We start from the raw sequence: 49,970 nt of genomic DNA, 5'->3' as shown, positions 1-49,970 counted from the left end.
GCCGGCATGCAGACCTCCAAGACCATCATCGCCATCAACAAGGACCCCGAAGCCCCCATCTTCGAACTCGTCGACTACGGCGTCGTCGGAGACCTCTTCACCGTCCTCCCCCAACTCACCACCGAGGTCAACACCCGCAAGGGCTGACCCCGAAACAGACAACAGCGGAGCCGGACGGCAGCAACTGCCGTCCGGCTCCGCCGTTTTCAGGCTCGTTCAGCCCCGGCCGAGGCCCGCCTCGACGTCCCTGACGACCCGCCACATCGGGGTGGAGCGCTTGGTGATGACGATGACCACCTCGTCCTCCTCCGCCGCCTCGGCGGCCGGGGACTGCTCGGGCGTCCAGGCCCGGGCCACGTAGTCGAGGGCATGGTCCACCCCCGCCGTCGCGTCGCCCTCGCCACCGGCGCGCAGCCAGGCCCGCAGGGCGTGGTTGTGCGCGGTGACCACGGCCGAGGCGATCACGTCCGCCCGCAGCGTGCCGTCCCGGCGGGCCGAGAACCGGGCCCGCAGGTACTCGGCGAGGGTGCGCTCGTAGCGCCAGACCACCGAGAGTTCGTACGTCCGCAGGCCGGGCACCTTCTTGGTCAACCGGTAGCGCTGGACCGAGAAGACCGGGTTCTCGGCGTACATCCGCAGTACCAGCCTGGCTGCGTCGCAGACCCGGGCCACCGGGTCGTCACCGTCCTCGCTCGCCTCCAGCAGGGCGGTCATGTCCGCCAGGCACTGCTCGTGGTCGGGGAAGACCACGTCCTCCTTCGAGGGGAAGTAGCGGAAGAACGACCGCCGCCCGACTCCGGCCAGCGCCACGATGTCGTCGATCGTGGTCTGCTCGTAGCCGCGCTCCAGGAACAGCTGGAAGGCCGCCGCGACCAGCGCGTCCCGCATGGCGGGCTTCGCGGGCGTGGCGGAGGTCTCGGAGCTGGTGTCCCGTGCGGCGGTCATGGCGCGAACTTAGCATTTTCGGCTCCGGATGGCACTTGATGCTCATGATCGACAGCACTGAGTGCCAGAGGTGGCCGTGGCTCAGGAGAGCCAGCTGGTGTTCGTGCCCAGCAGCTGCCCCCCGGTGCCGTAGACCTTGAAGGACGCGGCGGTGGTGCCCGGCCGTTCGGCCACACCGATCAGGCGGATCGGCGAGCCGCCGATGGCGACCAGCGGCGGCTCGTAGCTGCTGCCGTCGGCCCAGGTCACCACCACCTTGCCGACGTCCGCGCCGACGGTGAGCACGGCCACTCGGACCGGCGCCGCGCTCTGCCCCTTGCCCAGGGCGCCGGCCAGTACACCGGTCAGTCCGCCGTCGGGGCCGGTCGGGCCCGGGGGCGTGCCGCCCGGGGCGGCGAGGGTGAGATCGCCGTTGTACGGCAGCCGGGTGCCGCCCACCGTGTAATAGAGGTTCACCACGTCCGAGCTGGGCTGCCAGTACTGCTGCACGTAGGCCGCAGTCGGCTCGGGCAGGTCGGAGCCCGCCGCGTGCTGCTCCTGCCAGATCAGCTTGGCCTGCTCGAAGGACTGCTCCTTCGTCGCGAGCGGCCAGAGCGCGGCCCAGGTCTTCCACTCCTTGCCGTCCACGACGCCCTGGGCGACCACGACCCGGGCCGGCGAGAACGGGTCCCGGGCCACGGGCGAAGCGCTCACGGACGGGGCAGCGGTGCCGCCCGCCGCTGCGGTCACCTGCACGGTGCCGTCGGCCGGGCGAAGGCCCGGCCCGATCAGCACCCCGCCGCCGACCACCGCGACCGTCACCAGGGCCACCGCCCCGGTCAGCGCCGCCCGCCGCCGTCGCAGCCGCCTGCGCCCACCGGCCGTCAGGGCGGCGAGAGGGGCCGGTCCGATCTCCACCGTGTCCACCAGACCGGCCAGGCCGATCCCCACCTGTGCTGCCAACTCCTCATGCCCAGACTGCTGTTCGCTGGTCATGCCGCACCTCCGATGCTTGTCGTTCCGGTGAGTGACGAGGCGGTGCGCAGCCGGGCGATGCCTTTCGACGCCTGGCTCTTCACGGTTCCCACCGAACACCCCATCGCCACCGCCACCTGGCTCTCGCTCAGGTCCTCCCAGTACCGCAGGACGACGGCCTCCCGTTGCCGGGGCGGCAGGGTGGCAAGGGCCGCCAACAGCTCGGCCCGATGGTCGAGTTGGGCGTACCCGTCCTGCCCGGCCCGATCGGGGACGGCGGTGACCAAGTGCTCCGGCACCTTCCGCCGGAACCGCCGGGCGTGTTCGTTGACCAGGATGCGGCGTACGTACGCGTCCCGGTCGTCGGCCCGGCGCACCTTGCCCCAGGCCGCGTAGGTCCGTTCCAGGGTCGACTGGACCAGGTCCTCGCCCGCGTGCTGTTCCCCGGCGAGCAGGAACGCGGTGCGCAGCAGCCGTGGCCAGGCAATGACGGTGAACGCCTGGAACTCGCTGTCCCGGTCGGTCTTCGGTTCTCCCATGAGCACCTCCTCACCCTGCCAGAGCCCAGCAGGGCCCCGGACCGTTGCCTCGGTGGCGGAAGCAGTTCGCGAACGGTGCTCAGCGGTACTCGCGCAACCGGGGCCGGACCCCGAGAACGGTCAGGGCGAGCGCGGCGGCGAGGGCCAGTGCGCCCGTCACGGCCGCCCCCGTGCCGAGGTCGGCGTCCGCGTCCGTGATCGCCTGGTCCAGAGCCCGCTGGTTGATCTCCAGGACTTCGCCGAGGGCGGTGGCCAGCACCTCGAAGTCGGCGTTGGACTGGCCGGGTGCGGTGCCGGTGTTGAAGGTGACCGCGTCCTTGAGACGGCCCTGGGTCCGCAGTTCGCGGATCCTCCGGTCGTCCCTCTGGTACTGCTGGAAGGCGGTCAACACCCGTTCGGCAGAGTCCTGTTCGCCGGCGAAGGTGATGTTGCGCAGCTCGGTGCCGAGGAAGCCCTCAAAGGCTGTGGACGCGTGGTCGGCGCGGTGGGCGTCGGCGAGCGAGGCCAGCCGGGAGTTGTAGGAGGCCAGGGTGGCGCCCTCGATCCGGGCGACCGACTGGGTCTTGTCCAGGAAGCTCTGCTCGTAGGCGGCGGCGCGGTCCGGGTCGGTCAGGTAGCGGCTCTCGTCGGCGTTCAGGTCGTAGGCGACGGCGCGGGCCCGGCTGAGGGCGAGCACCGAGTCGTACGCGTTGCTCTTGGCCACCACCAGCTGCCGGTCCGCCCCGGCGACCAGCCCGAGGGCCGAGGCCAGGGCGAGCACGGCGATCAGCGTCACGGCGGCCAGCGGCGGGTTGACGACCCGTCGGAACCGGACGGTGAGGATGCGCTGCAGGACGGCGAGCGCACCGAGCGCGAGCACACCGGTGCCGAGCAGCCACCACCGCCCGGCGGCCAGGCCGTCGCGCTGGGCCGCGTAGGTCGCGTCCACCACGGTGGCATTCGCGGCGATCACCTGGTCGGTGGCGGGCAGCAGCTTCTGCCGGAGCAGGTCGGTGGCCTGCCGGTAGGACTCCAGTGCCCCGGCGGGCGGCCTGCCCGCCGGGGCGTCGGCCTGGTCCTCCAGCAGCTGCGCCTGGGCCACCAGCGCTTCGTAGCGGCCGAGTTCACCCAGCACGGTCTGTACGGCGCGCTGCCCGGCCGGGTCCGCGGCTGCGGCTTCGGCGGCCCGTTGCAGGTCGGTACCGGCCTGCTGGCGGCGCTGTTCGTAGGTGTCCTGGGTCTGCCGGCGCAGGGCGGCGTAGTCGGGGTCGGCGCCGATCAGCAGCAGGTTGGCGACCTGGGCGTCCATGTCGCTGAGCGCGAAGTAGAGGTCGGCGGCCCGGACGGCCTGCGGGGCGGCCCGGTGGCCGATGGTGTCGATGCCGTCCCGGGCATCGGCCAGCACCGAGGCTGCGACGGCGGCGAAGGCCAGCACCGTGGCCAGGCACAGTGCCGTGAGTGTGCGGACCAGCCGGGGCGTGTGCCAACTCCTCCGCAGGACCGATCTGCCCGATATGCCCGATGGCATGCTGCGCACTCCCCTCCCCCGCCCGCATCCCCCATGGCGCGGGGCCGCTTCCTCGTCTGCGACGCTAGGAGCCGCGAGGTCGGCGTTCGGGTTTCCTGACGCTTCCTTGGCGTCGCGGGGACCGGTCTTGACGCATCGTTAGCGCCCCGGCGGAGCGCTCAGGGTTCGAAGCGGTAGCCGAGCCCGGGTTCGGTGACCAGATACCGGGGCCGAGTGGGGTCGGGCTCCAACTTGCGGCGCAGGCCCGCGAAGTAGACCCGGAGGTAGTTGGAGTGCGCCTCCTGCCCGGGCCCCCAGACCTCGCGCAGGATGTCCCGTCCCGGCACCAGTCGGCCGGGGTGGGCCAGCAGCAGGGCAAGGATCCTCCACTCCGTCGGGGTGAGCCGTACGGCACCGTCCGAGCCGGTGACGATCGCGGCGGCGACATCCACCTCGTACGCGCCGACCACGACCTTGGGCGGCGGCTGCCCGGTGACCGGGCGGCGCAGCACCGCCCTTAAGCGGGCCAGCAGTTCGGCCATCACGAAGGGTTTGGTGAGGTAGTCGTCAGCTCCCGCGTCGAGGGCCCGGACCTTCTCCAGCGCGCTGCCCCGGCCGGAAATCACGATGATCGGCACCGGGCTCCAGGCCCGCAGGCCCCGGATGATGTCCATCCCGTCCAGGTCGGGCAGCCCGAGGTCGAGCAGGACCGCCTCGGGCATCTGGCGCCCGGCAAGGTCCAGGGCTTCGGCGCCGGTGGCGGCGGTGACCACCGAGTAGCGGCGCGCGTGCAGGTTGATCTTCAGGGCCCGCAGGATCTGCGGTTCGTCGTCCACCACCAGGATCCGGCTCAAAGCGTCACCTCGCCGGGCTCCCGGTCGGGCTCCGGCACGGGCCCGGCGGCCGGGAGGGTGAGCAGCATGGTGGTGCCGCCGCCGGGGGTGTCCTCGACTTCGAGGGAGCCGTCCATGGCTTCGGCCAGGCCCCGGGAGAGGGCAAGGCCCAGGCCGACGCCGGTGGTGTTGTCGGTGTCGCCGAGGCGTTGGAAGGGCAGGAACACCTGCTCCCGGTCCTCCGGCGGGATGCCCGGGCCTCGGTCGATGACCCGGATCTCCACCCGCCCGAGGTGACTGCTGGCCGTCACCAGGACGGGGGCGCCGGGGGCGTTGTGGCGCAGGGCGTTGGTGATGACGTTGGCCAGCACCCGCTCCAGCAGCGGCGGGTCGGCGAGTACGGCCGGCGCCTCGGTGAGGCCGAGCGGCTGGATCGGGGCGTCCGGGTCGGCGAGCGAGTCGACGGCCCGTGGGAGTACGTCCTCCAGGTGGGTCGGCATCAGATGGAGGGTCAGGGCTCCCGCCTGGAGGCGGCTCATGTCGAGCAGGTTGTCGACCAGGCGGTTGAGCTTGAGCAGGGATTCGTCGGCGGTGGCGAGGAGTTCGGCCTGGTCCTCCTCGGAGAACTCCACGTCGGGGCTGCGCAGTGAGCCGACCGAGGCGAGCGCGGCGGCCAGCGGGGTGCGCAGGTCGTGGCTGACGGCGGCCAGCAGGGCGGTCCGCATCCGGTCGGCGGCCTTGATCGGCTCCACCTCGGCGGCCACGGTGGCGAGGCGGTCGCGCTCCAGAGCAGCCGCGACGTGAGCGGCGAAAGCCGCCAGCACGCGCTGATCGGTCGCAGGCAGCCGGCGACCAGCGAGGACGAGCAACGCGTCGGTGCCGACCGGGATTTCGGTCACCTCGCGGTCGTGGGCGGGTTCGGTTCCTGCGTCGCTGCGGGCCAGGACCTCGCCGCTGGTGCGATCCAGCAGGGCGACCGAGTCCATCCCGAAGGCGGTCCGGGACTTCTCCAGCAGGGCGGGCAGCGCGTCGGCGCCGCGCAGCACGCTGCCCGCGAGGGTGGAGAGGGTCTCGGCCTCGGCGGTGGCGCGGGCGGCCCGGGTGGTGAGGCGTCCGGCGTGGTCGACCACGGTGGAGACGGTGAGCGCGACGACGGCGAACACCACCAGCGCGAGGATGTTGTTGGTCTCGGTGATGGTGAAGGTGTGGACCGGCGGGATGAAGTAGTAGTTCAGCAGCAGCGAGGCGACCACCGAGGCGAGCAGCGCGGAGGTCGCGCCACCGAGCAACGCCACGGCGACCACACCGAGTTGGAAGATCAGCGCGACGGTGGTGAGGTTCAGTCCGCCCCACTGCGAGAGCACGGCGGTCAGCACCGCGGGCAGCGCCAGGCCGGCCGCGTACCCGGCGACGGTGCGGCGGAGCGAGTGCCGGCGGCCCAGCGAGGGCAGCCGGCCCCGGCCGCTGAACTCGTGGGTGACCATGTGGACGTCGATGTCCTCGGAGGCGTCCACGGTGGTCTCGCCGATACCGGGACCGGTCAGGAAGCGGTTTATCCGGCCGCGCCGGCTGGTGCCGAGGACGAGTTGGGTGGCGTCGTGGGCGCGGGCGAAGGTCAGCAGCGAGTCGGGGATGTCGTCGCCGACCACCACGTGGTAGCTGCCGCCCAGGGTCTCCACCAACTGCCGCTGCTCGGCCAGGTTTCCGGGTGAGGCACCGGCCAGACCGTCGCTGCGGGTGATGTGCACGGCGAGCAGTTCGCCACCGGCCGTACGGTCCGCGATCCTGGCCGCGCGGCGGATCAGGGTCTCGCCCTCGGGACCGCCGGTCAGGGCCACCACGACGCGCTCGCGGGTCTCCCAGACCCGGTCGATGTTGTGGGTGGCCCGGTAGTCGCGCAGCCCCTCGTCGACCCGGCCTGCCACCCAGAGCAGGGCGAGTTCCCGAAGGGCCGTCAGGTTGCCGACCCGGAAGTAGTTGGAGAGCGCGGCGTCCACCTTCTCGGCCTTGTAGACGTTGCCGTGGGCCATCCGGCGGCGCAGCGCCTGCGGGGCCATGTCGACCAGTTCGAGCTGGTCGGCCCGGCGGACCACCTCGTCCGGGACGGTCTCCCGCTGCGGGATTCCGGTGATCTTCTGCACCACGTCGTTGAGCGACTCCAGGTGCTGGACGTTCACCGTGGTGATCACGTCGATCCCGGCCGTCAGCAGCTCCTCGACGTCCTGCCAGCGCTTGGCGTGCCGCCCGCCGGGGACGTTGGTGTGCGCCAGCTCGTCCACCAGCGCCACGGACGGCCGGCGGGCCAGCACCGCGTCCAGGTCCATCTCGGCGAACTCGGTGCCCCGGTAGGTGCGGACCAGCCGGGGGACGACGTCGAGGCCCTGCAGCATGTTCTCGGTGTGGCGGCGGCCGTGGCACTCGATGTAGCCGACCACCACGTCCGCGCCGCGTTCCTGGCGTCTGCGGGCCTCGTCCAGCATCCGGTAGGTCTTGCCGACCCCGGGGGCGGAACCGAGGTAGACCCTCAGCCGGCCGCGGCGGTGCACGGTGCCGGGGGTGAGGTCGTCGCGGGCCATGGGCGCTGCATCTTTCGGTGAGTGGGCGGATACGGCGGACCGACCCTGCCCCGGGTGGTGCCCCTGGGCAGGGTCGGTCCGTGTCACTCGGTTGCCGGTGTCACTTCAGCTCGCTGAGTGCCCGGTTGAGCTCGACCACGTTGACGTGCTCGTCGCCGAGGAAGCCGAGGGTGCGGCCGGTGGTGTGCTTCTCGACCAGCTTGGCGACCTGGTCGGCGGGGAGCCTGCGCTCCTTGGCGACCCGGTTGACCTGCTGCTTCGCGTAGGCGACCGAGATGTCCGGGTCGAGGCCGGAGCCGGAGGCGGTGACCGCGTCGGCGGGCACGCTCGCCGCCTCGACACCGTCGAACTCCGCGATCGCGGCCCGGCGCTCGGTGACCGTCTTGGTCAGGTCCTCGCTGTTGGGGCCGAGGTTGGAGGCACCGGAGGCGTTCGGGTCGTAACCGCCGGCCGAGAAGCGCGGCTGGAACCACTTCGGGTCCGGCAGCGCGGCCTCGTCCGCGTCGTCGGGGTTCTTCTTCGGGAGGTTGAAGTTCTGCCCGATCAGGCTCGAACCCACCTCCTTGCCATCGGACTTGACGACGGAGCCGTTCGCCTTGCCGGCGAACGCGACCTGGCTCAGGCCGGTCACCAGCAGGGGGTAGGCGAGACCGAGGATCACGGTCATCACCAGCAGCATCCGCAGCGCGGTCAGGTGGTTGCGCACGACGTTGGGCAGTGGCTTGGACATGGTCTGCGCTCCTTTCAGCTCAGGCCGGGGATGAACTGGACGATCAGGTCGATCGCCTTGATCCCGATGAAGGGGACGATGAGACCGCCCAGGCCGTACACCCCGATGTTCCGGCGCAGCAGCGAACTGGCATCGGAGGGGCGGTACTTGACGCCGCGCAGGGCGAGCGGGATGAGGCCGATGATGACCAGTGCGTTGAAGACGATCGCGGAGGTGATCGCGGACTGGGGGCTGTGCAGCTGCATGATGTTCAGCTTGTCCAGGCCCGGGTAGACGGTGGCGAACATCGCGGGGATGATCGCGAAGTACTTCGCAACGTCGTTGGCGATCGAGAAGGTGGTCAACGCCCCACGGGTGATGAGCAGTTGCTTGCCGATCTCGACGATCTCGATCAGCTTGGTGGGGTTGGAGTCCAGGTCCACCATGTTGCCGGCCTCCTTGGCCGCCATGGTGCCGGTGTTCATCGCCACGCCGACGTCGGCCTGCGCGAGCGCGGGGGCGTCGTTGGTGCCGTCACCGGTCATCGCGACCAGCTTGCCGCCCGCCTGCTCCTTCTTGATCAGCGCCATCTTGTCCTCGGGGGTGGCCTCGGCGAGGAAGTCGTCCACGCCCGCCTCCTCCGCGATCGCCCTGGCGGTCAGCGGGTTGTCGCCCGTGATCATGACGGTGCGGATGCCCATCCGGCGCAGCTCGTCGAACCGCTCCTTCATGCCCTCCTTGACCACGTCCTTGAGGTAGATGACCCCGAGCACGCGCGGGACGGCGGCACCGATCCTGGTGGCGACCAGCAGCGGGGTACCACCGGCGGCGGAGATCCCGTCGACCAGGTCGGCGACGTCGCGGCCGACCGTGCCGCCCTGGTCGGTCACCCAGGACGTGACCGATCCGGCGGCGCCCTTGCGGACCAGGTGCATACCGTCGGCCTCGTCCAGGTCGACGCCGGACATCCGGGTCTGCGCGGTGAACGGCACCCAGGTGGCGTGCTTCAACTCGCCCTGGGCGCGGGCCCGCAGGCCGTAGCCGGTCTTGGCCAGCACCACGATCGAGCGACCCTCGGGGGTCTCGTCGGCGAGCGAGGAGAGCTGGGCGGCGTCCGCCAGCTCCTCGACCGTGACTCCGGAAGCGGGCTGGAACTCGGCCGCCTGGCGGTTGCCCAGGGTGATGGTGCCGGTCTTGTCCAGCAGCAGGGTGTTGACGTCCCCGGCGGCCTCGACCGCGCGGCCGGACATCGCCAGGACGTTGCGCTGCACCAGCCGGTCCATGCCCGCGATGCCGATCGCGGACAGCAGCGCGCCGATGGTGGTCGGGATCAGCGCGACCACCAGGGCCACCAGGACGATCATCGACTGCGGGGCACCCGCATAGGTGGCCATCGGCTGCAGGGTGCAGACCGCGATCAGGAAGACGATGGTGAGCGAGGCGAGCAGGATGTTCAGCGCGATCTCGTTCGGCGTCTTCTGCCGGGCGGCGCCCTCGACCAGGGCGATCATCCGGTCGATGAAGGTCTTGCCGGGCTCCGAGGAGATCTTGACCACGATCCGGTCGGAGAGCACCTTGGTGCCGCCGGTGACCGCCGAGCGGTCGCCGCCCGACTCCCGGATGACCGGGGCGGACTCGCCGGTGATCGCGGACTCGTCCACGCTGGCGACGCCCTCGACCACATCGCCGTCACCGGGGATGGTCTGGCCGGCCTCGATGACCACGTGGTCGCCGAGCCGCAGCGCGGTGCCGGAGACCTCCTCCTCGGCCTGCGAGGTGGGCCAGTTGACGAGGCGTCGGGCCACCGCGTCGGTCTTGGTCCGGCGCAGGGTCTCGGCCTGCGCCTTGCCACGGCCCTCGGCGACGGCCTCGGCCAGGTTGGCGAAGATCGTGGTGAGCCAGAGCCAGACGGTGATCGCCCAGGCGAACACGGACGGGTCGGCGATCGCGGCGACGGTGGTGACCACCGAGCCGACCTCGACCACGAACATGACCGGGTTCTTGATCATGACGCGCGGGTCGAGCTTCTTCACCGCGTCGGGGAGCGAGGCGACGATCAGCTTCGGGTCCAGCAGGCCGCCGGAGACTCTGTGCGGCGCTGCGGCCTCGGCCTTGTCGGCCGGAGCGGGGGTAAGGGTGGACGACATCAGTGCAGACCTTCCGCGATCGGCCCAAGAGCCAGGGCCGGGAAGTAGGTGAGGCCCACCACGATCAGGACGACGCCCGACAGCAGGCCCACGAACAGCGGCTTGTGGGTGGGCAGGGTGCCCGGAGTGGCGGGAACGGGCTGCTGCTGCGCGAGCGAACCGGCCAGCGCCAGCACGAACACCATCGGCAGGAACCGGCCGAACACCATGCACAGCCCCAGCGCGGTGTCGTACCAGTCGGTGTTGACGGTGATACCGGCGAACGCGGAGCCGTTGTTGTTGGACGCGGAGGTGAACGCGTACAGCACCTCGGAGAAACCGTGCGCCCCCGAGTTCAGCATCGAAGCCCGCTCACCCGGCAACGCCATCGCGATGCCGGTACCGACCAGCACCAGGGTCGGCGTGGTGAGGATGTAGAGCGAAGCGAACTTCATCTCCCGCCCACCCAGCTTCTTGCCCAGGTACTCCGGAGTGCGACCGACCATCAGACCTGCCACGAACACCGCGACGATCGCCAGGATCAGCATCCCGTACAGACCCGACCCGGTACCGCCGGGCGCGATCTCACCGAGCATCATGTTGAAGATCGTCAGACCACCGCCGAACGGCGAGAACGAGTCGTGGAACGAGTTCACCGCACCCGTCGAGGTGAGCGTGGTGGAGGCGGCGAACAGGGAGCTGGCGGCGATGCCGAAGCGCTGCTCCTTGCCCTCCATCGCGGCGCCGGCCGCCTGCGCGGCGGTGCCGGCGTGCTGCGCCTCGAAGAAGGTGATCAGCGCAGCCGAAGCCACCCAGAACAGGCCCATCACGGCGACGATCGCATACCCCTGGCGGTTGTCACCGACCATCTTGCCGAAAGCACGCGGCAGGGCGAACGGGATCACCAGCAGCAGGAAGATCTCCAGCACGTTGGTGAAGCCGTTCGGGTTCTCGAACGGGTGCGACGAGTTGGCGTTGTAGAAACCGCCACCGTTGGTACCCAGCTCCTTGATGACCTCCTGCGAGGCCACCGGACCACCCGGAATCGACTGCGTGTCACCCGCCAGCGTGGTCAGCTCGTGGAAACCGTGGAAGTTCTGGATCGCACCGTTGGCCACCAGGACCAGCGCGAAGACGATCGACAGCGGCAGCAGCAGACGCAGCACGATCCGGGTCAGGTCCACCCAGAAGTTGCCGACCCGGTCCGTCTTGTTCCGGGTGAAGCCCCGGATCAGGGTGGCGACGACGGCGATGCCGACAGCGGCGGAGACGAAGTTCTGCACCGCCAGGCCGGCCATCTGCACCAGGTGGCCCATCGCGGCCTCGCCGCTGTAGGACTGCCAGTTGGTGTTGGTGACGAACGAGATCGCCGTGTTCCAGGCCTGGTGCGCCTCCATCTCGGGAACCCCGAGGCTGAGCAGCAGGTGGGTCTGGAGGCGGATCAGGGCGTAGAGGAAGAGGATCGAGACGGCCGAGAAGGCCAGTACCGACCGGAGGTAGACCGGCCAGCGCTGGTCCGCGTCTGCGTCCACGCCGACCACCTTGTAGAGGCCGCGTTCGACTCTCAGGTGCTTGGCGGAGGTGAGGAGCTTGGCGATGTAGTCGCCAAGAGGGCGGTAGCAGAGAGCCAGCGCGCCCACCAGGGCGACGGCCTGCAGCCAGCCCGCGAGTGTTGAGCTCATGGTCAGAACTTCTCCGGGTAGATCAACGCCACGATGAGATAGCCGACGAGCGCGACGGCGACGATGAGACCTGCGACGTTCTCGGCGCTCACAGCTTCTCCACCCCTCGCGCGATCAAGGCGATGACGGCGAACACGGCGACCGTGACACCGACGAAGAACAGATCGGACATTGGCTCCACCAGAGCGGTTCAGGACCTGGCCGTGGATCGGCCCTCACGGGCTCGCACGGCACCGGCGGCAGACCGGCTCGGTCAGCAAATCAGCCGGTCCCGGCCCTAAGGCGTTCCCTGACGCCGTCCATACGGATGAATCGGCAACCTTGACGCAGCCTTCCCCCCCCCCCCCCCCCCCCCCCCCCCCCGACGGTACGTCAGACCTGCTCCGGCTCCGGGACCTTCTTGGTCGACCTGGCCGGTTCGCCACGCCGCACCGCGCCCGGCGCGCGGCGGGCCGGACGGTCGGCGCGAGGCGCGGAGGAGAGCTGCCAGGGCACGCTGATCACCATCACGCCGGGCGTGAAGAGCAGCCGGCTCTTCAACCACAGCGCGGACTGGTTGTGCAGCAGGTTCTCCCACCAGTGGCCGACCACGTACTCCGGGATGAACACCGCGACCACGTCGCGCGGGCTGCCCCGGCGGACGCTGCGGACGTACCCGACCACCGGCTTGGTGATCTCCCGGAACGGCGAGTCCAGCACCTTGAGCGGCACCTGGACGTCGAACTCGTCCCACTGCGACCGCAGTTCGGCCGTGGAGTCCTTCTCCACCTCGACCGTCAGCGCCTCCAGGGTGTCCGGCCGGAACGCCTGGGCGTAGCCGAGCGCGCGCAGGGTCGGCTTGTGCAGCTTGGAGACCAGCACGATGCCGTGCACCTTCGACGGCCGGACGGACTCCTCGCGCGGGTCCTCCACCGACAACTCCTCGGCCACCCGGTCGTAGTGGCGCCGGATGCCGCGCATCATCACCCACAGCGCGAGGGCCGCGAGCACGGCCAGCCAGGCGCCCTGGGTGAACTTGGTCATCAGCACGATCACCAGCACCAGACCGGTCACCACCGCGCCCAACGCGTTGATCACGCGGGCCCGCTGGGCGGTGCCCCGTACGGTGCCGTCCGTCTCGGTGGCCAGGAGGCGGTTCCAGTGCCGGACCATGCCGATCTGGGACAGCGTGAAGGAGGTGAAGACACCCAGGATGTAGAGGTGGATCAGGTTGGTGACGTTGGCGTCGTAGAGCCAGAGCAGTCCGCCGGCCACCACGGCGAGAGCGATGATGCCGTTGGAGAAGGCCAGCCGGTCACCACGGGTGTGCAGCTGCCGGGGCAGGTAACGGTGCTCCGCGAGGATCGAGGCCAGCAGCGGGAAACCGTTGAACGCGGTGTTGGCCGCCAGGATCAGGACCAGCGCGGTGGCCGCCTGGATCACGTAGAACAGGATGCTGTCGCTGCCGCCGAACACCGAGGCCGCCAGCTGCGCGATCACGGTCTGCTGGGTGTAGGTGGAGCAGTCACCGCTCAGGCCGGTGAGCTGGCAGACGTCGTCGACGTAGTGAACCTTCGAGATCAGCGCGAGCGCAGTCACGCCGACGAACATCACGACCGCGGTGATGCCCATGACCGCCATCGTGGACGCGGCGTTCTTCGACTTCGGGGACCGGAAGGCGGGCACCCCGTTGGAGATCGCCTCCACGCCGGTCAGCGCCGTACAGCCGGAGGCGAACGCACGCAGGCCGAGCAGCAGCAGGCCGAGCCCGGCCAACGTGTCCTTGCCGTGCTCCGGGGTGATCCCGTACGCCGCGCTCTCCGCCACCGGGGAATCACCGAAGATCACCCGGATCAGACCGGTAGCGATCATCAGCAGCATCGCGCCGATGAAGAGGTACGTCGGCGCGGCAAAGGCGTTGCCGGACTCCCGTACACCGCGCAGGTTCATCGCAGCCAGAATCGCCACGAACCCGACCGCCAGGAGGACGCGGTAGTCGGCGAGGCCGTTGAAGGCCGAGATGATGTTGTCCACGCCCGAGGCGACCGAGACCGCGACCGTCATCACGTAGTCGACCAGCAGCGAGGCGGCCACCACCAGGCCGGCGTTGGGCCCGAGGTTCTTGGAGGCCACTTCGTAGGAGCCGCCACCGCTCGGGTAGGCGTGCACCACCTGACGGTACGACAGCACCACGACCACCATCAGCGCCACGACCGCGAGCGCGATCCAGGGCGTCAGGTAGAGGAAGGCGGTCCCGCCGACGGTGAGCACCAGCAGGATCTCCTGGGTGGCGTAGGCCACCGAGGAGAGCGGGTCGGAAGCGAAGATCGGCAGCGCCAGCCGCTTGGGGAGCAGGGTCTCGCCCAGCTCCTCGCTGCGCATGGCCTTGCCGATCACGAGGCGCTTGAGCGCCTGGGGCAGATTGAACACACGGGCGAGCGTAAGGCGCGGGGGGATCTGCCGCAGCGGGCCGAAAACCCCGCCGGACCCACTGTTTGCGCAGGTCGGGCAGGGTCTTCGGCAGTGTCAAGGGCCCGTTAGGACAAGCGTTAAGGGATCGTCAAGATATCCGGGACGAATGTCGCATAGCACTTATATCGGGTGATTACATACGCAGCCTGAGCCGGCAGACGACCGCGTCCGTGTGGCGGCGCAGCGCGCGGTCGATCACCGCCCCGCGCTGGTTCTGCAGCGCCCGCTCCCACAGACGGGCCGGCTCGACCTCGGGGATCAGGACGGTGATCCGGTCGTACGCGTGCTCGGAGCCGAGCTCGTTGACGAAGCCGACCAGCGGGCGGCCGAGCCGTCGGTGAGCGTCGGGGATCTCCACCAGCGGGACGCCGGGGTGCCAGAGTTCCCAGTCGCGGCGCAGCGCCTCGGCGCTCTGCCGGTCCTCGGGGTCGGGCGCGGTGTGGACCACCGTGACGGCCAGTACTTCGTCGCCGAGGGAGACGGCGGCGCTCAGCGCGTCACGGGTCAGCCGGGTGATGGCGTGCACCGGGACGACCACCAGGGAGCGCTGCCGGGTGACCGGTCCGGGGATCCGGCCGAGCTCCAGCCGGGCGCCGATCCTGGCGTAGCTGCGGTGGATCAGTTCGAAGAGCAGGACCAGCAGCGGCAGGGCGAGGCAGATGCCCCAGGCGCCCTCGGTGAACTTCGTGCCCGTCACCACGACGGCCGCGACACCGGTCAGCAGAGCGCCGAAGCCGTTCAGCAGGGCCTTTCCGCGCCAGCCCGGGTTCTGCTCGCGGTGCCAGTGCCTGACCATGCCGACCTGACAGATCGTGAAGCCGACGAAGACCCCGATCGCGAACAGCGGCACCAGGCTGTTCACGTCGCCGCCGGAGCAGACCAGCAGCGCGGCCGAGACCAGCGCCAGGAACAACACCCCGTGCCGGTGCACCTGGTGGTCGGCCCGCAACGCGAAGACGTGCGGCAGGTGGTTGTCCCGGGCTAGCAGGCGCATCAGCACCGGCAGCCCGCCGAAGGAGGTGTTGGCCGCCAGGCCGAGCAGGACCACGGTGGCGAACTGCACCACATAGAAGCCGAACCCGTGGCCGAGCGAGGCGTCCGCCAACTGGGCCAGCACGGTGACCCCTTCGACCGGCTGGAGGTGGAACCGGCCGATCAGCACGGCCAGCCCGATCAGCATCACGCCGAGCAGGGCGCCGAGCGCGACCTCGGTGTGCTGGGCGCGCTTGGCGCGCGGGGTGCGGAAGGAGGGGACGGCGTTGGCCACCGCCTCCACCCCGGTCAGCGCCGAACAGCCGGCCGCGAAGGCCTTGAGCAGCAGCAGGGCACCGACGGCGGTAGCGTTGCCGGCCAGCGCGGAGGCGTGTCCGGCCGCGGCCTCGGTGCTCACGGGGGCGTCCCGGAACAGGCCGACCACGACGATCGCCAGGATCGAGGCGACGAACACGGCGGTCGGGGCCATGAACCAGCGGGCCGACTCCGCGATCCCGCGCAGGTTGACGGCGGTCACCAGGACCAGCACGCCCAGGCAGAGCCACACCCGCTGCTCGTAGAGGGAGGGGAAGGCCGAAGTCAGGGCGGCCACCCCGGCGGTGACCGAGACCGCGACGTTCAGGATGTAGTCGATCACCAGCGAGGCCGCCGCCGTCAGAGCGGTACGGCGGCCGAGATGCGCCTTGGCCACCGCGTACGACCCGCCGCCGTCCGGGAACGCCGCGATCACCTGGCGGTAGGAGGCGACCAGGACGGCCAGCAGCACCGCGATGGCGACCGTCACCGGCAGCGTGAAGCCGAGACCGTACGAGCCTGCGGCCGCCAGCACCAGCACGATCGACTCGGGGCCGTACGCCACCGAGGCCATCGCGTCGAGCGATAGCGCGGCCAGACCGCCGAGTGCGGTCAGCTTGTCCCGCTGCCGCTCCGCTGAGCCGTCGGTATCCGGGGGCTCCGCCGTGGCCGGCTGCTGGGTGTGGGTGACACCGGACATGGGCTCTGGACCTCCTGCTGAGAACGGACTCCCCTGATCCTGGCCTCGCCCGGCCCCGCGTCCACCGGCCCGTACGCATCCTTGACGCCACCCGCCCGCACCCTGACGTGGTGTTGACACGCCCGTTCGGTGCGGGCACCGTGCGCGGCGAGCAGCCGGGCGGTCTCCCGGCCGATACCGGAGGAGACGCCGGGTCAGCCCGCGCTGGGCCGGGCGGCGACCAGCGAGGCCAGCAGCGCGGCGACGGCGAACAGGCCGAACCTGGCGCCTTCGACGCTCGTACCACCCCAGGCCAGGGTGGCGTGGCGGTGCACCACGAAGCCGTTGAAGAACAGCCAGCCCGCCCCGGCGACCAGGGGCGCCGCGAGCGGACGAGAGGCCGCACCGAGCGCGGCACACAGCACCGCGAAGGCCCCCAGCGCGAACCAGGTGTCGCGCAGCTCCCCCAGCACGGCCAGCACGGGCACCAGTGCGGCTGAGCCGGTCAGGGCAAGGGAGCCCGCCATGCCCACCGGCAGACGCTCCGCCACCTGGCGGGTCAAATCCGGTCCGCTGTCCATCAGTTGACCGGTGCCGGAGCGCTCGGCAGGTGCCAGAGGTTCCGGCGGTGCAGGGCCTCCAGCTCGCGTTGGAGGGTGGGCTGGGGCACCACCAGGGTCGGGCAGGCCGCGCGCTTGACGCAGTACGCCGTCACCGAGGGCCGCAGCCCGCGCCGCAGCCAACTGCCGCTGCCCGCGCCGAGCACCAGCAGGTCGTCCGGGCGGTCGGCGGCGTGCACCAGGACCGGGCCGGTGTCGCCGCGGACCACGTGGGCGGACAGCCGGACGTCGGCGGGTGCGCCGCCGAAGGCTCCGTCGAGGGCCTCGGTCAGGCGGGCCTCGGCGCAGTCCCGCCAGGCGGCCAGCAGCGGCGGGCAGGGCGCGAGGCGGTAGCCCTGCTCGCCGCCCTGCGGGAGCCAGGCCAGCACGGCCAGCACCTCGCGGTCGGTCCGGCGGCCCTCCTCCACCGCGCGGTGCAACGCGGCCAGACTGCCGAGCGATCCGCTGACGCCGACCACGATCCGGCGTGCCCGGTGCTGGTCGATGCTGTGCCCGTCCGTCATGTTCGCCCCTGTTCCGTTCGGTTGGTCGCCCCAGCCAAGCCCCTGTGCGGCCGGTTCGGCCGACCGTTGACGGCTTCCTGACGGCGGGAGCGGGGTTCCCAACGCGTCTCTGACGGGGTCGGTCACAGGCCGGGGACGAACTGGACCAGGAGGTCGATGAGTTTGATGCCGAGGAAGGGCAGCACCAGTCCGCCGAGGCCGTAGACCCGAAGGTTGCGGCCCAGCAGGTCGGAGGCCGAGGCGGGCTTGTAGCGCACTCCGCGCAGGGCCAGCGGGATCAGCACGACGATGATCAGCGCGTTGAAGATGACCGCCGAGGTGATCGCCGAGGTCGGGCTGTGCAGGCCCATGATGTTGAGGTGGTCCAGCCCCGGGTAGGCGGCCGCGAACATCGCGGGAATGATCGCGAAGTACTTGGCGACGTCGTTGGCGATCGAGAAGGTGGTCAACGCCCCACGGGTGATCAGCAGTTGCTTGCCGATTGCGACGATCTCGATCAGCTTGGTGGGGTTGGAGTCCAGGTCCACCATGTTGCCGGCCTCCTTCGCGGCCGAGGTTCCGGTGTTCATCGCCACCCCGACGTCGGCCTGCGCCAGCGCCGGTGCGTCGTTGGTGCCGTCACCGGTCATCGCGACCAGCTTCCCGCCTTCCTGCTCGGCCCGGATCAGGGCGAGCTTGTCCTCGGGGGTGGCCTCGGCGAGGAAGTCGTCCACCCCCGCCTCGTCGGCGATCGCCCTGGCGGTCAGCGGGTTGTCACCGGTGACCATGACGGTGCGAATGCCCATCCGGCGCAGCTCCTCGAAGCGTTGCCGGATGCCGTCCTTCACGATGTCCTTGAGCTGGATGACGCCCAGCACCCGGGCACCGTGCCGGTCGTGGACGGCCACCAGCAGCGGCGTCCCGCCACCCGAGGCGATCACCTGGACCACGTCGAAAGCCTGCTGCGGCACCTGGCCGCCGCGCTCGTGCACCCAGGCCGAGACCGCTGCCGCCGCCCCCTTGCGTACCAGGATGACGGTGCCGTCCGGCCAGGTCAGGTCGACACCGCTCATCCGGGTCTGCGCACTGAACGCGACGAACTCCATCCGCCCGAGCTCGCCCGGCGCCCGCTCGCGCAGCCCGTACCGCTCCTTGGCCAGCACCACCACCGAGCGACCCTCCGGAGTCTCGTCGGCGAGGCTCGACAGCTGGGCCGCCTCGGCGATCTGACCACCCGTCACCCCGGCCAGCGCCACGAAACGCACTGCCTGGCGGTTGCCGAAGGTGATGGTGCCGGTCTTGTCCAGCAGCAGGACATCCACGTCCCCGGCCGCCTCGACCGCGCGCCCCGACATCGCCAGGACGTTGCGCTGCACCAGCCGGTCCATGCCCGCGATGCCGATCGCGGACAGCAACGCGCCGATGGTGGTCGGGATCAGGGCCACCATGAGGGCCACCAGCACGGTGGTGCTCTGCTCGGCCCCGGCGAAGACGGCCATCGGCTGGAGGGTCACCACGCTGAGGATGAAGACCACGGTGAGCGAGGCCAACAGCAGGTTGAGGGCGATCTCGTTCGGGGTCTTCTTCCGCTCGGCGCCCTCGACCAGCGCGATCATCCGGTCGATGAAGGTCAGCCCCGGCTTGGAGGTGATCCGCACCACGATCCGGTCGGACAGCACCCTGGTACCGCCGGTGACGGCGCAGCGGTCCCCGCCGGCCTCCCGGATCACCGGGGCCGACTCCCCCGTGATGGCCGACTCGTCGACGGCCGCGATGCCGTCCACCACGTCACCGTCGCCGGGGATCGTCTCCCCCGCCTCCACCACCACGAAGTCGTGCAGCAGCAGTTGCTCGGCCGGCACCCGCTCCTCCCGGAAGTCCTCGAAGCCGACCCGCCACCGGTCGATCCGCCGGGCCACCGTCCCGGTCCTGGCCTTGCGCAGCGACTCGGCCTGTGCCTTGCCCCGGCCCTCCGCCACCGCCTCGGCCAGGTTGGCGAACACCACCGTCAGCCAGAGCCAGAGGCTGATCAGCCAGGCGAAGACGCTGGGTGAGAGGACCGCCGACAGCGTGGTCAGGGCCGAGCCGACCTCGACCACGAACATCACCGGGTTCCTCACCATCACCCGGGGGTGCAGCTTGCGCACTGCCTCCGGGAAGGCGGTGACAAGCTGCTTCGGGTCGAACAGGGCGCTGGTGGACCGGTGTTGACGGTCCACCGGACGGTCCACCGGACGGGCGGGCGACGGTGCGGTGACGGGGTCCTTCTCAGGAGCCAGGGGAGGCATGCGGCTGACCTTCTGCAGGTGGGCCGGCACACGGGCGACCGGCATGGGCGGGCCCAGCCAACAGGGTGTTGCGCCGGTCGTCCGCCGACCCTGACGAGTTCCTGACGGAGCGCCAGGCGGGCTTGACGCAGCCCTGACGCTGCGGTCCCGCCGGCCCCTCGGTTCACCCGCCCGGAGCATGGTGGCGTCAAGGGCCTGTCAGGAGTCGGCCCCGGCCAGTCAACGAACCGTCAGGAACGGCTGCCGCCCGCATGATCCGGCTAGCGTCGGAGACCTCTCCAACCGTCGCCCGAGTCGCACCACGACCCGCCGCGCTTCGCCGTCCGTCCCCTAGGAGTGCACGTCGTGACCAGTACCGACCCGGCTCCCCAGGAGCCCGCCGAACCTCGCACCCTGCTGCACGTCCCCGTCCGGTCCACCGGGACGGGCTATGCGCTGCGGATGTTCACGCAGCGGGACGGCAGCCGCTGCGCCGTCGCCTTCAGCTGCCCCGCCCGGGTGACCGCCCTGCTCGGCGCCGGCCAGCGCTCGGTGCCGCTGGCCGAGCCCGCACTGCGCGCGCTCGCCGAACCACTCGGCGCCACCGTCCTGGTGATCGACCCTCAGCTGGTCGCCCCACCCGTCGCGCCGGACCGGGCGGTCGACACCTCAGCCCTCCGTACGCTCCAGCAGCAGTGGTGACCGCCGCCTCGCCGGGGCCCGGCCKGCGGCTGGTCACCTCGCCCGCCCACCCGGCCGCGCCCAGGCCCCTGCGGGCGGTGGCACGGGTGAAATGCGGGCCGGCCGTACCGGACTTCGAGCAGTTGGCTACCCGGATCCCCGCCATCCAGTGGGGCCTGGCCCTGGCCGGTGACGCCGACCTTGAGCTGCACCTGGCCTGCGTGGACCCGCAGGAACTCCGCGAGGTCGTCGCCGCACTCCGGCTGGCCGGAGCCGCCCGGGTCCAGGTCGAACTGGTGCTGCGCACGCTGCTGCCCGTACCCGGCGCACCCGCCCGCACGGCTCGTCGCCGGTCCGCTCGAGAACACGGTGCTCCAACTGATCGTTCAGAATGAGTTCGGCCCGGCGCGGCGCAGCGTGCGGACCGCCGGGATCGCGAGCAGTGCCAGGCAGCCGGCCAGGCAGGCGCCCGCCGAGATCAGCAGCAGCCGTTCCGGGGCGGCCAGCGCGAGGGCGGGCCCCGCCAGCAGCTGGCCGAGTGCGATGCCGGACACCGAGCCGGCCAGCTCGTACGCGGAGACCCGGTTGAGTGTCGCGGCCGGGGTGTGGGTCTGCACGCTGGTGGCCCACATCACCGACCAGAACGCCAACCCGCCGCCGCCGACGAGGTGGCCCGCCAGCAGCACCGGCAGGTCGGCGCCCAGCGCCAGGCCGAGCGGCAGCACGGTGTAGAGCATCATCGCCGCCGCGCCGGCGGCCAGCGGCCGGGCCGGACGCAGCCGCATCGCCAGCAGGCCACCGAGCACCGTTCCCAGGCCGAGGAAGGAGACCGTCAGGCCATAGGCGTTCGAGCCGAGCCGAGCGCCGACCAGCGACGAGCCCAGCGGCACCAGCGGGCCGAAGAGCAGCACGCCGAAGCCCACCCAGATCAGGATCACCGCCCACATCCAGGTGCGGGCGCGGAACTCCAGCCAACCCTGACGCAGCTCGCGACGGAGTGAACTATGCTTCGGGTGAATGGAGTTGATGCCGGTCGGTGCGCCGACGGGGGCGACCCGGACGAGCGCCAGGCAGAGGGCACTGAGCGCGAAGGTGCCGGCGTCGATCGCGTACACGGCCCCGGCGCCGGTGAGCGCGATCAGCAACCCCGCCAGGGCCGGGCCGAGCAGCTGGGCGATCGCGTCGGCCACCTTGAGCGTGGCGTTGGCGCGCTGTGGCTCACGGGCGACCGACGGGACCATCCCGTTCGCCCCCGGCAGGAACATCGCGACGGCCGCACCCGCCAACGCGGCCGTGGTCACCAACAGCCAGAACGGCGGCGGCCCGGCGAAGAACGCGGCGGCCAGCACCCCCTGGGTGAGCACCCGGGCGAGATCCGCGCCGACCATCATCCGACGCGCACCGAACCGGTCGGCGAAGGCTCCGCCGAACAGGACCAGGAGGACGAACGTCCCGGTCCAGGTGCCGAGGACGACGCCGACCCCGGAGATCCCGTAGAGCGCTCCGACCGCGAGCGCGGCGGCGACCGGCATCATCGCGTCGCCGAGCAGCGAGACCGTGCGGGCCGTGAAGAAGAGGGTGAAGCGCCGGTCCCACAGCGGGGGACGGGCGGTGGGCGGAACGGTCCGGATCCGAGCATGCGTCGTGGTCACAGGATCAGATCCTGGTCCGGACCACTTGGCCGTCCCAGTGTCCTGAACGACATGATGGGGTACTTTCGCGCCATGACGCCTCGTTCGCTGCCGAAGTCCCCACCGCCGCACCGGGTGGTGGCCCTGTTGCAGCCGCCGCAGTCGACCTTCCCGCTGGCCTGCGCGACCGAGGTGTTCGGCGACCACGGCCTGGCGACACCCGCCCGCTACGCGTTCGAGGTCTGCACCGAACACCCGGGCCCGGTGCGTACCCAGTCCGGTTACGACCTGCTGGTGACAGCCGGGCTGGAAGCGCTGGAGCGCGCGGACACGGTGGTGGTCCCCGGCTGGCAGCAGGCTCCCGGCACCGAGGTGTCGGCGGCGGTCGTCGAGGCGGTCCGCCGGGCGCACCGGCGCGGCGCCCGGATCGTCAGCATCTGCTCGGGTGCCTTCGTACCCGCTGCCGCCGGACTGCTGGACGGGCGGCGGTCCGCCACCCACTGGGCGCAGGCCGCCGAGCTGGCCGCCCGGTTCCCGCAGGTCCTGGTCGACCCCGCGGTGCTCTACGTGGACCACGGCGACGTCGCCACCAGCGCCGGGTCGGCGGCCGGTGTGGACCTCTGCCTGCACCTGGTGCGCACCGATCACGGCGCCGCGTACGCGATGCGGACGGCCCGTCAGATGCTGATGCCGCCGCACCGCGAGGGCTGCCAGCTGCAGTACGCCGAACTGCCCACCTCAGGACCGGTCGCCGACTCACTGGCCCCGCTGCTGGAGTGGCTGGGCGCCCGGCTGGACCAGCCGGTCAGCGTCGCCGAGATGGCGGCGCACTCCCAGGTCTCGGCCCGCACGCTGACCCGGCGCTTCACCGAGCAGTTGGGCATCAGCCCCGGTCGCTGGCTGCTGGACCGGCGGCTCGCCGCCACCCGGGCGCTGCTGGAGGAGACCGACCTGCCCGTGGAGACCATCGCGCACCGCGTCGGCCTCTCCTCGGCCGTCAATCTGCGCAGGCGCTTCCACGAGGCCCTGCGCACCACACCCGCTGCCTACCGACGCACCTTCCGCACGAGTGAGGCCGGATAGGGCCGAGCCCGGCCCGGTCGTCCCCGGAGATATCGCGTTGCCCACTCCCGGGGCCGCTCCGTAGGGTGCCGGGCAGCGGCGTGTAGCTCAGTCAGCAAGAGCACCGGACTCGGGATCCGGAGGGCGCGGGGGCAGGACCCGCCATGTCGGCCATGGACATCAACGCTGATCAGCAGCACCCGACCGGCACCGTCTCCGCCGGCTACGCCCACGGGCAGTTGGCCCGGGCCTTCGTGACCGCGCTCTCCCACCCCGACGCCGCCACCCGCTCGCGGGCGGAAGACCGCCTCGACCGGTGGCGGGCGACCCTGGCCGGCATGAAGGACGGCAGCCTGCGGATCGGAAGCCGGACCCCGGTGGCCGGTCTGCCCGCCTGGGTCACCCCGGAGGTACTGCAGGGCGGATTCGCCAGCGGCCGGGCCTGCGCCGAGGGACCGCTCCAGCCGTACGAGGCCGAGGCCTGCCGGGCGGCCGCCATCCCGGCGGACCGGGCCGAACTGTTCGCGCACTCGCTCACCGAGGCCGGGCTGGCCCGACTCTGGGAGCTGCTGGACAGCGGGCGTTACCGGGTGACGGTGCCGGAGGAGGCCGCGCTGCTCACGGTGGCCTGGCTGGTCCGGGCCGGTGAGCAGGACGCCGCCGTCGAACTGGTCGCCGTACTGGCGCCGTTCGCGGCCCGGCTGCGGTTCACCCCGCCGACCGGCGACGGCCCGCCGCCCGGGACCGACGCCGTGCACCGGCAGACCGTCGGGGACACCATGGCCGCCCTGGAGCGACGCGGCCCGAACCGCTCGGTGGAGACCCAACGCGAGGCGATGACGGTCTGGCTGCCGTTCTCCGACGAGCTGCTGGCGCACTGGCTGGAGACCGCCAGGCCGACCGGCCGGGTGGGCAGCCACGACCCGGGTCCGCACTGGCACCAGCAGGGGGCCGAACTCCTGGGCCGGTACCGCCTGTTGGCCGCCGAGCACCCGCTCTGCGGCAAGCACCGCAATCCCCGGAAGAACCTCGGCGTGCTCCGCTCCGCACTGGAACTGACCGTCGCCGGGGCGGAGTTGCCCGCGCGGACGGCCGGACTGCTGCGGTGCGCGGTCGAGTCGATGGTGCAGCGGCGCGGTCTGCCCGGCTCCGAGCAGCACACGGCGCTGCGCCGGATACAGGCCGAGCAGGCCGCCCGGCCGTCCCACCACGCGCTGGCCCAGGTGCTGCTGGCCCGGCTCGCCGACCTGCCCCGGTCCGACGGACTGGCCGATCCGGCGGCCCTGCTCGCCGTGACAGGACCGACCGATGGCCGGGCCGGCGGTATCCCGGTCGGCACCGCGTTCCCGTCCGCGCTGCACAGGCCGGTACTGGCCGCCACCAGCGCCCCGGTCGAGACGTTGATCGACCGTGGTCTGGTGCAGTCGGCCGAGGTACTGGCCGGGCTGGCAACGCAGTTGGCCGCCGCAGCCGAGGCGGACGCGCACCGGGACCACGCGCTCGGCGCCCTGGCGGCGGCCCACCACCGGGCGTTCGCCGGACGGCGCTCGCTGCTGCTGCTCGACCACGCGCACCAGGTACGGGCCGGGGAACTGCCCTGGGTACGGGCGATCGAGCCGCACCGGGGTACCGGCGGTGACGCGGGCGGGCGTGAACTCGCCCTGCTGCGGCGGCTGGGCGGCTTGGCGGTCAATGCCTTTCCCGGCACCATCCTGCCCAACCCGCTGGTGAGCGAGCTCGCGGCGCTGGCCCGGCGGGCCGACCTCGGCGTGCCGTTCGTGGAGGAGCTGGCCGCCGACATCTTCATGGGCAGCTTCACCCCGAAGTACCTGGCAGCTGCCAAGGTCGCCGCCGACCTGCTCGAAGGGACGCTCTACGAGCGGTACTTCGGCATCGACTACGCGGCCGTGCGCGCGATGCCCGCGGACGAGTCGGTACGCGGCCGCCGCTCCGCCACCTCGTCCGGATTCTCCGCCCTGTGCGGACAGCGGGCGGGCCGCCCCGCGTCCTCCTGGTCGGTGGCGGGCAACGGCACAGTCATCGAGCAGGCCCAGATCCTCACCACCCACAAACCTGGCCACCCTGGTCGGGGCCGTCGGGATCACCCCCGCCGACGGGTGGGAGGTGCTGGCCCGGCGCGCCTTCGACACCACCTGCCGGCTGGTGACCCGGGCCGGGCAACTCCCGCGCCCGCTGGCCACCGTGAAGAACGCGGCCTTCGCCTGGCGGCAGACGCTGTTCCACCTGTCGCTCTGCGCACCGCAAGCCCGCGAGGCGGCCATCGACTCGTTCATCGCGGACCACCCGACCCGGCTCACCCCGGCGGTGACCGGGCTGGTCCTGGTCGCCGCCGGCGGGGAGTTCGAGGACGACGGCACCGCCGAGGGCGGCACCGCGCACCGCCTGCTCGGGTGGACGGTCGGGCCGCACCGGCTGTTGTCGTAAACGGCTCGCTGCTACGTCACTTCTTTGTGCTGAAGACTTGGAGCTGGGCCGTGGCCTGGGCCTCGACGGCCAGTTGGGCACCGATCACGACCTGCGGGGAGCCGATGTCCTTGGCCGGGCAGAAGCGGGCGTCCTTGACCGGGACGGAGACGATGATCGCGCCCTCGTTCCGGTACAGGGCCAGCTGGTTGCCAGTGGTGCAGGCGGCGTTGGGCGCGGTCGGCGGGGAGGAGAGCCAGCTGACCGCCTGGTAGAGCGACTCGCCCGGCTGGAGCACGGTCGCCTTTGCCGGGTCGGTGACGAACTGCACATCGCCCAGCACGCCGGTGACCAGCTTGGTGAAGGTGCCCGCCCCGTCGGTGCGCACGTCGGCCGGGCCGTACAGCTTGCACGGCTTCTTGGAGACGTTCGTGAGCTTGATGACGCCGGACCATCGCGGGGAGGCGCTCTTGTCCAGGTTGGTGAGCACGCCGGTGACGTCGCTCTCCTTCTCCGAGCCGCCGCAGGGTTCGGCCGCGGGTGTGCCGGTCGAGCCGGGCGTCGAGGTGGTCGGGCCGCCGCCGGGGCTCGCACTGCTGCCGGCCGCGGGCGCGGTGGCGGAGGCCTTGGAGTCACCGGCCGCCACCGGGGTCTTGGCGGAACTGCAGGCGGTCAGCGCGAGGGCCGCGCAGGCCAGGGCGGTGGCGGCGGCGAGATGACGCTTCTTCAAAGAGGGCTCCCGGGACGGTGGACGGCCCGCTGCACAGGCGGGCTCACCTCCTGCACGTTCCGGGCGGGCGTTCGGTTGCACCCGGGTAGGACTTTCTGTCGGTGTTCCGTCAGCCGCCGTCCGTGGCGAGGCGGGGGATGTCAGCGCGGTAGAGGCTGACGAGCAGCCCGAAGGGCTCGCCGTGGGCCGGGTCCTGGGCAGGGTGCGGGGCGCTGGTCTCGATCGACCGGGCGAGGTCGCGGGCCTGCTCGGGGGTGAGCCAGAGGTGGCTGAGGCGGGTGTGGGTGGTGTCGTCCTGCTCGGGCAGCATCTCGGCGAGGGCGGCCTCCACCAGGAAGCGGGCACCGCCGCCCTGGTCCTCGGGGAGTCGGAAGCCACGGCTGACCAGGGCGAAGTACTGCTCGGTGCCACCCCGCACCTGCCGAGTCTCGGCGATCCGGACCAGTCCGGCCTCCTGGAGGACGCGGACGTGGTGGCTGACGGTGCCCTTGGCAAGGCCCGTGGCCTCGGCCAACTGCCGCAGGGTGGCCGGGCGTTGGCGCAGCGCGTTGACCATCCGGTGGCGGGCGGGGTGGCCGAGCGCTTTGAAGTGCGCGGGAGAGTCCAGCACCAGCGGCTCGTCGTCCTCGGGGCGTTCCATGCGCAAAGTGTCCATGGAACCCAACGCTTTGACAACCAGGCTCGCCGGGCCGCAGACTGCTCGCATCAAAAGCGTCTGCATTTCTCGACGCTTATCTCTCCTCCGAAGGGAAGCACCGTGCCCATCTCCACCGCCCGGATCGCCACCGACCAGGCCGACCTCCTCCGCGCCACCCTCACCGTGGACGGGCTCGGGCCGGCCGGTGGCACCTGCACGTTCACGGTCACGGCCGACGCCCTGGAGCTGACCGCCACCGCCCCCGACCTCGGCTCCCTGGAGGAGATCCGACGCACCGTCACCCGGCAGCTGGACGGGCCCTCGGTCATCGAGTGGAGCAGCCCGTACGACGGGGACAGCGTGGAGACCACCCACCCCGTGGCCGCCGAGTACGTGCTCGCCCACTGCACCCCCGCCGACCAGGTGCTGCGCGATCTCGAGGCCGAGACCCGGACCCTCACCGGCGGGGCCTCCCGGATGCAGGTCTCGCACGACGAGGGCGCGTTCCTGACCATGCTGACCCGGCTGGTCGGCGCCCGCCGTGCCGTCGAGGTCGGGGTCTTCACCGGGTACTCCTCGCTCTGCATCGCCCGCGGCCTGGCCGACGGCGGCCGCCTGCTGGCCTGCGACGTCAACGAGGAGTGGGGCTCGATCGCCCGCCGCCACTGGGAGCGGGCCGGCGTCGCGGACCGGATCGACCTGGTGATCGCCCCCGCCCTGCAGACCCTGCGCGCCCTGCCGGCCGAACCCGAGCTCGACCTCGCCTTCGTGGACGCCGACAAGGCCGGCTATCCCGCCTACTACGAGGAGCTCGTCCCCCGGCTCCGCCCGGGCGGCCTGATCGTGCTGGACAACGTCTTCCTCGGCGGCCGCGTCCTCGACCCGGCCTTCGACGGCGCGGACCACAGGGCGGTCCGCGAGCTCAACGCCTTCGTTGCGGCCGACCCCCGGGTGGAGGCGGTCATGCTGCCCCTGCGCGACGGGGTGACGGTCGCCCGCAGGCGCTGACCTGGCTGCCGACTTCGGCTCACCGGGCTGCGCGGCTCCCGGTCGCCACCTCCTGAGCTGCCGCGCGCTCCGGCAAGCGGGTCACCCCGCCCAGCGCCAGCAGGCTCAGGCCGAACATCAGGACGCCCAGGGGCAGATGGAGCGCCGGCTGGTGCGCGACAAGGCGCTCGCGCCCGGCCGCGAGGGCCCCGCGGACCGCAGGGGCCCGATCGCCGCGGAAGGCGCGCGTCAGTGGCAACTCGTGCCGTGCCCCGAACGGGTGAAACGCACCGTGCCACAGGCATAGGCCGGCCAGTGCTGGCAACGGCTCCGCCGGTGAGAGCCCGCCGCACGGACCGCAACGGGTCATGTGCTGGGACTCGCCGGTGGAAAACTGGACCCGCATCGAAACGCCGGTAGTCCAGGGCGACTTGGCAACGTCACCCGCTGGCCCGGCGTTTCGTCGCGCTCGTGACCGGCCGGCCTGATCGCATGCCTTCGGCCCGCACCGGCAGGACCTTGAACCACCCCCTTCTGAGAGGACCCCTGTGGCTATCGGAATTCGGCTGCCTCGCGGCTTCGCCGCCCTGAGCACCACCTTGCTCGTCGCCGTCGGCGCCGTTCCGCTGACGGCGTCCAGCGCTGCAGCCGTGTCCCCCATCTGCCTGAGCGGCAAGCTCCAGTACGACTACCAGTCCGCTGAAGCCGGCCGGGGCAAGCCCACGTTGACCAAGCCGGTCCGCAACGCGAACATCCAGCTGTGGGGCAAGGAGAAGTCCACCGACGCCCCACGCCAGCTCACCGCCGACTACCAGTACACCGCCGTCGCCGACGGCGGCTTCAACCTCTGCTACACCCCCACCACCACGTCGATGAGCAGCCTGTGGGTGCGGTTCAGCACCGAGAGCACCAAGCTGTGGAAGGTCAGTGACGGCAACGGCGCCGTGTACACGTTCGACTCGCCCACCAGGACGGACCTTGCCGCCAGCGCCGACCTGGGCACCCTCAAAGCAACCAACGCCAGGGCCTGGCACGCCTTCGACACCGTCAACCTGCTGTGGTGGGCGCGCAACAACCCCGTCAGTGACTGCTGGTCCACCCACGAGGCGAACAGCGACGCCTGCACCGAGCTCAACATCAGGTGGACCGCCAACTCGGCCGACGGCCCGTACTACGACCTGGCCAACACCGTCCACCTCGCCGCCGGCGACCCCGACTCCGAGCACACCGTGCTCCACGAGGCCGGCCACTTCTTCCAGCACCGGCTCTACGACGGGCAGTTCCCCGCGGTCGCCGGCTGCAACCCGCACTTCATCGACAAGGCCAGCTCCGGCAGCTGTTCCTGGACCGAGGGCTTCGCCGACTCCGTGGCCGCCTACCTCCTGAAGGACTACCGCTACGTGTGGTCCGACGGCAGCAGCCAGAACTTCACCTACACCACCGGCTGGCACACCGGGGACCAGGTCCAGGGCAACGTGGACGGCGCGCTGCTGGACCTGTGGAACAACGTCGACGGCGGCTGGGACCGCACGATCAACGTGATGACCGCGCGCAAGCCCGCCACCTTCGCCGACTACTTCAAGACCGGACGGCCCACCGCCAACCCCGCCCTGTCCACCACCGGTAGCGCACTCACCACGCTGGCCGCCCACGCCATCAACTACGGCCCCACGCTCGTGGACGACGGCCGCACCCACGTCCTCACCAACGGCGGCGGCCTGGCCCTGGAACGCTCCGACCAGTGCGGCGCCTCTGGCAGCTCCCCCGCCGTCCTCGCCACCTACGACACCACCCGCACCAAGCAGCGGTGGACGCTCCGGACGATTCCGAACGGCGCCGTGAGGCTCATCGACGGCTGCCCGGACGCGCTCGTGCTGACCGCACCCAACAGCGCCGGCGGCCAGGCCGTCCTGCGGGCCGTCAACTCCTCCAACCCCGGGCAGGAGTGGAAGGTCACCCAGAACAGCAGCGGCACCTACACGATCACCAACCCGGCCACCGGATACACCCTCGACAGCACCGCCGTCACCCCCGGCGCCGCCGTCACCGCCAACCCGGCCGCCACCGCCAACACCCAGAACTGGGCCGCCCTCAACTGACAACCGGCAGCAGCGCCCGTGCTCCCGACGTGAGGCACGGGCGCGAAGTCACCGGCGGTAGGCCTCACGTCAGTGGATCCACGGGACAGCGTCCGCGCAGCCCTGACCAGGACCGACAYWRTGTCGGTCTGACCAGCCTCATTTGGTCGGTTGGCCCAGGATGTGCCGGGGCGAGCCGCCGCCCGGCTTCCACACCAGGATCGCGGCGAGCACGTACAGCATCGAGGCGCCGTACATCACCCGCGCTCCGGCGCGGTGCGGCGCCTCGCCGTAGGAGATGGACAGCAGCAGTCCGGCGCTGGCGGCCTGGCGCATGACCGTCAGGGTCTGCAGGGCGATCCCGACCCGCAGGAAGTCGGCCTGCCGAGTGCTGCCGTGGTCCGTGCGGCCATCATGTGGTCCCTCCCGTCCGCCTCACGACGGTGATCGGTAGTGTCTCGGTAGTCCGACGACGTGGGCCCGCGAACTGTGCGGCGAGCTGCCGGGGTCGGACGTCGGCGAGCAGAAATCGGGGAGCGGTCGCAGCCATGAGTACGTCCGAGGCAGTACACGACCGCCGGTCCGAAGCGGTCCTGAGCGCGGTCGTCGGCGAGCGGGGCCACCTGACCAATCTCGCCTACCGGCTGCTCGGTTCACTCGCCGAGGCCGAGGACGCCGTGCAGGAGACCTACACCCGCTGGTACGCGATGTCGCCGTCCCGGCAGGCAGCCATCGCCTCGCCCGGCGCCTGGCTGACCACGGTGGCCGGCCGGATCTGCCTGGACGTGCTCGGCTCCGCGCGGGCCCGGCGCGAACGCTACGTCGGCGCCTGGATACCCGAGCCGCTGCCCGACCGTACGGAGTGGTTCGGCGGGCCGGCGGGCGGCGGTTCTTCGGCTGATGATCCCGCCGACCGGATCACCCTGGACGAGTCGGTGAACATGGCCTTCCTCGTCGTCCTGGAGTCGATGACGCCGGCCGAACGCGTGGCGTTCATCCTGCACGACGTCTTCCGGTACCCCTTCCCCGAGATCGCCGACATCGTCGGCCGGACCCCCGCGGCCTGCCGCCAGCTGGCGACCTCGGCCCGTCGGCGGGTCCGCGACGCCCGGACCCCGGAGGCTCCGCTGACCGGACAGGCCGCTCTGGTACGGCAGTTCAAGACCGCGTGGGAGGCCAAGGACATCAGGGCCCTGGTCGACCTCCTCGACCCCGACGCCACGATGACCGCCGACGGCGGCGGCATGGTCGGCACCGTCCTGCGTCCGGTCGAGGGCAGCGCGCTCATCGCCCAGTACCTGATCCACATCGCCGACATCGCCCCCGGCCTGACGCTCCTGGAGCGGACGGTCAACGGCCGGCCCGGTCTGGTCGCCCAACTGGCCGGTGTCACCGTGACCGTGGCCGCGTTCAGCCTCACCGACGACCGCATCACCGGCATCTGGGCGGTCCGCAACCCGGAGAAGCTCCGCCCGTGGACCGAGAACGCGTACGAGAACGAGACCGACCCCAGCTGACCTGGCCCCTGGCCCGGGAGTGCCCCAATATCGGTACCCATGGAGACTCCACCTGCGGCACCCCGCACACCCCACCGACCCGACGCCCCGTCATCAGATGAACTTCCCAGCCTGCTGGGCGTGTTCGCCCACCCCGACGACGAATCACTGACGGCCGGCGGGGTTCTCGCCCGCCACGCGGCCGCCGGAGCCAGGACCGCCGTGGTGACGGCGACCTGGGGGCCGGAGACCGTACGGGCCGGGGAGTTGGCCGAGGCTCTGCGGATCCTCGGTGCCGACGGGCCCCGGCTGCTCGGCTACGCCGACGCCCGTGCTCCGTGGTCGGCTCCTGGGCAGGTGCGCTGGTGTGACGCGCCGCTCGACCAGGCGGTACGCCAACTGGTCGTCCAGATCCGGGAGTTCCGCCCGGAGGTCGTGGTCACCCACGACGCGTACGGCGGGTTGACCGGCCACCCGGACCACGTGCAGACGCACCGGGTGACCGTACTCGCCGTCCAGGCTGCCGGGCTCGGCCTGCTCTACCCGGAGGCCGGTGATCCCTGGGCGCCCGGGGCCCTCTATCTGACAACCCACCCGCACTCGGCGGCCAGGGAGTTGGGCGGCGGGCTGGTCCGGCCGGGCAGGGTCCTGTACAGCGTCCCGGACCAGCAGATCGCCGCAGCGGTGGACGTCGGCCCCTGGCTGGAGCAGAAGATCGGCGCCGTGCTGGCCCACCGTACCGAGGTGGCACGCGGCGCCCTGCCGGGCCGGCTGGCCGCCCTCACCCCCACCGAACAGCAACGACTCCTCGGCACCGAGTGGTACCTCCGGCACGACCACTCCCCCGGCGCACCCGTCCGGACGGAGCTGACAGTCTGAGCGCCGTACGCCACGGCTGTTCTCCGTTGCAGCCGCCGGCAGTTGGACCCGGCGCTAGCCTGAACGGGTGGCCACTCCTCTGCCGGAACCGTCCCAGAACCCGTTCGCGGCGCCGGTGTGGATCGACTCGGTCGAGCTGAGCCTGCCCACCCAACCGTCTTGGTGCGCACCGGAGTCGGAGCAGCCTGCCGACGCCGCCAAGCCGGACTCCGAGGCGTTGCGGGCGGCTATCCGGCGGCGGGACACCGAACGAGCCTCGCTCGAACGGGAGCTGACGCAGCTCGGCGCCGCGGACCACGCGGAGCAGGACCGCATCGTCGGGGAACTCGGCAGGCTGGAGTCGGCACCGCCATCGGTTCGCTCGTCCTCGCCGTGATCCTCAGTGGCGCGGCGATCGTCTTCGCGGCGCGGAAGTCCGAGGCGCAGTCGTTCGTCACCGTCGAGGACTTCTGGGGCGGGCTGCTGATCGGCTTCCTGATCGGTTACTCGGGGACGGCCGCGTTCGCCGAGATCACCGGCGTACGGGCTTAGGGCCCGGGCCGGGAACGCCGACGGGGCGGCGCGGGCCGACGTGGTGTCGGCGTACGCCGCCCTGGGGCGGGGCGAGTTGGGGAAGGCCCGGTCACTTCGGGTCGCGGTTGAACACCGCCTTCGACCAGCGGTAACCGAGTGCTGCCAGGCCCAGGCACCAGACGATGGTGATCCACCAGTTGTTGCCGATCTCGGTGCCGAGCAGCAGCCCGCGCAGCGTCTCGATGGCGGGGGTGAACGGCTGGTACTCGGCGATCGGCTGGAACCAGCCGGGCATCGCGTCGACCGGGACGAAGGCGCTGGAGATGAGCGGCAGGAAGATCAGCGGCAGCGCGTTGTTGCTGGCCGCCTCGGCGCTCGGGCTGACCATGCCCATCCCGACCGCGATCCAGGTGAACGCCAGGGCGAACAGCGCGAGCAGCCCGAACGCCGCCAGCCACTCCAGGGCGGTGGCGTCCGTGGAGCGGAAGCCGATCGCCACGCCGACGGCCCCGACCAGGACCACACTGATGAGTGCCTGCAGCACGCTGCCGACGACGTGTCCGATGAGCACGGAGGGACGGTGGATCGCCATCGTGCGGAACCGGGCAATGATGCCCTCGGTCATGTCGTTGGAGACGGAGACCGCGGTGCCGACCAGGGTGCCGCCGATGGTCATCAGCAGGATGCCCGGGACGAGGTACGCGATGTACTCGGCGCGGTCCGCGCCGCCACCGCCCATGCCCGCGCTCATCACGTCGCCGAAGATGTAGACGAACAGCAGCAGCAGCATGATCGGGGTGAGCAGCAGGTTGAGGGTGAGGGAGGGGTAGCGGCGCGCGTGCAGCAGGTTGCGGCGCAGCATCGTGGACGAGTCGCGGACGGCGAGGGCGAGGGAGCTCATCGGACGTTCTCCTTGGGGGTCTGGTCGGTGCCGGTGAGAGCGAAGAAGACGTCGTCGAGGTCAGGGGTGTGCACGGTGAGTTCGTCGGCCTCGATGCCGGCGGAGTCGAGTTGGTCGAGGACGGTACGGAGGGCGCGCTGGGTGCCGTCGCTCGGGATCTGCAGGGTGAGGGAGTCGTCGTCGCGGGTGACCTCGCGCAGCGCGGCGGCGGCGAGCCGGTACGCGGCGGGGTCGGCGAAGCGGAGCCGGACGTGTCCGCCGGGGATGAGCCGCTTCAGCTCCTCGGCGCTGCCTTCGGCGGCGATCGTGCCGTTGTGCAGGACGGCGATCCGGTCGGCGAGTTCGTCGGCCTCATCCAGGTACTGGGTGGTGAGGAAGACGGTGACGCCGTCGGCGACGAGTTCGCGGATGATCTGCCACATGTTGTGGCGGGAGCGCGGGTCGAGGCCGGTGGTGGGTTCGTCGAGGAAGATGATCCGGGGGTTGCCGACCAGGGTCATCGCGATGTCCAGGCGGCGCTTCATGCCGCCGGAGTAGGTGGAGGCGGGCTTCTTCGCCGCCTCCACCAGGTCGAAGCGCGCCAGCAGTTCGGCGGCGACCCGCCGCCCCTCAGCCTTGGACAGGTGGTGCAGGTCCGCCATCAGCAGCATGTTCTCCTCACCGGTGATCAGACCGTCGACGGCCGAGAACTGCCCGGTGACACCGATCGCGGCCCGCACCGCCTGCGGGTCGGCGGCCAGGTCGTGACCCGCGACCTGGGCCTGTCCGCCGTCGGCGGTGATCAGGGTGGAGAGGATCTTCACGGCGGTGGTCTTGCCGGCGCCGTTCGGCCCGAGCAGCGCGAACACGGACCCGGCCGGGATGCGCAGGTCGATGCCGTCGAGGACGACCTTGTCGCCGTACGACTTGCGCAGGCCGACGGCGGTGACGGCGACGGGTGCGGACGGGCCGCCGCTCCGCCTGGGCGTGGGCATGACAGATGAGGGCATGGAGTCCTCCCTTTCGGAGGCTGAAGTGACGGGGGGAGCGGGAGAGTTGGCGGCGCGGGTGGTCAGGCCCGGGCGCGGCGCACGTCGATGTTGCCGTAGCGGGTGCGGGCGCGGATCTTGACGCTGTCCTCGGCCTGCTCCGGGCTCTCGGACGCGGTGAGCGTGTTGCGCACCTGGCCGGCGCCCGAGTTGACGTCCAACCAGGCGGCGGTGCCCTCGCGGATGCCGACCTCGATGGCGCCGTAGGAGGTCTCCAACTGGACGGTGCCCCGGGCCACTTCACCCACCCGCAGGGTGCCGTGGGCGGTGGTGGCGGTGACCGAGCTCTCGGCCCGGGTGATGTCGATGTCGCCGTTGGCGCCACTCACCCGCAGCTCGCCGGTCGCGGCGCCGACGGTGGTGGTGCCGTGTGAGTTCTTCAGGACGGCGGAGCCGTCGACCAGGCCGACCCGGATGCTGCCGGAGCTGGTGGTGATCTCGGCCTTGCCCTCGACCCGGTCGACGGTGATCGAGCCGTGCGAGGCGGTCAGGTGCAGCGGACCGGTGGTGTCGAGGCGGGCGTCGCCGGAGGAGGTCTTCACCCGGACCTCGCCGAGCCGGCCCTCGCCCAACACCTGGGTCCAGGCACCGGTCAGGTCGATGTGCGAGCCCGTGGGCAGTTCGACCGTCACATCGACGGTGCCGGTGCGGCCGAGGCCGAGCAGGTTGGACTTGGGCGTCCTGACGGTCAGTACGCCGCTCGAGTACGTGACCTGGGTCTGGTCGGCCGTCCGCACGTCCCGGTCCTTCTTGGGGTCGCGGGGTCGCACCTGGACCACGGTCTCGGTGCGGTCGCCCGCGGTGAGCTGGATGGAACCGGCCTCCACGTGCGCGGTGACCGAGATCGGTTCGGGAGTGTCGAAAGAAGGCATGGCTGTCCCGTCCTCTTGGCTCTTCAGGATGTCCCCGCTGGTGGGACGTGGTGTGGGTGAAGTGGTGTGGGTGACGCGGTGCGAGTGCAGTGGTGCAGGCGGAGGTGCCGCTAGCGGACCCAGCCCGTGTAGCCCTGGCCGACCGTCTGGGCCTTCTCCGTCGTACGCGGCCGGGTGCCGCCGTCGACCGCCGCCGACACCGCCCGGACCAGCCACGCGTTGACCGACAGGCCCTCGCGGGCCGCCGTCTCCTCGGCGCGGGCCTTGAGGTGGGCCGGCAGGCGCAGGTTGACCCGGGCGGTGCCGCCCTCGTCACCCTCGGCCGGCGCCGTCAGCGGTTCGACCGGCGCGGTCGGCGCCACAGGGGCGCTGCCCTCGGTCGGCGGCAGGGTCACCACGAAGTCGGGGTCCAGCCCGCGCAGCCGTACGTCGACCGAGCCGGGGGCGAGTTCACGGGTGATCTCGTCCATCGCGGCGGAGAGCACGTGCAGCATGGTCAGCCGGGTCGCCGACTCCAGCGGAGCGGTGAGCCGCTCGGCCAGCTCGCGGGCTTCGTCGCCGCCGGCTTCGGCAGCCACCGCGAGCTCGCGGCGGAGGGTGTCGACATACGGGGTGAGGTCCATGCCGTAATCATGGCACGGGAATGGCGCCATGTCGAGCCAATGTGGCACCACTCTTGGCGCAGCGTGGTGCGGGCAGTGTGCCAAGAGGGTCCGACTAGGGCCATCTGCGCAGGTGGGAGCAGGTTGAGCCATGGTGGCGCCAGATCCACATCAGGGTGACGCCACCGTGGCACCGTGGCGTTCAGGCCCCCGGTCGGCGGACCGATCCGAGCAGCAGGGCCACCAGCTCGTCGACGACCTGGCCGAGGGTGGCCTCGAACTGGCCGGCCGTCCAGTCGTGCAGCAGGCCGTTGACCGCGCCGATGAACGCGGTGGCCGCGATCCGGAAGTCCCGGGGCCCGATCTCGCCCCGGCCGACGGCGGCCTCGGCCTCCGCGACGATCAGCTCCACCCAGCGCGAGCGGCGGGTCAGCCGCTGGCGCTCCAACTCCTCGCTGACGCCGATGATCTCGACGAAGGCGATCCGCAGCCGGCGCCGGTCGTCGGTGGCGGCCGTGATGTAGGCGCGCAGCACGGCACCGATCCGCTGCTCGAAGCTGAGGCCGGCGGTGTCGGTGAGGACTTGCAGGACGGCCTGCTCGGTCCGGTCGTTGACCAGCAGGTGCAGAGCCGCGAGCACCTGCTCCAGGTTGCGGAACTCCTCGTAGAACTGACGGGTCGACAGCCCGGCCGCCTCGCACACCCCCGCCACCGAGGCCGCCCGGTAGCCGGGCCGGTCGCCGAACTGCTGCAGCGCGGCGGCCAGGAAGCGCTCCCGCCGCTCGGCCCGCCGCTCCTGCGCCGACCTGCCGCCGTACGTACCCGTGGCCTGTCCCACCGCCCCGCCCCGCCTTTCGCAGCCTGGACCGATTGTCGCGTACCGGGGTCTTGCCAGGGTCGCCATGCCTTCCTTACCGTCGAGTAGCGCCAATCTGACTACCCGTCGTTTCAGACTTCCCGTGTGCACCGGCGAAGGAGCCGCGATGTCCCGCACCGAATCCAGGCGTTCCAGGAGTTCCAGTCCGCGGCACGTTCGAGCTCTCGGCGGCATCGCGGCCGCGCTCGGCCTGCTGGTCACCGGCACCGCCGCGACGGCGAACGCCGAACCGGGTGGCACCGCCCTGCGGGAGGTGATGTTCGTGGGCAACAACTGGGACGGCACCGCCGACGTCATCCGCTCCAGCGGTGACCTGGCCAGGATCGGCCGGGTGAACGTGGTGCCGGACAAGGACCAGCGGCTCACCGAGATCTACCTCAACCCGGTGAAGCTGGCCTACTTCCTCGGCATCCGGCTGGGACCGGGCGAGGGGCACGACCAGTTCGTCGACGACATGTACTCGACGCCGGACGGCTCCTCGGTGGTGGTCTCCCGTCCGAGCTTCGCCGACGTGGTGTCCATCGACCTCGGCAGCGGACGGATCAACTGGCGCTTCCCGGTGTCGGGTTACCGCTCCGACCACATGGCGGTCTCGCCGGACGGCAGCCGGGTGGCGGTCTCCGCCTCCACCTCGAACACCGTGCACGTGCTGGACATCAGGACCGGCGCGCAGCTCGGCTCGTTCGGCACCGGCGACAAGCCACACGAGAACCTGTTCGCCGACGGCGGCACCCGGATCTGGAACATGTCGATCGGCGAGGTCAACACCGCCCTCGACGCCCCCTGGCTGGACTGGACGAAGGGGGACCGCCGGATCACCGTGGTCGACGCGAGGACGTACGCCCCGGTCAAGGTGATCGACATGCGCGAACGGCTGGACGCGTTCGGCCGCCCCGACCTGTCCGACGCCGTCCGGCCGGCCGCCTTCGCTCCCGACGGCTCGGCGCTCTGGTTTCAGGTCTCGTTCTTCAACGGCCTGGTCGAGTACGACGTCGCCGCCGACCGGATCACCCGGGTGAAGACCCTGCCGAAGAACCCCGCGACCAGCGAGGACCGCACCACCTGGGTGAACGACTCCCGGCACCACGGCCTCTCGGTCAGCCCGGCCGGGGACAAGCTGTGCGTGGCGGGCACCATGGACGACTACGCGACCGTGGTGGACCGCGCCACCCTGCAGGAAGGGCCGCTGGTGCCCGCCTCGAAGCCGTACTGGGCGACCGTGAGCGGCGACGGCAGGTCCTGCATCATCTCCGAGAGCGGCGCCGACCAGGTCACCGCGATCGACTTCGCGACCGGCCTGCGGACCGCCACCACGGCTGTCGGCGACCACCCCCAGCGGGTCCGCCTCGGGCACGTCCCGGCCGGCTGGACCGGGCCCGCGAGCAACTGAACGCACGCAGACCGCCCCTGACGCGAGGTCAGGGGCGGCCTGCGCTCGGTGGCTCTCAGGCGGGGTCGGACGGTTCGGTCGTCCGGACCCGGCGGGCGAGGTGGACGAGTCCGGCCAGTGCCACGGCCGCACCGAACGGGGCGAGGTAGGCGCCCCCGTAACGGAGCAGCGTGGGCAGTGGCACCGCCCCGTAAACGATGACGGCGACCGCGAACGGCATCAGCCAGGGCAGCACCCCGAGCCCGACGCCGAACGCCAGGAGCCGGTCGGGCCGACGGGCGGACAGCCGGCCCAGCAGGGCCGCCGCCGTCACCACGCTCAGCCAGATCGGCAGCAGGCCCGCGAGGGACAGCGAGGTTCCCCAGTACAGCTCGTACCAGAACTCAGTCACCGCGATCATCGGGAGCCCGGCTCCGAGCGCGATCCCGACCATCTCCCACCGGCCCCGCTGCGTGACGTCCACCAGGTCGGCCGGTGCGAGCAGCACCAGGGCGCCGACCAGGGCCGTGCCCGCCATCTCCCCTGCCATGTAGTGGAACTGCATGAACAGGGCCATCACACCGAGGCCCAGCAGGGTGGCCACCGCACCCGCGATCCGGGCGGCCCGCCACCGGCCCAGCACGGCGAGCACGAGGGCGATCAACCACGGCGCGGTGAAGGCCAGTTCGATTCCTGCGTTCAGGAGGGCGTGGCCGAGGCCGAGGCCGGGGTGCGGGTGACGGATCCGGTACACCATCTCGCGCAGCTCGGGCAGCAGGAAGTACAGGGCGACCCCGGCCGCGAGGGCGAGCGCGACCGGGGCGGCCCCGGCCAGCACCCGGCCGGCCGGGTCGGTCGGGCCGATCCGCAGCCGCAACCGCAGGGCGTGCGTGGCGAGGTCGCGGCGCTCCCGGAGCACCGCGCGCCGGGACTGCCCTTCGGTGGCATCGGCGAAGACCGCGGCGATGTCCTCGCCGTGGGCGGCCCGGTAGCGGGCGGGATAGAGGCCGATCAGCAGGCGGCCCGGCTGCGGGGCGACGTGGTCGCTCCCCCAACCATTCGTCACGGCGCTCATCCGGTCGCTCCGTTCAGGCGCAGCCGCGCAGTGGCGAGTCGGCGTTCGACCTCGGCGGCGGCCGTCCGGAGCCGGTCGGCCTCCTCCGCCAGCAGGTGCTGACCCTGGTCGGTGAGGGCGAAGGTGCGGCGCATCCGTCCGCTGACCACCTGCTCGCTCTCGATCCGGACCAGACCCTGCTGGAGCAGCCGGTCCAGCGCGGTGTAGAGGGTGCCGGTGCTCAGACGGCTGCTGCCGCCCGAGATCGCCAGTACCTCCTGGATGATCGCGTACCCGTGCCGGGGGGCATCGGCCAGCGCGGTGAGTACGAGCCTGGTCGGCTCCTGGAGTTGACGTTCGGTCATGGGCCGAGCATAGGGCTGCCGTCGCTATATGTCGATGGTCGGACGATAGGGGGACCGGCGAAGGTGCAGGGCCAGCAGCCCGACGGTGGCGAGTGCCGGGAGTACGGTGACGCCGAGCAGTACGCCGAGCTCGGCGCCGGCGGACTGGGCGGCGGCGTGGCCGGTGTCGGAGGAGACGTAGCCGAACGCCTGGAGCACCAGCCCGTAGGCGAAGGAGCCGAGCGCCAGACCGAGCACCTCGCCGGTGGCGAAGACCCCGGAGAACACCCCGGCCTGCTGGCGGCCGGTGCGGGCGGTGTCCCGGGCGATGTACTCGGGGAGCATCGCGTACGCGCAGAGCAGCTGCCCGGCGTGGCCTGCGCCCGCCACTCCCCAGAGCAGCAGCGCCAGCGCGACCGGCAGGGCCGGGGCGGCCAGCAGGGTCAGACAGCCCGTCAGGAACAGCAGGTTGGCGATGGTGTAACCGGCCCGGTTGCCGAGCCGGGCGGCCAGCTTGGACCAGAGCCCGACGGCGAGCAGGTTGGGGGCTACGTACGCCGCCACCGCGACACCGGTCGCGGTCGGGTCGCCGATCACGTGCCGGGCGAAGTACGGTGCGCCGGCCAGGAAGCAGCCGGTCGCCAGGGTCTGCACCACCGCGCAGGCGAACAGCACCCGGAACGGCCTGTTGGCGCGGGCGACCGCGAGCTGGCGGCGCAGGCTGGGCTCACTCGACAGCACCTGCCGGCTCCGGGCCCGGGCCGTGCCCAGGAAGGCCGCGAGCGCGCCGACCACCACCACCCCGGCCCCGAACAGGCCGGCCCAGCGGTGCCCGGCGACGCCGCCGCCCGCCGCCTCGACCACGGCCGGACCGACCGCGCCGGCCACCAGCGCGGCCAGGCCGATCACCGCGACCCGGCCGCCGACCAGCCGGATCCGGTCCTCGGTGCGGTGGGTGATGTCGGCCGGGATGGCCGCGTACGGGACCTGGAAGAAGCCGAACGCGGTGGCGGTGCACAGGAATCCGGCCGCCGTCAGCCAGACACCGGCCGAGCCCCCGGCGAACCCGGCGAAGGTGGTGGCCAGGAAGAAGGCCACCGCGAGGCCGCCGAACAGCACGTACGGGCGGCGGGCGCCCCAGCGGCTCGAGGTGCGGTCGGTGAGACGTCCGGCCAGCGGGTTGAGCACCGCGCTCCAGACCTTGGGGAGCAGCACGATCAGACCGGCCAGCGCCGCGCCCACTCCGAGCGTGTCGGTCAGGTACGGCAGCAGGAGCAGGCCGGGCAGGGTGTTGAAGGTGCCGGTCACCAGGGAGCCGGCGGCGTAGCCCCAGCGCACCCGGCGGGAGCGCTCGGGGGCTTCGGCGGACGCGTCGGAGGGCGCTGGGTACGGCTGCTTGGCCGTGCCCTGGACGGGAGGTGCGAGTTCCCCGGATTCGATGGCCATGACTCCCGAGGATCGCGGCCGGAAACGACCCCGGCCAGTCGGGGTTCTCCCCCACAGAACGTGGCCGAGCTCCCCAACAGCACCGATCCCTCGGGGGACTTGCTGCCACTCCGGTACCTGACAGCGTCGGATGCTTGGCGTGTCAGGGGCTTCCCGGACAGGCTTCCGGTCATGAGAACCGAAGCGGACCGCGACGCCCTGGTGGGGCGACGGGGGGAACTGCAGCTGCTGGAACAGGCCCTGCGCCTCACCCGCGCCACCGGGCCGGACGGTCGCGCCCGGATCGTCTCGGTCGGCGGGGAGCCCTGGATCGGGAAGACGAGACTGCTGGCCGAACTGGCCGCGCTGGCCGGGGCGGAGGGCTGGCGGGTGGCCGTCGGCCGGGCCGGGCGCAGCGGGCCCGCCACCCCGTTCGAGCTGGTGGTGGACGCACTGGACGATCAACTGGCCGACTCCGGTGTGGAGTTGCCAAGTGCACTGGCGGTCCGGCTGAGCCGGGTGTTCCCCGCCCTGGGCGGTGGCGGCGCCGGGGTCGGGACACCGGACGAGTACTGGCTGATCCGGGCGGTCCGCAGCGTACTGGAACTGCTGGCGGACGGGCCGGGGCTGCTGCTGGTCCTGGACGACGCCCATCGGGCCGACCCGCTGACGCTGGATCTGCTCGACCACCTGGTGCGGCACCCGCCGAGGGGCCGGCTGCTGACCGTGCTGGCGCACCGGGACTCCCCCACCGCGAACCGGCTCGCCGCACTGCGCAGCACCGGCGGCGGACAGCCATGGCAGCACCTGGAGTTGGGGCCGCTGGCGGCACACGAGGCGGCCGCACTGCTCGGCCCGGGGCTCGATCCGGTGGACCGTCAGGTACTGCTGCGGGACGCGGCCGGGGTGCCCGGGCTGCTCCTGGCCTGCGCCGGGTCCGCCCCCGAGCTGGTCGGCACGCTTGAACTGGCGACCGCGCAGCCGACGCCGGGCGGCGGCCCGGTCGCACTCGACTTCGGCCCGCTCTCCGATACCGCCTGGCGTACGGCCTGGGCGGCGGCGACCCTCGGGGGCACGGTCGCGCCGCAGCCGGTGGCCGAGGTGGCCGGGCTACCGCTGGCCCAAGTACTGCTCGCGATAGATGAGTTGCAGACCGAGGCACTCCTGCGACCGGAGCCCGAAGGCTCCGGTTTCCGGTTCCGGCACCCGGTGGTGCGGGCGCTGCTGCTGCGCGGCGGCCGGGCCGGCTGGCAGTACGGGGCGGCCGGACGGGCGCTCTCGGCGCTGCGCCGGACCGGCGCTCCGGCCGAGCTGCTGGCGGCCCACCTGGAGCGGGCGCCCTCGCTCGGGCCGACGGACCGTCAGCTGCTGCTGACCGGGGCGACCGCTGACCTGTACCGCGCCCCGGGGACGGCGGCCCGGCGGCTGCGTCGCTGGGCCGACGAACCAGCGGACTGGGCAGGCCGGTTGGGCCAGGCGCTGACGCTGACCGGGCGGGCCGAGGAGGCGCTGGCGGCGTACGCCCTGGCCAGGGTGGGCAACGGCGGCCGGGCCGAGCAGGCGGTGGCCGAGGCGGAGTCCTCGGCACTGCGCGGGCTGGGCCGCTGGGCGGCCGCGCGGGAGCTGCTGGCGACTGTCGAGGACGTCGAACTCGCCTGGGCCGCGCTCGCATTGGAGGTCGGTGACCCGGTCGGCGGGCGGACCGCCGTGCAGTGGGCCGAGCACGGGTACGTACGGGCCGTCCGGCTGGGCGACCCGGCCGCGCAGGCCCACGCGCTGGCGCTGCTGGCCGCCGCGCACGCCGCCGAGGAGCGGTTCGCCGAGGCGGCGGAGGTGGCGGGGGCGGCGGCCGAACGGCTGGCGGGGCAGGAACTCCCGTTGCACCGGCTGGAGTCGGTGCGCTGGCTGACCGACGCCGAGCTCTACCTCGGTCGGCGGCACCGGGCCGAGGCCCTGCTCGGCCGGGCCTTCGAAGCCGTACTCGACTCCGGGCAGTGGCACCTGCTCGGCCGCACGGCGCTCGGGCTCTCCCGGGCCAGGTGGGACGCCGGGGATCTGGCGGGAGCGGCCGACCGGGCGGTACTGGCGGTGGCGGCCGGGCGACGGTTCAACAGCCCGCCGCTGGCGGTGGACGCCCTGCTCTGGCACAGCCGGATCAGGCTCGCCGGACGGGACGTCCCCGGCGCCCACCGGGCGGCGGCCGCGGCCGGGCGGGAGGCGGCGGGCCTGGGCCGGCTGTGGCAGCGCCGGGTCGAGGAGACGCTGCGCGTCCTGGGCGCCGTACCGGCGGGGCCGCCCCCGGGGCCCGAGCTCATTGCACAACGTGCGGACCCCGGGCCCGTGAAGCCCGGGCCCGACCGGACGGAGCAGCCGGGGCTGGCCGGGCTCAGCCGGCGGGAGGCGCAGGTGGCACTGCTGGTGAGCGAGGGGTGCACCAACCAGCAGATAGCCGGCCGGATGGGCGTGAGCGCGAAGACCGTGGAGACCTACCTGAGCCGGATCTTCCGCAAGCTCGGCATCGTCTCCCGGGCCCAGGTCGCCCACCTGGTGGGACTGGACGACCGGCAGCGCCGGCCGTCAGGCCCGGGCGGCCCTGCTCCACGGATCGGGGGCAACCCGTGGAGCGGGCCGTAGGGCGGGAGCGCTCCGGAGGGGGGAACACCTGGCGCTGCCGACGGACTCCACTGTCCGGCCGGGCCCATGAGTGCGGCTAAAGCGTCGCTGAGGCCCTGACCCGCAGTTCTGGCCAGTCAACTTGCTGCCACCGTGCCGTGCTGGCCCCGGCCCGGCCGGTCCGGCGACGCTGGCGGACGGGCGGTCGGCAACCGGCCCGGTCGATGCACGGCGCCGGACCAGAGGAGGACGTATGAGAGGCGAGCGGGCCGCCACCGCGGAGCTGGGCACGGGCCACGACATCCGGCACCTGATCCACTGCCCGCCGTCCTGGGACCACTACCTGCTCGACGCGCCGAGCAACGGCGAGGAACGCTTCGTGCTGGCCGGTGAGATCCCGCTCAGGCACCCGCTGTTCAACGACGGGTCGGGCCACTTCCACGACCACCAGCTGACCACCGAGGCGATCCGGGAGATCGGCGAGTTCGTCGGCCACCAGTACTTCGGGGTACCCGCGCAACGCCGGGGCCTGTTCTACCGGTTCAGCCTGGAGCTGACCGATCTGACGGCCTGGCGGGTGGAGTCCCGGCCGGCCCGGATGACCACCGACATCCGGGCCACGCCGGCCAACTCGGTGCACGGCGTGCCGCGTGGTCTGGACTTCCACCTGTCCGTCCAGATCGACGACGTGCCGTGCGCGACGGGCAGCGCGGGCCTGGTGTTCGTCCCGCCGGTGCTGCACCGCACCCATCAGGAGCACAGCAGTTGGGCGGTCCGCGCCGCGCCCGAGCTGGCGGACGAGCCGGACGGCCCGGCCTGGCCGGTGCCGCCTGCCTCGGTCGGCCGGGCGGCACCGCAGAACGTGGTGGTCAGCGAGCCCACCGAGAGCTCCCGGGGCCAGCTCAGCACCTGGGTGCTGAGCCGCTCCGACCACCCGGTGCTGGGCGGCGGCGGACCGCACGTTTCCGGCACACTGCTGCTCGAATCGCTGCGCCAGGCCTCGCTGTTGGCGGCGTCCCGGGCCTTCGGCCTGGCGCCGGGACGGTCCACCCTGGTGGCCACCGACATCCACGTCAGCGGCTACGCCGAGACCGGTCTGCCACTGCGCTGCGCGGTGGTGCCGGGACAGCTCGGCCGGGACGCGGCCGGACGGCCCGCCGTCCCGGTCACCCTGACGCTGACCCAGCACCGGCGGGCCGTGGCCGAGGCCCGCACCACCGTCGTCCAGGATTTCTGACCGACCAGTACTTCTCCGACCAACTTGGCCAGGCCGTCGGAGAGTCCACCGACACCAGGACCGGCCACGGGGGCGAAAGTGAGCGAGCGCAACGAGCGGACCAACGGGAGAGCTGCGTCGTGCCCGGCACGCGCCGGGCGAATCGAGGCGTGCACATGAGCGGACTGAGGTTCAGGATCCTGGGCCCCCTGGAGATCGAGGGGACGGCCGGGCCCGGTGTCTCGTACACCCCCGGCGCGGCCAAGGTCCGGGGCGTGCTCGGTGCCCTGCTGGTCAACGCGAACGGGACGGTCTCGGTCGACAGCCTGATCGACGAGCTCTGGCAGGACGACCCGCCGCGCACCGCGACCACCACGCTCCAGGTCTACGTCTCCCAACTGCGCAAGATCTTCCGCCGGGCCGCTCCCGAGGAGGGCGCCCCCGTCCTGCTCACCCAGCCCCGGGGCTACCGGATCCGGATCGACGCCGACCAGCTCGACCTGACCACCTTCGAGGGCCTCTACCAGCGCGGCCGGGAGGCGCTGGAGGCGGGCGACCACGCCGCCGCCGCCGAGCTGCAGGGCCGGGCGCTCGCGCTCTGGCGCGGGCCGCTGCTGGGTGACACCCCGCACGGGCCGCTGCTGGACGCGGCGTCGGTCCGGCTGCTGGAGGCCAGGAACGCCGCGCTGGAGCAGCGCATCCTGGCGGACCTCCAGCTCGGCCGGCACCGCGACCTGATCCCCGAACTCCGCGCCCTGGTCGAGGAGTTCCCGCTCCGCGAGGAGCTGCACGGCCAGCTGATGCTGGCGCTCTACCGGGCCGGCCGGCAGGCCGAGGCGCTCCGGGCGTACGGTGCGCTGCGGCGCACCCTGGTGAGCGAGCTGGCGATCGAACCGGGCGCACCGGTGCAGCAGTTGCACCAGCGCATCCTGGCCGGTGACCAACGCCTGGCCGCCCCCGAACCCGCCGGTGAGCGCCGGGCCGTCGGGGTGCTCGCCGAGCTGCCGGTGGTACACGGACTCCCGCCCGCCGACCCGGCGTTCACCGGCCGGGAGGACGAACTGGCCGAGGTCGACCGGCTGTTGCGGGCCGCCCCACCCGGGGCGTTCGTGGCGCTGGCCGGTCAGCCCGGGGTGGGCAAGACCGCGCTCGCGGTGGCCGCCGCCCACCGCAGCGCCGACGCGTTCCCGCACGGTCAGCTCTTCCTCGACCTCCGGCCCGAGCCGGGCCGACGGCTCGAACCGGCCGCGGCCATCTCGGCACTGCTGCGCCGTGCGGGCGCACCGGTGCCGGTCGGCGGCGACCCGGCCGACCTTCAGGAGGCCCTGCAGCAACTGCTGGCCGGGCGGCGGCTGTTGCTCGTGCTGGACAACGTCAGCTCGGAGGCCCAGCTGCGCCCGCTGCTGCCCACCTCGGCGGGCAGCAGCGCGATCGTCACCGGCCGTCGGCTGCCCGCCGGGCTGGACGGGGTGCACCCGCTGGTCCTGGACGTGCTCGACCCGCGCGCGGCGCTGGCCGTGTTCGAGGCGGCCGCCGGACCTGCCAGGGCCGCCGAGAACCCGGCCGCGGTGGCCGAACTGCTGGAGCTCTGCGGCGGGTTGCCGCTCGCCATCCGGGTCGGCACCGCGCAGCTGAACGCCCGGCCGCACTGGTCCGCCGAGTCGCTGGCCACCCGGCTGCGCGACCGGCGCTCCCGGCTGTCCGAGCTCCGGATCGGCGGACTCGACGTCCGGGAGCGGCTGCTGTCCGCCTACCAGGACGCCGACCGCACCGAACGCCGGACCTTCCGGCTGCTCGCCCTGCTGCCCGACCACTTCGAGCCGTGGGCGGTGAGCGCGGTGCTCGGCCTGGACCCGCACGACCGGCGCACCCCGGTCGGCACCGCCCGGCTGCTGGACGCGCTGGTCGACGACCACCTGCTGGCCGCCGACCACGAGGGTCCACAGCCAGGACAGTACCGACTGCCCGAGCTGCTCCGGCTGCTGGCCGCCGAGCGGCTCGCGGAGGAGGAGGGTGAGGACACCGTACGGGCGGCGACCAGGAGGCTGTGCGACGCCTACGTCCGGGTCGCCGAGGAGGCGGACGCCGTGCTGAATCCGCGTCAGGCGGGCGTCCGGATGGTCCGGGCCACCGGCGGTGACGCACCGTCCGACTGGTTCGCCCGGGAGCTCGGCCCGCTCACCCAGGTGGTCCGGCAGGCCTATCTGGCCGGTCTCTGGGAGCAGACCGTACGGCTGACCACCGCGCTGACCGGCCATCTGGAGTCGCACGCGCGGTGGCGGGCCTGGGAACAGACCCACACCCTCGCCCTGGACGCCGCCCGGCAGCTCGGCGACCGCTCGGGCGAGGCCCGGCTGCTCGGCTCGCTGGGCGATCTGGCCTGGCAGCACCGGCGGACGGCGGAGGCCAGGGACCGCTACGAGGGGGCCCGGCGGGTGGCGGAGGACTGCGGCGACCAGGTCGCCAGGAGCCGCGCACTGGTCGGGCTGGCCGACCTCTGGCTGGACGGCGGCGAGGTCGCCGAGGCCACCGCGCTGCTCAACTCCGCGCTCGCCGCACTGCCGCCCGGCCTCCCCCGGGAGCGCTACCACGTGCTGCGGGCCCTGGCGTTGGCCGCCCTGCTGGCGGACGGGCCGACCGCGGCCCGGTCCCGGTTCACCGAGTGCCTGGAGATCGCCCAGATCCTGCGCGACCGCCGCCTGGAGGCACATGCCAGGCGCGCGCTGCGCCGCCTGCACGACCCGGACGACGACCCGGCCGGCTGCCTGGAGATCCGCCCCGGAGTCTGGCGCCTGCGCAGCCCGGCACCGCTCACCCCCGCGCTGGTCTGACCACCGGCTTCAGCCGGCCTTTAGCGGGCCTGGCCAGTCTGGAGGGTGGACTTCGGACAGGGGGCGACGATGGCGGTCTCGCAGGTGGCGGTCGGGGCGTGGCAGGCCGTCGAGCTGGTCGGGCGGGAGTGGGAACGGCTGGCGCTGGTCGGGCGCCTGCGCGACCCGTCGGTCCGACTGCTGACCCTGACCGGCCCGGGTGGGGTGGGCAAGAGCAGGCTGGTCCGGGCCGTCCGGCCGGAGCTGGCCGAGCTGTTCGGCGAGCCCGGGTACGCGGACCTGAGCACAGTCGGCTCGCCTGCCGAGGCAGCGGCCGCTGCGGTACGGGCTTCGGACCTCGCGGGCGACCGGCGGCTGCTGGTGCTGGAGGGCTGCGAGCACCACGGCGGGCCGCTCGGCACCGCCGTCGCCGAACTGCTGCGCCGGGACGACCGGTTGGTGGTGCTGGCGACCGGCCAGCAGCCGCTGCGGGTGTACGGCGAGCGGCTCTTCCCGGTGGCGCCGCTGCCGGTGCCACCGGCGGGCGACGATCCCGAGGAGCTGCGGGAAGTGGCCTCGGTCGAACTGTTCGTCCGCCGGGCCCGCGAGGCCAACCCGGCCTTCGCCCTCACGGCCGAGAACGCCCGGGCCGTCGCCGAGCTCTGCGGGCTGCTCGAAGGGCTGCCGCTCGCCCTGGAGTTGGCCGCCCGCCAGCTGCGACTGCACACCCCGCACGACCTGCTGGACCGGCTGCGCCGCCGTGGGGTCGCCCTCGGCGGCGGCCCGTTCGACGCCCCCGAACGGCACCGCTCGCTGGCCGCACTGGCCGCCTGGAGCTGCCGTGGTCTGGGCCCGGAGCCCCGCGTGCTGCTCGAACAACTCGCCTGCTTCCCTGGCGGGTTCACCGCCGCCACGGCCGAACGGCTGGGCCCCGCCGACCTGGATGTGCTGCTCGACCGCGGCCTGGTGGTCCAACTGCCGACCCTGCCGGGGCACCCCCGGCTCACCGTGCCGGAGCCGATCCGCTCGTACGCCAGGGCCGCACTGGCCGACGACGGCCGGGAGCAGGCGGCGCTGGACCGGCAGACGGCGGAGTGCCGACGACTGCTGGCCGCCGCCGAACCCCGGCTGTCCGGCACCGAACAGAGCCGCTGGCTGGACGCCGTCCAGGCCGAACACCCCAACGTGCTGGCCGCGTTGGACCGGCTGCGGGAGCGGGGCGAGCCCGAGGCGACCGCCGCCGCCCTGCTCGCCTGCCGACTGCCCTGGCTGACCCGGGGTCACCTGCGCGAGGGGCTGACCCGGGCCGACCGGGCGGCCACCGAGGCGGTGCCGGAGCCGGTCCGGGCCCGGCTGCTGGAGCTGTCCGGCGCCTTCGCGGCGGCGCTCGGCGATCCGGCCGGGGCGGTCCGCAGGCAGCGGGCGGCACTGGCGGCCGGCCGACCGCTGGGCGACCGCAGGCTGAACGCCCTGCTGGCGGCCCGGCTCGGCGGAGCGCTGCGCCGCCTGGACGACCTGGCCGGGGCCGAGACGGCGCTCGGCCCCGCACTGGAGACGCTGGAGTCGCTCGGCGCCGCCGGGGCGGCCGTCGAGGCCGGGACCGAACTCGCCCGGGTGCTGCTGGCCCGGGGCGAGCGGCAACGGGCCGCCGAGCTGCTCGACCGGGCGGTGGCGGCGGCCCGGCGGATCGGCGACGCCCGGGCGCTGGCCGGGGCACTGGGTGTGCTGGCCCGTACGGCCGAGGAGCCGGCCGCGGCCGGGCAGGCGCTCCGGGAGTGCCTGCGGCTCTACGGGACGATCGGCGAACGGACCGAACTGCCCGCCGCACTGGAGGACTTCGCGCTCCATCTGCTGCGTGCCGCCCCCGTCCAGCAGCCACGTGCCGCCGGCCTGCTGGCCGCCGCCGAGACGCTCCGGGACGAGCTGGGCAGCGCGCTGGACGGGCCGCGCCGGGCCGAGCTGGACGACGCCCTGGACGGCCTGCGCGACCGGCTGCGCCCGAACGGCTTCGCGGTCGCCTGGGCGGAGGGACGGCGGCTGTCACCGGCCGCCGCCGTCGCCGAGGCGCTGGCCGCACCGGACCTGGCCCGGCGCGCCGCCGCCCC

Annotated in this window: 40 protein-coding genes, 1 tRNA gene and 2 pseudogenes; 17 read left to right on the top strand and 26 right to left on the bottom strand. The window is 72.5% G+C overall.

Features of this window, described 5'->3' with window-relative positions:
• A pseudogene (locus ACXJMZ_RS31025) lies at nucleotides 1–147 on the top strand (electron transfer flavoprotein subunit alpha/FixB family protein); the annotation flags it as partial.
• A gap of 69 nt (nucleotides 148–216) precedes the next feature.
• On the opposite strand, the gene ACXJMZ_RS31020 reads toward ACXJMZ_RS31025, so the two are convergent.
• The 15 genes from ACXJMZ_RS31020 to kdpB (ACXJMZ_RS30950) all read right to left on the bottom strand — a co-directional run bounded on the left by ACXJMZ_RS31020 (nucleotide 217) and on the right by kdpB (ACXJMZ_RS30950) (nucleotide 19,657).
• Entirely contained in the window at nucleotides 217–945 is a 729-nt protein-coding gene (locus ACXJMZ_RS31020; RefSeq protein ID WP_457033352.1) for a TetR family transcriptional regulator, read from the bottom strand.
• A gap of 81 nt (nucleotides 946–1,026) precedes the next feature.
• Nucleotides 1,027–1,920: a hypothetical protein gene (locus tag ACXJMZ_RS31015; RefSeq protein ID WP_457033351.1), complete on the bottom strand. Its 894-nt coding sequence runs from the start codon at nucleotides 1,918–1,920 to the stop codon at nucleotides 1,027–1,029.
• Nucleotides 1,917–2,438, bottom strand: coding sequence for a SigE family RNA polymerase sigma factor (locus tag ACXJMZ_RS31010; RefSeq protein WP_457033350.1), 522 nt, complete (start codon nucleotides 2,436–2,438; stop codon nucleotides 1,917–1,919). The genes ACXJMZ_RS31015 and ACXJMZ_RS31010 overlap by 4 nt, the downstream gene beginning before the upstream one ends.
• Before the next feature lie 79 nt (nucleotides 2,439–2,517).
• Nucleotides 2,518–3,945, bottom strand: coding sequence for a hypothetical protein (locus ACXJMZ_RS31005; RefSeq protein ID WP_457033349.1), 1,428 nt, complete (start codon nucleotides 3,943–3,945; stop codon nucleotides 2,518–2,520).
• A gap of 158 nt (nucleotides 3,946–4,103) precedes the next feature.
• Complete coding sequence (locus ACXJMZ_RS31000; RefSeq protein WP_457033348.1) at nucleotides 4,104–4,778, bottom strand: response regulator; 675 nt, start codon at nucleotides 4,776–4,778, stop codon at nucleotides 4,104–4,106.
• Nucleotides 4,775–7,333, bottom strand: coding sequence for an ATP-binding protein (locus tag ACXJMZ_RS30995; RefSeq protein ID WP_457033347.1), 2,559 nt, complete (start codon nucleotides 7,331–7,333; stop codon nucleotides 4,775–4,777). The genes ACXJMZ_RS31000 and ACXJMZ_RS30995 overlap by 4 nt, the downstream gene beginning before the upstream one ends.
• Before the next feature lie 100 nt (nucleotides 7,334–7,433).
• The gene (gene kdpC, locus ACXJMZ_RS30990) at nucleotides 7,434–8,063 is read right to left on the bottom strand and encodes a K(+)-transporting ATPase subunit C (protein ID WP_457033346.1); all 630 of its coding nucleotides are present in this window, start codon (nucleotides 8,061–8,063) and stop codon (nucleotides 7,434–7,436) included.
• Between the two features lie 14 nt (nucleotides 8,064–8,077).
• Nucleotides 8,078–10,189: a potassium-transporting ATPase subunit KdpB gene (kdpB, locus tag ACXJMZ_RS30985; protein WP_457033345.1), complete on the bottom strand. Its 2,112-nt coding sequence runs from the start codon at nucleotides 10,187–10,189 to the stop codon at nucleotides 8,078–8,080.
• Nucleotides 10,189–11,850 carry a potassium-transporting ATPase subunit KdpA gene (kdpA, locus tag ACXJMZ_RS30980; protein ID WP_457033344.1) on the bottom strand — a complete coding sequence of 554 codons (1,662 nt, stop codon included), beginning with the start codon at nucleotides 11,848–11,850 and terminating at the stop codon, nucleotides 10,189–10,191. The genes kdpB (ACXJMZ_RS30985) and kdpA overlap by 1 nt, the downstream gene beginning before the upstream one ends.
• A gap of 2 nt (nucleotides 11,851–11,852) precedes the next feature.
• On the bottom strand, nucleotides 11,853–11,942 hold the full coding sequence (gene kdpF, locus ACXJMZ_RS30975) for a K(+)-transporting ATPase subunit F (protein WP_057230172.1): 90 nt from the start codon (nucleotides 11,940–11,942) through the stop codon (nucleotides 11,853–11,855).
• 280 nt (nucleotides 11,943–12,222) lie between these two features.
• Nucleotides 12,223–14,211, bottom strand: coding sequence for an APC family permease (locus tag ACXJMZ_RS30970; protein ID WP_457033355.1), 1,989 nt, complete (start codon nucleotides 14,209–14,211; stop codon nucleotides 12,223–12,225).
• A gap of 223 nt (nucleotides 14,212–14,434) precedes the next feature.
• The gene (locus ACXJMZ_RS30965; RefSeq protein ID WP_457033343.1) at nucleotides 14,435–16,288 is read right to left on the bottom strand and encodes an APC family permease; all 1,854 of its coding nucleotides are present in this window, start codon (nucleotides 16,286–16,288) and stop codon (nucleotides 14,435–14,437) included.
• 194 nt (nucleotides 16,289–16,482) lie between these two features.
• Nucleotides 16,483–16,848 carry a hypothetical protein gene (locus ACXJMZ_RS30960; protein WP_457033342.1) on the bottom strand — a complete coding sequence of 122 codons (366 nt, stop codon included), beginning with the start codon at nucleotides 16,846–16,848 and terminating at the stop codon, nucleotides 16,483–16,485.
• The gene (locus ACXJMZ_RS30955; RefSeq protein ID WP_457033341.1) at nucleotides 16,848–17,390 is read right to left on the bottom strand and encodes a universal stress protein; all 543 of its coding nucleotides are present in this window, start codon (nucleotides 17,388–17,390) and stop codon (nucleotides 16,848–16,850) included. The genes ACXJMZ_RS30960 and ACXJMZ_RS30955 overlap by 1 nt, the downstream gene beginning before the upstream one ends.
• Nucleotides 17,391–17,512: 122 nt before the next feature.
• Nucleotides 17,513–19,657: a potassium-transporting ATPase subunit KdpB gene (kdpB, locus tag ACXJMZ_RS30950; protein ID WP_457033340.1), complete on the bottom strand. Its 2,145-nt coding sequence runs from the start codon at nucleotides 19,655–19,657 to the stop codon at nucleotides 17,513–17,515.
• A 345-nt stretch (nucleotides 19,658–20,002) separates the two neighbouring features.
• Between kdpB (ACXJMZ_RS30950) and ACXJMZ_RS30945 the strand changes: the two genes are divergently transcribed.
• Both ACXJMZ_RS30945 and ACXJMZ_RS30940 read left to right on the top strand, forming a co-directional pair.
• Nucleotides 20,003–20,338, top strand: coding sequence for an SAV_915 family protein (locus tag ACXJMZ_RS30945; RefSeq protein WP_457033339.1), 336 nt, complete (start codon nucleotides 20,003–20,005; stop codon nucleotides 20,336–20,338).
• A complete protein-coding gene (locus ACXJMZ_RS30940) occupies nucleotides 20,335–20,712 on the top strand; it encodes a hypothetical protein (RefSeq protein WP_457033338.1) in 378 nt (125 codons plus the stop codon). The genes ACXJMZ_RS30945 and ACXJMZ_RS30940 overlap by 4 nt, the downstream gene beginning before the upstream one ends.
• Here ACXJMZ_RS30940 and ACXJMZ_RS30935 read toward each other — a convergent pair.
• Complete coding sequence (locus ACXJMZ_RS30935; RefSeq protein WP_457033337.1) at nucleotides 20,704–21,969, bottom strand: MFS transporter; 1,266 nt, start codon at nucleotides 21,967–21,969, stop codon at nucleotides 20,704–20,706. The two genes, ACXJMZ_RS30940 and ACXJMZ_RS30935, sit on opposite strands and share 9 nt — an antisense overlap.
• Before the next feature lie 72 nt (nucleotides 21,970–22,041).
• On the opposite strand from ACXJMZ_RS30935, the gene ACXJMZ_RS30930 reads away from it, so the two are divergent.
• The 3 genes from ACXJMZ_RS30930 to ACXJMZ_RS30920 all read left to right on the top strand — a co-directional run bounded on the left by ACXJMZ_RS30930 (nucleotide 22,042) and on the right by ACXJMZ_RS30920 (nucleotide 25,709).
• A complete protein-coding gene (locus ACXJMZ_RS30930) occupies nucleotides 22,042–23,031 on the top strand; it encodes a GlxA family transcriptional regulator (protein ID WP_457033336.1) in 990 nt (329 codons plus the stop codon).
• A 76-nt stretch (nucleotides 23,032–23,107) separates the two neighbouring features.
• Nucleotides 23,108–23,184, top strand: a tRNA-Pro gene (locus ACXJMZ_RS30925).
• Nucleotides 23,175–25,709: a hypothetical protein gene (locus ACXJMZ_RS30920; protein WP_457033335.1), complete on the top strand. Its 2,535-nt coding sequence runs from the start codon at nucleotides 23,175–23,177 to the stop codon at nucleotides 25,707–25,709. Before ACXJMZ_RS30925 ends, ACXJMZ_RS30920 begins: the two co-directional genes overlap by 10 nt.
• 564 nt (nucleotides 25,710–26,273) lie before the next feature.
• On the opposite strand, the gene ACXJMZ_RS30915 is transcribed toward ACXJMZ_RS30920, so the two are convergent.
• Nucleotides 26,274–26,804, bottom strand: a complete 531-nt coding sequence (locus ACXJMZ_RS30915) for an ArsR/SmtB family transcription factor (protein ID WP_457033334.1) — start codon at nucleotides 26,802–26,804, stop codon at nucleotides 26,274–26,276.
• A gap of 357 nt (nucleotides 26,805–27,161) precedes the next feature.
• Between ACXJMZ_RS30915 and ACXJMZ_RS30910 the strand changes: the two genes are divergently transcribed.
• Entirely contained in the window at nucleotides 27,162–27,809 is a 648-nt protein-coding gene (locus ACXJMZ_RS30910; protein ID WP_457033354.1) for an O-methyltransferase, read from the top strand.
• Between the two features lie 527 nt (nucleotides 27,810–28,336).
• Complete coding sequence (locus ACXJMZ_RS30905; RefSeq protein WP_457033333.1) at nucleotides 28,337–29,887, top strand: RICIN domain-containing protein; 1,551 nt, start codon at nucleotides 28,337–28,339, stop codon at nucleotides 29,885–29,887.
• A gap of 159 nt (nucleotides 29,888–30,046) precedes the next feature.
• On the opposite strand, the pseudogene ACXJMZ_RS30900 reads toward ACXJMZ_RS30905, so the two are convergent.
• Nucleotides 30,047–30,238 (bottom strand): annotated as a pseudogene (locus ACXJMZ_RS30900) (hypothetical protein); the annotation flags it as partial.
• 176 nt (nucleotides 30,239–30,414) lie between these two features.
• On the opposite strand from ACXJMZ_RS30900, the gene sigJ reads away from it, so the two are divergent.
• The 4 genes from sigJ (at nucleotide 30,415) to ACXJMZ_RS30880 (ending at nucleotide 32,772) form a co-directional block, all read left to right on the top strand.
• Nucleotides 30,415–31,383, top strand: a complete 969-nt coding sequence (gene sigJ, locus ACXJMZ_RS30895) for an RNA polymerase sigma factor SigJ (protein ID WP_457033332.1) — start codon at nucleotides 30,415–30,417, stop codon at nucleotides 31,381–31,383.
• A gap of 111 nt (nucleotides 31,384–31,494) precedes the next feature.
• Nucleotides 31,495–32,241 carry a PIG-L deacetylase family protein gene (locus ACXJMZ_RS30890; RefSeq protein ID WP_457033353.1) on the top strand — a complete coding sequence of 249 codons (747 nt, stop codon included), beginning with the start codon at nucleotides 31,495–31,497 and terminating at the stop codon, nucleotides 32,239–32,241.
• A gap of 67 nt (nucleotides 32,242–32,308) precedes the next feature.
• Nucleotides 32,309–32,617 carry a hypothetical protein gene (locus ACXJMZ_RS30885; protein WP_457033331.1) on the top strand — a complete coding sequence of 103 codons (309 nt, stop codon included), beginning with the start codon at nucleotides 32,309–32,311 and terminating at the stop codon, nucleotides 32,615–32,617.
• A complete protein-coding gene (locus ACXJMZ_RS30880; protein WP_457033330.1) occupies nucleotides 32,614–32,772 on the top strand; it encodes a hypothetical protein in 159 nt (52 codons plus the stop codon). Before ACXJMZ_RS30885 ends, ACXJMZ_RS30880 begins: the two co-directional genes overlap by 4 nt.
• Nucleotides 32,773–32,863: 91 nt before the next feature.
• Here ACXJMZ_RS30880 and ACXJMZ_RS30875 read toward each other — a convergent pair whose 3' ends face one another.
• The 5 genes from ACXJMZ_RS30875 to ACXJMZ_RS30855 all read right to left on the bottom strand — a co-directional run bounded on the left by ACXJMZ_RS30875 (nucleotide 32,864) and on the right by ACXJMZ_RS30855 (nucleotide 37,061).
• Nucleotides 32,864–33,655, bottom strand: a complete 792-nt coding sequence (locus ACXJMZ_RS30875) for an ABC transporter permease (protein WP_457033329.1) — start codon at nucleotides 33,653–33,655, stop codon at nucleotides 32,864–32,866.
• Complete coding sequence (locus tag ACXJMZ_RS30870; RefSeq protein WP_457033328.1) at nucleotides 33,652–34,644, bottom strand: ATP-binding cassette domain-containing protein; 993 nt, start codon at nucleotides 34,642–34,644, stop codon at nucleotides 33,652–33,654. The genes ACXJMZ_RS30875 and ACXJMZ_RS30870 overlap by 4 nt, the downstream gene beginning before the upstream one ends.
• A 62-nt stretch (nucleotides 34,645–34,706) precedes the next feature.
• Nucleotides 34,707–35,555, bottom strand: a complete 849-nt coding sequence (locus ACXJMZ_RS30865) for a DUF4097 family beta strand repeat-containing protein (RefSeq protein ID WP_457033327.1) — start codon at nucleotides 35,553–35,555, stop codon at nucleotides 34,707–34,709.
• 110 nt (nucleotides 35,556–35,665) lie between these two features.
• Complete coding sequence (locus ACXJMZ_RS30860) at nucleotides 35,666–36,178, bottom strand: hypothetical protein (protein WP_457033326.1); 513 nt, start codon at nucleotides 36,176–36,178, stop codon at nucleotides 35,666–35,668.
• 181 nt (nucleotides 36,179–36,359) lie between these two features.
• Entirely contained in the window at nucleotides 36,360–37,061 is a 702-nt protein-coding gene (locus ACXJMZ_RS30855) for a TetR/AcrR family transcriptional regulator (protein ID WP_457033325.1), read from the bottom strand.
• Nucleotides 37,062–37,140: 79 nt separating this feature from the next.
• Between ACXJMZ_RS30855 and ACXJMZ_RS30850 the strand changes: the two genes are divergently transcribed.
• Nucleotides 37,141–38,424 carry a YncE family protein gene (locus ACXJMZ_RS30850; RefSeq protein WP_457033324.1) on the top strand — a complete coding sequence of 428 codons (1,284 nt, stop codon included), beginning with the start codon at nucleotides 37,141–37,143 and terminating at the stop codon, nucleotides 38,422–38,424.
• Nucleotides 38,425–38,479: 55 nt separating this feature from the next.
• Here ACXJMZ_RS30850 and ACXJMZ_RS30845 read toward each other — a convergent pair whose 3' ends face one another.
• Genes ACXJMZ_RS30845 through ACXJMZ_RS30835 form a run of 3 tightly spaced genes read right to left on the bottom strand, consistent with a single transcriptional unit; the run spans nucleotide 38,480 to nucleotide 41,247 of the window.
• Nucleotides 38,480–39,478 (bottom strand): hypothetical protein, encoded by a 999-nt coding sequence (locus ACXJMZ_RS30845; RefSeq protein ID WP_457033323.1) that lies wholly within the window; start codon nucleotides 39,476–39,478, stop codon nucleotides 38,480–38,482.
• Entirely contained in the window at nucleotides 39,475–39,822 is a 348-nt protein-coding gene (locus ACXJMZ_RS30840) for a PadR family transcriptional regulator (protein WP_457033322.1), read from the bottom strand. Before ACXJMZ_RS30840 ends, ACXJMZ_RS30845 begins: the two co-directional genes overlap by 4 nt.
• A gap of 24 nt (nucleotides 39,823–39,846) precedes the next feature.
• Entirely contained in the window at nucleotides 39,847–41,247 is a 1,401-nt protein-coding gene (locus tag ACXJMZ_RS30835) for an MFS transporter (RefSeq protein ID WP_457033321.1), read from the bottom strand.
• A 171-nt stretch (nucleotides 41,248–41,418) separates the two neighbouring features.
• Between ACXJMZ_RS30835 and ACXJMZ_RS30830 the strand changes: the two genes are divergently transcribed.
• From ACXJMZ_RS30830 to ACXJMZ_RS30815, 4 genes are all read left to right on the top strand, one after another.
• The gene (locus ACXJMZ_RS30830) at nucleotides 41,419–43,860 is read left to right on the top strand and encodes an AAA family ATPase (protein WP_457033320.1); all 2,442 of its coding nucleotides are present in this window, start codon (nucleotides 41,419–41,421) and stop codon (nucleotides 43,858–43,860) included.
• A gap of 232 nt (nucleotides 43,861–44,092) precedes the next feature.
• Nucleotides 44,093–45,076 (top strand): AfsA-related hotdog domain-containing protein, encoded by a 984-nt coding sequence (locus ACXJMZ_RS30825; RefSeq protein ID WP_457033319.1) that lies wholly within the window; start codon nucleotides 44,093–44,095, stop codon nucleotides 45,074–45,076.
• 155 nt (nucleotides 45,077–45,231) lie between these two features.
• The gene (locus ACXJMZ_RS30820) at nucleotides 45,232–47,886 is read left to right on the top strand and encodes an AfsR/SARP family transcriptional regulator (RefSeq protein WP_457033318.1); all 2,655 of its coding nucleotides are present in this window, start codon (nucleotides 45,232–45,234) and stop codon (nucleotides 47,884–47,886) included.
• Nucleotides 47,887–47,955: 69 nt separating this feature from the next.
• A partial coding sequence (locus ACXJMZ_RS30815; protein ID WP_457033317.1) for an ATP-binding protein occupies nucleotides 47,956–49,970 on the top strand: 2,015 nt, incomplete at its 3' end.

The sequence above is a fragment of the Kitasatospora sp. P5_F3 genome (assembly GCF_054049135.1).
This window is presented reverse-complemented; position numbering and strand designations above follow the sequence as displayed.

Coding starts and splice junctions, on each gene's coding strand:
- ACXJMZ_RS31020 (WP_457033352.1), bottom strand. CDS start 945: ATGACCGCCGCACGGGACACCAGCTCCGAGACCTCCGCCACGCCCGCG.
- ACXJMZ_RS31015 (WP_457033351.1), bottom strand. CDS start 1,920: ATGACCAGCGAACAGCAGTCTGGGCATGAGGAGTTGGCAGCACAGGTG.
- ACXJMZ_RS31010 (WP_457033350.1), bottom strand. CDS start 2,438: ATGGGAGAACCGAAGACCGACCGGGACAGCGAGTTCCAGGCGTTCACC.
- ACXJMZ_RS31005 (WP_457033349.1), bottom strand. CDS start 3,945: ATGCCATCGGGCATATCGGGCAGATCGGTCCTGCGGAGGAGTTGGCAC.
- ACXJMZ_RS30995 (WP_457033347.1), bottom strand. CDS start 7,333: ATGGCCCGCGACGACCTCACCCCCGGCACCGTGCACCGCCGCGGCCGG.
- kdpC (WP_457033346.1), bottom strand. CDS start 8,063: ATGTCCAAGCCACTGCCCAACGTCGTGCGCAACCACCTGACCGCGCTG.
- kdpB (WP_457033345.1), bottom strand. CDS start 10,189: ATGTCGTCCACCCTTACCCCCGCTCCGGCCGACAAGGCCGAGGCCGCA.
- kdpA (WP_457033344.1), bottom strand. CDS start 11,850: ATGAGCTCAACACTCGCGGGCTGGCTGCAGGCCGTCGCCCTGGTGGGC.
- ACXJMZ_RS30970 (WP_457033355.1), bottom strand. CDS start 14,211: ATGCGCAGCGAGGAGCTGGGCGAGACCCTGCTCCCCAAGCGGCTGGCG.
- ACXJMZ_RS30965 (WP_457033343.1), bottom strand. CDS start 16,288: ATGTCCGGTGTCACCCACACCCAGCAGCCGGCCACGGCGGAGCCCCCG.
- ACXJMZ_RS30960 (WP_457033342.1), bottom strand. CDS start 16,848: ATGGACAGCGGACCGGATTTGACCCGCCAGGTGGCGGAGCGTCTGCCG.
- ACXJMZ_RS30955 (WP_457033341.1), bottom strand. CDS start 17,390: ATGACGGACGGGCACAGCATCGACCAGCACCGGGCACGCCGGATCGTG.
- kdpB (WP_457033340.1), bottom strand. CDS start 19,657: ATGCCTCCCCTGGCTCCTGAGAAGGACCCCGTCACCGCACCGTCGCCC.
- ACXJMZ_RS30930 (WP_457033336.1), top strand. CDS start 22,042: ATGACGCCTCGTTCGCTGCCGAAGTCCCCACCGCCGCACCGGGTGGTG.
- ACXJMZ_RS30920 (WP_457033335.1), top strand. CDS start 23,175: ATGTCGGCCATGGACATCAACGCTGATCAGCAGCACCCGACCGGCACC.
- ACXJMZ_RS30915 (WP_457033334.1), bottom strand. CDS start 26,804: ATGGAACGCCCCGAGGACGACGAGCCGCTGGTGCTGGACTCTCCCGCG.
- sigJ (WP_457033332.1), top strand. CDS start 30,415: ATGAGTACGTCCGAGGCAGTACACGACCGCCGGTCCGAAGCGGTCCTG.
- ACXJMZ_RS30875 (WP_457033329.1), bottom strand. CDS start 33,655: ATGAGCTCCCTCGCCCTCGCCGTCCGCGACTCGTCCACGATGCTGCGC.
- ACXJMZ_RS30870 (WP_457033328.1), bottom strand. CDS start 34,644: ATGCCCTCATCTGTCATGCCCACGCCCAGGCGGAGCGGCGGCCCGTCC.
- ACXJMZ_RS30865 (WP_457033327.1), bottom strand. CDS start 35,555: ATGCCTTCTTTCGACACTCCCGAACCGATCTCGGTCACCGCGCACGTG.
- ACXJMZ_RS30860 (WP_457033326.1), bottom strand. CDS start 36,178: ATGGACCTCACCCCGTATGTCGACACCCTCCGCCGCGAGCTCGCGGTG.
- ACXJMZ_RS30855 (WP_457033325.1), bottom strand. CDS start 37,061: ATGGCGACCCTGGCAAGACCCCGGTACGCGACAATCGGTCCAGGCTGC.
- ACXJMZ_RS30850 (WP_457033324.1), top strand. CDS start 37,141: ATGTCCCGCACCGAATCCAGGCGTTCCAGGAGTTCCAGTCCGCGGCAC.
- ACXJMZ_RS30845 (WP_457033323.1), bottom strand. CDS start 39,478: ATGAGCGCCGTGACGAATGGTTGGGGGAGCGACCACGTCGCCCCGCAG.
- ACXJMZ_RS30840 (WP_457033322.1), bottom strand. CDS start 39,822: ATGACCGAACGTCAACTCCAGGAGCCGACCAGGCTCGTACTCACCGCG.
- ACXJMZ_RS30835 (WP_457033321.1), bottom strand. CDS start 41,247: ATGGCCATCGAATCCGGGGAACTCGCACCTCCCGTCCAGGGCACGGCC.
- ACXJMZ_RS30830 (WP_457033320.1), top strand. CDS start 41,419: ATGAGAACCGAAGCGGACCGCGACGCCCTGGTGGGGCGACGGGGGGAA.
- ACXJMZ_RS30825 (WP_457033319.1), top strand. CDS start 44,093: ATGAGAGGCGAGCGGGCCGCCACCGCGGAGCTGGGCACGGGCCACGAC.
- ACXJMZ_RS30820 (WP_457033318.1), top strand. CDS start 45,232: ATGAGCGGACTGAGGTTCAGGATCCTGGGCCCCCTGGAGATCGAGGGG.